Genomic DNA, 55116 nt, shown 5'->3' with positions numbered 1-55116 from the left:
TATTTTATTTCAATGTGATATTATCTTTATATTATTAATCTTTACAATACATATATTATTATTTTTTAACTTTAATAGAGGTTATGACATAGGAGTGACACAAATGACAAAATTATGGATTTCAGTCGATATGGAAGGAATTTCAGGGTTACCTGATTATACATATGTAAACTCAAGTGAATCAAATTATGAAACGGGCCGAAGAATCATGACAATGGAAGCCAACAGTGTTGTACAAGCTGCCGTTGATTTTGGGATAGAAGATATTGTCGTGAATGACAGCCATTCAAAAATGAACAACATTTTAATTGAAGAAATTCATCCAGAAGCCAAATTAATCTCTGGAGATGTTAAACCGATGTCTATGGTTCAAGGTTTAGATGATCAAGTAGATTTGGCAACCTTTATTGGATATCATTCACGCGCTGGTAAGAAAGGTGTGATGTCACATTCTATGACCTTTGGGGTTCGAAACTTCTGGATTAATGATCAAGTTGTTGGAGAATTGGGTCTTAATGCCTATGTTGCAGGTTTCTATGATGTTCCAGTGATCCTTGTTGCTGGTGATGACTGTGTTGCTGATGAAGCCAAGCAGCTTATGCCAAATATAACGACGTGTATTGTAAAAAGAGCCTTATCACGGTCCTCTCATGAAACCTTATCTCCAGCTAAAGCTACCGAGTTACTAAGAGAAAAAACCTTGGAAGCTCTTGAAAGAAAAGCGATTGATCCGCTAAAGCCCCCTAAGAATCCTACTCTTAGAGTGGAGTTTACAAACTATGGAGAAGCCGAATGGGCAGCTCTCATTCCTCAAGTAACGATTGAACCTGGAACAACAATAGTCAAATATGAAGCGAATACCATTATTGATGCCTATCAAGCGATGGTGGCCATGACTGAACTCGCTATGAAAACCAAATTTTGTTAAATAAACGATCTTAGATAAAGGGGGTCATCATGATGGTGAATTTTATCCTTAGAAGACTATTAGCCATGATTTTAACCATATGGGTGATAGCTACTCTTACTTTTATACTTATGCATGTTATTCCGGGATCCCCGTTTAATAGTCATAATGGTAAACAATTAAATGAAACGGTTCAAAAGAACATGGAAATGCATTATAACTTAGATAAACCGTTGCCTATTCAATACCTTATCTATATGAAATCTGTTGCGACTTTTGATTATGGCCCATCCATTAAACATCCAAATGATACAGTAAATAGTTTAATTTCAGATGGTTTTCCTGTGTCTTTCGAGCTTGGTATGATAACCCTTATTGTCGCTATTTTGTCAGGTATCATTTTAGGTATTATTGCAGCTCTTAAAGCTAATCATTTCATTGATTATGTAGCCATGACAATAGCCGTATTGGGTATATCGATACCTAATTTTGTTTTAGCTTCATTATTAATTCAAGAATTTGCCGTTAATTTAGGCTGGTTGCCACCGTCAATGTGGACGAGTTGGAAAAGTGAAGTATTACCAACTATTGCGTTAGCTACGGGTCCAATGGCGATAATAGCGAGATTAATTCGTACCAGTATGATCGAAGTGTTGACACAAGACTATATTCGGACGGCCCGAAGCAAAGGTCTATCTCCCATTCTTATTGTTTTTAAGCATGCGTTAAAGAATGCTTTACTACCAGTTATCACACTTCTCGGAACTTTAGCTGCTGGAATATTAACGGGGACTTTTGTTATAGAAAAAATCTTTGCGATCCCGGGAATGGGAAAATATTTTGTTGATAGTATTAATACTCGTGACTATCCTGTGATCATGGGAACGACCGTTTTTTATAGTTCAATCTTGATTGTTTTACTTTTTATCGTTGATATCGCTTATGGTTGGCTGGATCCTAGAATTAAACTTCATAAGAAAGAAGTGATCTAATTGGCGGCAATGAGAATAGATCAAGTGCAAACGACAAATGAAATTCAAGATGAGTGGTTTAATAAAAGAAAGATTAAGAATAACCATGTAGAAGAGTTAAAACGTCCAAGTTTATCGTATTGGAAAGGTGCGTGGATACGCCTTTTGCAGAATAAATTAGCGATGTTTGGTTTAATATTTCTTATTTTACTGGCTATAATGGCCATTTTTGGTCCTTTCATGTCGCAATATTCTGTCTCATCACAAAACTTACAAGATCAAAATTTAAGTCCTTCTCATAACCATTGGTTTGGTACAGATGATCTAGGGCGTGATGTATTTACTAGGACGTGGTATGGCGCAAGAATATCATTAATTGTTGGTCTATTAGCAGCCCTTGTGGATTTATTAATTGGTGTTATTTATGGTGGAATAAGTGGCTATAAGGGAGGCAAGGTTGATAGTGTACTCATGAGAATTATTGAGATTTTATATGGTCTTCCATACCTTCTCGTTGTTATTTTGATGATGGTTGTCATGGGACCTGGATTATTTACCGTTATAGTTGCTCTGACCATAACCGGATGGACTGGGATGGCTCGAATTGTTAGAGGCCAAGTTTTACAATTAAAAAACTATGAATTTGTCATAGCATCAAGATCCTTTGGGAGTCCAACTTCACGGATTATAAAGAAAGATTTAATCCCGAATACGATCGGGCAAATTATTGTTCAAATGACCTTAACCGTCCCTTCAGCCATATTTGCAGAAGCTTTCTTAAGTTTTTTAGGACTCGGCATACAAGCCCCATATGCAAGCTGGGGAACCATGGCGAACGACTCTTTATCTGCCATTTTAACGGGATATTGGTGGCAACTATTTTTTCCAGCTTTCTTTATCTCAATGACCATGTTTGCCTTTAATGTATTAGGCGATGGTTTACAACATGCACTTGATCCAAAATTAAGGAGGTGAAACTCATTGGAACCATTACTTGAGGTAAAACAGTTGCATATTCATTTTCCAACGCATGGTGGTACCGTGAAGGCGGTAAGAGGAGTTGACTTTACTTTAGGAAAAGGAGAAACCTTAGCCATCGTAGGTGAATCTGGCTGTGGGAAAAGTGTTTCTTCCCTTGCTATCATGGGACTTATCGATCATCCAGGTAAAATTACAAATGGTTCAATAATCTTTAAAGGAAAAGACTTGACTCGTTTAACTTCAAAAGAAATGAGAAAAATTCAAGGGCTTGACATTTCAATGGTTTTTCAAGATCCAATGACGGCATTAAATCCAACGTTAACGATTGGTTCACAATTGATGGAAGGTCTTATTCACCAAAAGAAACTTTCTAAACGAAAGGCTAAGAAAGAAGCAATCAAAGTTTTAGACTTGGTTGGTATTTCAAATCCACTCGAACGATTGAAACAGTATCCACATCAATTAAGCGGAGGAATGAGACAGAGAGTCGTTATTGCCATGGCATTAATTTGTGAACCCAATTTACTTATTGCAGATGAACCTACAACGGCATTAGATGTGACCATCCAAGCTCAGATATTGGAGTTATTTGAATCTATTCAAAAAAGAACCGGCATTTCGATCGTTATCATTACTCATGATTTAGGAGTTGTAGCAAAAATGGCTGATCGAATCGCGGTCATGTATGCCGGTAGGGTAGTCGAGGTAGGGAACAAACGTCAAATATTCTATCATTCAGAGCACCCTTACACACGGGCTTTACTTCAATCCGTCGTGAGATTAGATCAATCAAACAATAGTTTAAAACCCATCGAGGGTTCACCTCCAGATTTATTTTCACCACCTAAAGGTTGTGCTTTTGTTGATCGTTGTCCTTATGCTATGGAAGTATGTGGTCGTATTCAACCGCAAAAAACAAGGTTGCGTGAAGGACATCAGGTTGAGTGTTGGTTACAAGATACAAGAGCAGTAACCATAAGAAAAGAAATGTTAGCAAGTCAATCTTAATAGAAAAGTTAGACTAGATGACGCATGTACGACAAGTTTTAAGATTACATATCATCTGTAGTTTGAATAATCAAAAGAGAAAGAAAAAAATCCGAATCTTATTTAGGGGGGTTCAAAATGAAAAGAACATTAACCATCCTGTTATCGATTGTTTTAGTTTTGGCTTTATCTGCTTGTACAGCTAACAGTTCGAAAAACTCAGACTCTTCCTCGGATAATAAGAAAGTATTAAAATTAAACAATGGTCAAGAACCGTCTTCCTTTGATCCTCCAAAGGGATTTGATGCTCCTTCGTGGAGTCCTTTAAATAACTTAATGGAAGGATTGACACGACTAGGGAAAGATAATGAACCACACCCTGCTACAGCTGAAAAATGGGATGTATCGAAAGATGGGAAGACCTATACCTTTCATATACGTAAAAATGCAAAATGGTCAAATGGAGATCCTGTAACGGCTCAAAATTTTGAATTTGCTTGGAAACGTCTATTAGATCCGAAAACGGCATCACCTGCCGCTTTCCTAGGTTATCTTATTGAAGGAGGCGAAGCTTTCAATTCTGGTAAGGGATCGGCTAATGATGTTAAAGTTTCAGCGATTGATAAAAATACGCTTCAAGTGACACTTACAGCACCTCAAAAATATTTCTTAAATATCATAACGAATCCATGTTTCTTTCCAATAAATGAGAAAGTGGCTGAAAAAAATCCTAAATGGTTTGCTAATGCTAAGACGTTTGTTGGTAACGGTCCGTTCAATCTCACAACTTGGAAGCATAATAGTCATATGGTTTTCAAGAAAAACAAGAACTATTGGGATAAGAAAAATGTCAAATTAGATGAAGTGAATTGGGCCATGATTGATGATCCTAACACGGAATATCAAACCTATCAATCTGGAAGTCTAGATGAAGCCAGTGTGCCACCTGGACTCAGTGACAAACTATTCAAAGAAGGAAAAGTTAAAATTGAACAGCAAGCAGGTACTTCTTTTATTAGTATGAATGTTCACCAAGCACCGTTTACAAATCAAAAAATCAGAAAAGCTTTTGCTATGTCAATCGATAGCAAACAAATTGTTGATTATGTCACCAAGGGGAAACAAACACCGGCTTATGGATTCGTGTCGCCAGGATTTAAAGACCCTGATGGCAATGATTTCCGTGAGAAAAACGGAGATTTGTATAAGTTCGATCCAACTGAAGCGAAGAAACTGCTACAAGAAGGCATGAAAGAAGAAGGATATTCAAAACTTCCACCTGTCACATTTACGTATTCTACAACAGATGAAAATAAGAGAATTGCAGAAGCGATTCAAGAAATGTTAAAGAAAAATCTAGGGGTCAACGTGAAATTGGCCAATATGGAATGGAATGTTTTCTCAACCGAGCAAAAAGCGGGCAAATTCCAGTTTTCTAAAGCATCGTTCTTAGCTGACTACGGTGATCCAATTAATTATCTTGAAAACTTCCAAACGGGTATGCCAATGAATAGTGCACGGTGGAGTAACAAAGAGTATGATGCTTTAATCAAAAAAGCAAAGAATGAAAAAGATGAAAAAGCGCGTTTCGATGAAATGTATCAAGCAGAAAAGATCTTGTTTAAAGACATGCCATATTCTACGATTTTATTCTATAATCAACCACTATTACAGAAAAGTAATGTCAAAGGAATTGTGCATCATCCAGTAGGGTATCTTGAACTCAAATGGGCTAGCAAAAATTAACGAAATTATAGTTCGCATAGTCTGTTCTAAAGGTTTTGTTTTGTAACATTTTAAGGAAGGAACTCGCATACGTTTATAAAGTGAAGCTTCCATCAGTGGGGGTTTTCTTCATCCCCCACTGATGGTTAGCTGAACCAATCGGGCCTTTACGGGCAGTTGATCCCCCACCTATCTTCTTGAAAACTCAGAATCTTGAGGTGGGGGTCTTTACTTGCCGTTAAGGCGGGATAAAAATATCGGGTTTCCTTCCTTAAATAATTAAACTTAACATTTTTCAGGAAAAGGAGAGATGAAGCAATGCTAAGGCCAACACGATTAACTAGAGGAGATACCATTGGCATTATCGCTCCAGCAAGTCCACCAAAAATTGAACCTTTAAGAAAAGGAATGCATGTTTTGAAAAAATGTGGTGTGAAGATTTATGAAAGTCCACATTTACACGATGAAATGGGGTATCTAGCAGGTTCTGATGATGACCGTGTGAATGATTTACATAGTATGTTTTTAGATCCGAATATTAAAGCTATTTTTTGTGCCTGTGGCGGTTATGGAACGCCTCGAATCGTCGATCGACTAGATTACAATTTAATAGCCAATAATCCAAAGATATTTTGGGGATATAGTGATATTACCTGCTTGCACACGTCGATACATAAGAAAAGTGGGATAGTGACGTTTCATGGTCCAATGCCAAGTTCGGATATGGGCAAAGATGATTTTAAACCTTTATCAGAACGGTTGATTCAACAATTATTTGAACCTATAACCTTACGTTATGATGAAACCATTTCACCATTAGATGTTCTCGTTGATGGGATTGTTGAAGCTCCCATTGTAGGTGGAAATCTTTCGTTACTTGTAAGCAGTATCGGTTCCGACTTTGACATTGATGTGAAAGGTAAAATTCTCTTAATCGAGGATATAGGTGAGGAACCCTATAGAGTTGATGGGATGTTAAACCAGTTGCGTCTCTCTGGAAAGTTAAACGATGCTGCAGGTTTTATGATTGGATCATTTACGGAAGCTGAACCAAAAAAACGACAATCAACGTTAACTTTAGATGAGGTATTTCAGCACTATTTAATTCATTATGGTAAACCCGTTATGAAAGGTTTCTTAATCGGACATTGCCAACCTCATTTTTCTATTCCCCTTGGTGTTAATGCTGTTCTCAATACGTACTCAAAGACACTGACGATAGAAGCGGGAGTGTGTTAATTCTTAAATTAAGTGAGGTTTTAGAAAAGGAGGAACAAGACGGTGAAAATCACCAATATAAGAACAGATCGATTAATTGTACCTCTTATTAAACCCTTTAAAACGGCGTTACGTACAGTTAATCACCTTGAAACCGTGATTGTTTTTGTTGAATGTGAAAATAAAACAGGCGTAGGTGAAGCACCTGCCACTCATGTTATTACGGGAGATAGTTTAGAAAGTATTCAATCCACAATAGAAAATATCTTTCGTCCTTTAATGATAGGTATGGATATTATGAATTATGAACAACTATTTGAAAAAATTGATCAAGCGATCATTCATCATTCAAGTGCTAAAGCGTGTATTGATATGGCTATCTATGATCTTTTATCTCAAAAAGCAAATCTTCCTCTTTATCAATTGCTAGGGGGCTACCGCCATGAGCTTGAAACAGATTTTACAGTAAGCGTAAATGAGCCGCAAATGATGATTCATGATGCCATTGATTTAATCGATAAGGGCTTTAATACTTTAAAAATCAAGGTAGGAAAAGGGGATATCGAAACTGACCTTGAAAGGATTGAACACATACGACGAGCGATTGGCCCTGAAGTTAGACTTAGATTGGATGCAAATCAAGGTTGGACGGTTAAAGAAGCTATCTATGCTATTCACTACTGTGAAAGAAATCAATTAAATATCGAGCTGATAGAACAACCCGTACCGGCATGGGATATTGAAGGATTAAAGGAAGTTACAAAAGCTGTTGAAACACCCATAATGGCTGACGAAAGTGTGTTTACACCACACGATGCTATGAAACTTCTATCATCGCGGTCGTGTGATTTGATTAATGTAAAACTTATGAAATCAGGCGGCATTCATCATGCATTAGAAATTAACCATTTTGCTGAAGCGTATGGGGTTGAATGTATGGTTGGAAGTATGATTGAAAGTAAAATTGGAATAACGGCTGCCGCTCATTTTGCAGCTAGTCAGAAAAATGTGACGCGATGCGATTTTGACGCCCCTCTCATGCTCTTAGTTGATCCTGTTGAAGGGGGAATTACCTACCAAGGTAGAAAAATTTTTATGCCAACCTTACCAGGTCTCGGAATCCGTCATATTGATGCGACATGTCTGTCAAAAGGAAGTGTACAAGGATGAATCAAATTACACCCTTCCTTACAAATGTTTCTGTTGCAACGGTGTGGAAAAGCCCCGATTCGGTGCGTAACGTAGATGGTAAAGCAATAAACTATCCATGTGATATCGAGGGATGGCTTCATGATATGTCTGAAGAAGAAACTATCGCTTTGTGTAGAGAAAATCGTCTGGAAACCCAGCTTCTTTTTGGTGAAGAATTTCTTGTGGAAAAAATGGTAGACGGTTGGGCGTATGGGTATGCGGTTATGCAATCATCCTCGAAAGATCCAAGAGGTTATCCTGGATATGTCCCGGTAAACCAGCTCATAAAAAAACCTTCAAGTTGGGATGATCAAACTAATTGGTTGATCGTGAAAGAGGACCGAGCCCCTTTATATAATCAAAAAGGTGAAAGGGTCACGATTCTTAGCATGGGGACAAGACTTCCAATTATTAAAGACTTAGACGAGAACATCAGTGTATTGGTTCCTTCAGGTGAGATAGGGTATTTAGATAGAAGTTCTATCGCTTATGATAAATTAAAGCCTTTTAGTAGCCAAGCGATTATAAAATTAGCGGAACGCTTTCTAAATTTACCCTATCTTTGGGCAGGTATGAGTTCATACGGCTTCGATTGCTCAGGGTTTAGCTACTCCATGTATCGAATGTTTGGGAAAATGATACCAAGAGATGCACATGATCAGGCGATAAAAGGAGAAGAAGTAACGTTTGGGGAAGAAAAACCGGGTGATCTTCTTTTTTTTGCATATGAAGAAGGAAAAGGAACGATTCATCATGTAGGGATTTATTACGGTGACGGCAAAATGATTCATTCTCCGACGCCTGGTAAAAAAATTGAAATTACCACTCTTAAAGGAACCATATTTGAAAGAGAGTGTTGCACAATAAGACGATATTTAATAGAATCGGAGGCTAATGTATCATGAAGGATCCTCTTCTAGAAGTACAGAATCTAAAGAAATACTTTCAATTGAATAGGAATGAGACGTTAAAAGCAGTTGATGGGGTATCCTTTACCTTGTATGAAGGGGAAACACTCGGAATCGTTGGGGAATCAGGATGCGGGAAATCGACACTAGGTAGAACGATCCTTGGTTTATATGATAAAACAGAAGGTGACGTTCGGTACAAAGGAAAAGATTATCTCCAAACAAGACAAGATCGCTTTCAATTAACAAAAGAAATGCAAATGATATTTCAGGATCCTTATGCCTCATTAAATCCTCGTTCAACTGTTTACGATCTTATTTCAGAACCAATGGATATTCACGGATTATATCCAAACAAAAAAGATAGACGCCGCCGGGTTGAAGAACTATTACAAGAGGTGGGGCTGACAAAAGAACATTTATATCGTTACCCCCATGAGTTTAGCGGTGGTCAAAGACAACGGATAGGCATTGCTCGTGCACTCGCTCTGGAACCTTCAATGATTATTGCTGATGAACCTTTATCGGCTTTGGATGTTTCTATTCAGGCGCAAGTGGTCTATCTTTTAAAACAAATACAAAAAGAAAAAGGCTTAACTTTCCTCTTCATAGCACATGATCTGTCATTGGTAAAATATATGAGTGATCGCGTTGGCGTTATGTATCTTGGACAATTGGTTGAATTAACAAGTAGTGATAAGTTATATCAACATCCTCTTCATCCATATACTGAAGCCTTATTATCGGCCATTCCGATTCCTGATCCTGATATTGAGGAAAAAAGGGAAAGGATTATTTTGGAAGGAGATCTTCCAAGTCCAATAAATCCTCCATCCGGTTGTGTCTTTCGAACGAGATGTCCTCATGTTATGGATATTTGTGCACAAGTCAAACCAAATTTTAATGAGATCGATAAAGATCATTTTGTTGCCTGCCATCTTTATCAACAACAACGTGAGGATAAAAAATCAACAGAAGCGGGTGTTACAAATTGATCACACTATTTTATGAAAAACTAGATCAACTTGTATCTCCTTTTGGGAACAAAGTGAGTGTCGTTATCCAAGGGGATCAATGTCACTATACGTTTAATGAAACGACTAAGATGTTATCAGCAAGCTTAATAAAACTTCCAATACTCCTATATGCTTTTGAACAAATTAAAAAAGGGAACCTGTCTTTTAGTCAAAAAATACGTATCTCTTCGGACAATATTGTTGATGGATGTGGTATTATTCAAGTCCTTCATGATGTAAATGATTGGTCGATTCGAGATTTACTAGGTTTAATGATTAACGTTTCAGATAACACAGCAACCAACGTTTTAATGGACGTATTAGGAATTGAACACATTCAAGCTTGGATTAATGATCATCAATTGAATGGGACAAGTATCCAGCGGAAAATGATGGATATGGAAGCTAAAAAAGAAGGTAAAGATAATTTCACTTGTGCTGCTGATATCACTCATTGTATGGAATTAATCTTTTCAAGTTCTAATTCGTTAAGCCATGATTTTCCTTTCATTGATAACTATTTTTTAAATCAACAATTCAGAGGAAAATTACCAGGTAAAATCGAATATACCCCCGTAAAAATATACAACAAAACAGGGGAAATGGAGCGTATCTCACATGATACAGCCTTCATAAAATTAAAGGATAAAAGGGCTATCGTAACATGTATGACGAGTGGCTTTGATGATAGTATAGAAGCGGACCAACTAATCCAAAAAATTGGTGAACGGGTCTATTTATTCTTTAATGAGCAGGTTTGATCACAAAAAATTGCATGGGAATAGACTCTTCGGTAAACTATAAGGAACTGCCTATGCGTGCAGAAATTAGTAAGAAGGTGATCAATGAATGCTTAAACAATTTATTTCATATTATAAACCGTATAAAGCCTTATTTATATTGGATTTTTCTTGTGCGGTTATCGCCGCTCTATTAGAGCTTGCCTTTCCAGTAGCCGTAAATCAATTCATCGACCAACTGTTACCAAGTCGTAATTGGTCTTGGATCATGTTAGCTGTATTAGGTTTACTATTTTTCTATTCTATAAACACGGTCATGCAGTTTGTCGTAAACTACTGGGGACATATGCTTGGGATCAATATAGAGACCACCATGCGAAAACAATTATTTGAGCATATTCAAAAGCAATCATTCTCCTTTTTTGATAATAATAAAACAGGTCATTTATTATCACGACTAACCAATGATTTATTTGATATCGGCGAAGTGGCACACCATGGCCCTGAAGATGTGTTTATCGCGGTGATGTCTTTGTTTGGATCATTTGTTTTAATGCTGACGATAAACTGGAAACTAGCCTGCTTAACCTTTGTTCTAGTTCCCATTTTAACCATCCTTATTGTCTTTTTTAATAAAAAAAATGACCCATGCGACGACGAGAATTTATAAAGATATCGCTACCTTCAATGCCAATATCGAAAATACTGTTGGTGGTATTCGAGTGGTCCAAGCTTTCTCGAATGAAGCATATGAAAACGAGCAATTCAAAAAAAATAACACCAAGTACCGCTTGGCTAAGTTATTATCTTATAAAATATTAGGTGCAAATAATACCTTTAATTACTTTCTTATGCGTTTAATTACCCTATTTACACTGATCTGCGGTGCTTATTTTACAATTAACGGTGAAATTACGAATGGTCAATTTGTGAGTTTCTTATTACTGACGAATATCTTCATTCGACCGATAGAGAAGATCAATGCTGTGATTGAATTGTATCCGAAGGGAATTGCCGGTTTCAAAAGATTTATGGAATTGATGCAAACAAAGCCTGAGATTGTGGATCTTCCGGAAGCAATTGATGTTGATCACGTTGATGGCCACATTATCTATCAAGATGTCTCATTTGGATATGAAGGAAAACAAGATATTTTAAATCATATTAATCTAGAAATAAACCCTGGGGAAACCGTCGCTTTTGTTGGACCCTCTGGAGCCGGGAAAACAACGATCTGCAGTTTGCTCCCACGATTTTATGATATTAAATCTGGTGAAATATCGATCGACGGCCTTTCAATTCGTGATATGACATTGTCATCCTTGCGTCAGCATATTGGCATCGTGCAACAAGATGTCTTTCTATTCTCAGGCACATTACGTGAGAATATCGCTTATGGAAAATTAGATGCAACAGATGAGGAGATCTGGCATGTTGTCCGCTTAGCACGATTAGAGGATACCGTTAGAGCGATGTCAGATGGACTTGATACAGTTATTGGTGAACGGGGTGTTAAACTATCTGGGGGTCAAAAACAACGACTTTCGATCGCAAGGATGTTCTTAAAAAATCCTTCTATTTTAATTCTCGATGAAGCAACATCAGCATTAGACACGGCAACTGAAATTGCCATTCAACAATCGCTTGAAGAACTATCTGAGGGCCGAACGACATTAATTATTGCTCACCGATTAGCAACAATAAAGAATGCAGATCGAATTATCGTAGTGACAGAAGAGGGAATCGTAGAACAAGGAAACCATGCTGAGTTATTAGACAAAGGCGGGGTCTATAGCCAGCTTCATCAAGCACAGTTTCAGATGTCTTAATAAGGTAAGGTGATAAAACACCTTACCTTTAGTTTTCATTTTCTATTAAGCCTGAGAGCGGAACAGTCTGTTCATTTTCTGGTTCATCAAGTGGAAAAATCCGTGCCGTTTTGTTTTCGTCATTCACAGCTTGAATGTATATTGGAGTTCCTTGATACTTGACATCAGCCATAATGGGTGAGGTACTAATTTCCTTTGCTCGATGGATGTTTATGATTAACACCTCCATTTTAATTTGACAAGCATGATTAGTCTTTACAAATGAGGCAAGAACATGCATAATCCTTTTTCAGTCATACATGCTTAGAAGGAATGGTTTATTTTGACTAATCATCACCTTGTTGAAATGTACATATCATGCTTTTTATTTAGTTACAAACAATAGGGAATGACTTTTCAACGTTTTCTTCTTGCAATTTAAGGTGGCAATGGCTTAAAATAAAAAAGTGTAATAATTATCTGGTAAATCAATTTTTGGTTTGACATTTTGATGGATCCTTTGTAATAGTTCAAATGAAAAAACCAAAAAGAGTGAATTCAGTTGTGAAGGAGAAATGTAAACATGGTTAAACAACAGATTGGTGTTGTTGGTTTAGCTGTTATGGGGAAAAACTTGGCTTTAAACATTGAAAGCCGTGGTTATTCCGTTGCAGTTTATAATCGTACATCATCAAAAACAGAAGAATTTTTAGCTAATGAAGCAAAAGGGAAAAATTTTGTTGGTACATATAGTGTTGAAGAATTTGTCGAATCACTAGAATCGCCACGTAAAATTTTATTGATGGTTAAAGCTGGATATCCAACGGATGCAACGATTGAATCGTTAAAACCTTATCTTTCAGAAGGTGATATCCTTATTGATGGCGGTAATACATTCTTCAAAGATACAGTGCGTCGTAATAAAGAACTCAGTGATGCTGGTTTGAATTTTATCGGAACAGGGGTATCTGGCGGTGAAGAAGGCGCCTTAAAAGGACCTTCTATTATGCCTGGTGGACAAAAAGAAGCTTATGATCTCGTTGAACCAATTCTTAAAGCGATCGCAGCCAAAGTTGATGGTGAACCTTGTACAACATATATTGGTCCAGATGGTGCGGGTCACTATGTAAAAATGGTACACAATGGGATTGAATATGGGGACATGCAGTTAATTTCAGAAGCTTACTTCCTTTTGAAAAATGTTCTCGGCTTATCGACTGATGAACTTCACGAAGTATTCACTGAGTGGAATAAAGGAGAACTCGATAGCTACTTAATTGAAATTACAGCTGATATCTTTACGAAAAAAGATGACAAAACGGGTAAACCATTAGTTGACGTCATTCTTGATACGGCTGGACAAAAAGGAACAGGTAAATGGACAAGCCAAAGTGCACTTGATCTTGGTGTACCACTTCCCATTATTACTGAATCCGTGTTTGCCCGTTTCATTTCTGCAATGAAAGAAGAACGTGTGAAAGCAAGTAAACTTCTTAAAGGTCCAGAAGTTAGCGCCTTTGACGGTGATAAAAAAGCGTTAATTGAATCTATCCGTAAAGCCCTTTATATGAGTAAAATCTGTTCTTATGCCCAAGGTTTTGCGCAAATGAAAGTTGCTTCAGAAGAATATGATTGGAATTTGCAATATGGAAATATCGCCATGATCTTCCGTGGTGGATGTATCATTCGTGCTCAATTCTTACAAAAAATCAAAGATGCCTATGATCGAGAAGCAAACCTTGATAATCTCCTCCTTGATCCATATTTCAAAGATATTGTAGAGAATTATCAATCAGCCTTGCGTGAAGTCGTTTCGCTTAGCGTGAAACAAGGTATTCCAGTTCCATGTTTCGCTAGTGCCTTAGCTTATTATGATAGCTATCGTACAGCAACACTACCTGCAAATCTTCTTCAAGCCCAACGTGATTACTTTGGAGCTCACACTTACCAAAGAACAGACATCGATGGCGTATTCCATACTGAATGGATGAAAAAGTAATAAAGCATAACGTTTAATAGACAGCGATTTATTTTCGCTGTCTATTTTTTAACAATTATCAACAAGTAAGAACATTATGTAAACCAATAAATCATATTAATAAATTATTCTATAGCTAATTATTGAAAAATGATAAGATGATGACATATAAAAAAGGCTATAAAGTGACTAATAAAAGTGTCACTTATAGCCTCTTTATTAATTTTGAGATGAATGTTTTTCGTAAGCGGCTTTATTTTCTTGTTTTAAGTACTCTGTTACCCAGCCACTTTTAATTCCCCACAAATAGAACACAAATCCAAAAATGGCAATAACCCCAAAATCATATCCAAATGGAATAACGTTTAATCCACCAAATTTGTTACTTCCAATCCAAGAAATAAAAATCATAAAAAGCAAATAGGCAATCAGCCAAACACCTGCTTTAAGGTCTTTTGCAAACCCTTTGAAATTTTCTTTAGCTTGATAGTAGAAATATAAAGGCAGACCGATAATGATAATAAACGTGACTTTACCAGTAAGTGGCCAAGTGGCCCAGTAGTAAATCATCGAAGCCGCGATAAACGCTATCGGTGCAATGATAGGCATTCCTTTAACTTGTAAAGGGTGCTTCACCTTATCGCCAAAATGTCTAAATACCATCACACAAACAGGCCCTGTAACATACGAAATTAATGTGGCTACAGAGATAACACTAGCAAGAGATCCCCATCCTCGGAAAAGAAAGAGAAAAATGAAAGAAACAACGAGGTTAAACCACATTGCTGCACGCGGAACACCAACTTTTGAATTGACTTGTCCAAAGAGCGGTGGGAAAAATCCATTTCTTTCCATCCCATATATCATCCGTGCTGTCGTTGCAGTATAAGTAATACCTGTACCCGAGGGCGATACAAAAGCGTCCGCAAATAATAAAAGAACCAGCCAGTTTAACCCAAGAGCCATCGCCAAATCTGCAAAAGGAGAACTTAGATTTAAGTGTGTCCATCCTGACTTTAACATGCCCTCTGTCACGCCACCAATGAACGTCACTTGTAAAAGTACATAAATAACCCCAGCAATCAGAATAGAACTAATGACCGCTATGGGTATCGAACGTCCTGGATTTCTAGCTTCACCAGCGAGGTTAATTGGACTTTGAAACCCATTGAAAGCAAAGACAATACCAGACGTAGCGACAGCTGTTAACACACCCGACCAACCATTTGGCATAAATCCACCATGTTCAGGTGCCGTAAAATTATGCGCATTAAACCCTGTATACATAATCCCTACAATCACTAAAACCGGAATAATAAATTTAAAAATAGTTATTGTAGAATTAACTTTAGCAAACAAACTGACAGTAAAATAATTTAAAAGAAAATACACGATAACTAATAGAGCAGCAATAATAAGGCCTGGGAAGGTTAATTCTGAGCCATTGTAAAGCTGGTGAGTCCAATCAAAATTCCATGAACTTAAATATTGGGTCGAAGCAACAGCTTCAACTGGAATAACGGATACGATGGCAATCCAGTTAGCCCAGCCAGAAATAAAACCGACGAGTGAACCATGAGAGAATTGTCCATATCTTACCATTCCCCCAGATGCTGGAAACATAGCACCAAGTTCAGCGAATGTTAGTCCAATAAATAAAATAATAATCATACCTAATATCCAAGAATATATCGCAGCAGGACCTGCGACACTAGCCGCTTTCCAGGATCCAAAGAGCCAACCAGAACCAATGATGGAACCGAGCCCTGTCATCGTAAGAGCAAATGTGCGGATATCACGACGCATTGAATTTTTCATATTTTTCCACCTTTCTAAGTTGTTATCACGTGTGTTATGAATGAAAAAATAGGACCAATTTATAAATTTTTCACTTTCCACTTCCTCAGATCTATTTCAATTAAGAGGACATTATAAAATTTTATCATTTTTTTGTGAATTTGTCCTAGATTACGACTAAATATTGTTTAAATTTGATAAAAAAGAAGGACATTTTGTTAAAATTAGTCGAAAAAATTTTAAGTTATGAACGATCATTTTTTATTTCTTAAAACCTATCAAATTGTTTGAGGAAAATACTCTTTTTATTCATAAGTTAAAAGCAAAGATGTAGATAAAATGAATAGAGTGATAAAGCTATACTCAAAATACGACTAATAATGCCATAGAGGTTAAAGGAGTCGAGTGAATGATCGTAATCAAGACGTTTACTAGTTTAATCTTTGCGAAAAAAAGGTAAAAGACGTTTAAAGATATATTTTCAAAGGGTGAAGTGAATTGAGAAAAGATGATGATAATAACATAAAGGACCACAAACGCACGAATGAATCAAACTATATTCAACAACACTTAGCAAATGAACGTACCTTCCTTGCCTGGATACGAACCGCAATAGCCATCATTGGTGTAGGATTCTTGGTTACGAATTTGCATTTTAATATGAGATCCAGTCTTTCACCACTTGGTGATTTATTAGCCGATTTAATTGGGTTATCATCTGTAGGGTTAGGTATATTAACCATCATGTTGGCTATTTTTTCATATTTTAAAAAAGTGACGACCATTAATGATCAAAATTTCCAAACACCAAAAATTACAATTATTTTACTTGGCTTTTTTGTTATCTTGATTGCACTCATTTTTGGTCTCTATTTTTTAATATTATAGGTATCGTTTTAAAAAAATGGATAAATGTTTCTTTCTAAATTTCGGCTATCATTCACTTTTTTCACCATACTAAAACAGGAGGTGTAAAAAATGACAATTGTACGACTTGGTTATGTTGCTATGAGCATGGAATTGAAAAATGCCTCTCCATCAAAGACGATGACATTTGCCCAGTTCCAAAAACTGTTGAACAGGGAAGCGGCATTACGAAAACTGGAGCGTATTGCACAACTAAATTTACAAAATACACTGAGATTACTGAAGCATAACTTAGCGTCTGGGATTCACTTTTACCGTTTAACTTCACGTCTCATACCTTTAGCAAATCATGAGGAGTTGCTTGATTGGGATTATATGAAACCGTTACAGGAGAATTTACGTGAAATAGGGGATTTTGTGAAAAAACATAAAATGAGAATTGATTTTCACCCGGATCACTTTGTCCTACTTAATTCCCCTAAAGAAGATATTTTGAAGAATGCAATTAAAACGCTTAAACTTCATTATTTACTGCTAAAGGGGATGCCGTTAAATCCTATACATCGATGTGTAATTCACGTCGGAGGAAAATATAAAGAGATAGAAAAGTCACTCGAACGATTTGTTGATAATTGGATGATCGTTCCTAGATCCATTCAAAAAATGATCATGCTGGAAAATGACGATACGTCATTTACGTTAGAAGATACACTTTATTTATGTGAAAAATTAGATATTCCACTCGTTTTTGATTATCATCATCACCTTGTTCATCATCATTCTAATTGGGAAGAAAATTGGGATCGAGTGGTTCAGACATGGAGACATTCTCCCTTGCCTATTAAGATGCATATCTCAAGTCCAAAAAGCGATAAAGAGGTTCGACATCATTCGGATTATGTGGATATTGATATGTTCTTCAAATTTTTAAACGTCATAAAAGGAAGCATTCCACAAATTGACTGTATGATTGAGGCGAAGAAAAAAGATAAAGCCCTTTTTAAATTAATGGATGAAGTGAGAACAAGGACAGATGTTGAAGTGATTGATGGCTCGTCTTTTTTATTGAAGTAAGAACTGAAGTAAAGCTTTAAAAATACTTACCTGCGCCTTTGGAAAAACGGATTTCAAACATTATTCCTACCGTCCTCAAATATTTCATCAAAAGTTAGGTGTTCTCCTTTTGAAACTCTTCTATTGATTTTTCCATGTTTTGTTTAGATTCCTTGTCTAAAACAACCTCTTCATTTTGTTGTTTGTTTAATTTATCTAAGTACTCTTTGATTTTATGATATTTTTCGACTGGCATATTATCTATTTGCTTGAATAAATCCCATTTTGAAATACCCATATTTGTTCCTTCCTTAAGTAATTATTTGTGAAAATTATATCACATTTAATGTTAGTGTCTTTCATGTCTTTTGGGTAAACTTAAATTGAATAAATAAAAATAAGGAGGTGATGCCTAATGACATCTAAACAAGAACCCAATCGATTAATCAATGAAAAATCCCCGTATCTGCTTCAACACGCCTACAACCCAGTTGACTGGTATCCATGGGGAGAAGAAGCATTTGAAAAGGCAAGAAGTGAAAATAAACCGTTATTGGTAAGTATTGGATACTCAACTTGCCATTGGTGTCACGTCATGGCCCATGAATCATTTGAAGACGTAGACACAGCCCAGATCATAAATGAGCATTATGTTGCGATAAAGGTCGACCGTGAAGAACGGCCGGACATTGATGCTGTTTATATGACGGTTTGCCAAGCATTAACAGGACATGGCGGTTGGCCGTTAAATGTATTCATCACACCAGATCAAAAACCATTCTACGCAGGAACCTATTTTCCTAAAACGTCCATGGGTGGAATACCAAGTTTTAAAGATGTTTTACTTTCCCTATCAAAACAGTATCAAGAAGATCCGCAAAAAATTCAAGATGTGGGTCTGTCTATTGTCGAGGGACTATCTCAACAGTCAGCAAATGAAAATAAGCTTTCAATAGATATTTTTCAACAAACTTTCGAACAATTGTTAAGATCATTTGATACTTCTTATGGTGGTTTTGGTTCTGAACCGAAATTTCCTTCACCTCATCAACTTACTTTTTTACTTCGCTTTTTTCATTGGACCAAAAACGAATCAGCCCTGAAAATGGTAACAAAGACGTTACATAGCATGGCAAAAGGGGGCATCCGAGATCATATTGGCGGTGGATTTGCACGATACTCTGTAGATAAAAAATGGCTTGTGCCTCACTTTGAGAAAATGTTATATGATCAAGCTCTTATTACTCTCAGTTATACAGAAGCCTATGTATTAACAAAGGATCCAATTTTCAAAGAGATTGTATATGAAACTATTCATTATGTGGAAAGAGAGCTCTTAGACGAAAAGGGTGGATTTTATTGTGCAGAAGATGCAGATTCAGAAGGGGTCGAAGGAAAATATTATGTTTGGTCACCATTAGAAGTATTAGATGTCTTAGGGGATAACCTTGGTGAAGTGTTTTGTGCAGCATACGATATTACTGAAGAAGGGAATTTTGAAGGGAAAAGCATTCCAAACCAAATCGACGTCAATTTAGACGAAGTCATGGATACATTTAAACTATCAGAGGAAGAGATGTCGAACATTTTAACTGAAGTAAAAGACATTTTATTAAGTCATCGAAATAAACGAATCCATCCGCATAAAGACGATAAAATATTAACATCTTGGAATGCACTAATGATTGTGGCCTTAGCTAAAGCGGGACAAGTATTCAAAGAGGAACATTTTATAAATTTAGCGGAAAATGCGTTTGAGTTTATCGAGTCTACTTTAACGAAAGATGGAGAGTTAATGGCTAGATACCGATTGGGTGAGATAAAACATAACGCCTACTTAGATGACTATGCCTTTTTGGCTTGGGCATGCGATACCTTATATGATGCCACTTACCATGTGGTATATCTTGAAAAGATGCGTCATTATGTAGATGAGATGATTCAAAAATTTGAGGATAAAGAACAGGGTGGTTTCTATCTTAAAAATATATCAACGCCAGATTTAATTTTGAAAACCAAGGAAGTTTACGACGGTGCTATCCCATCTGGAAATAGTGTTGCCTGTTATGTATTATATCGATTATCAAGACGATTAGGAAACCCAATATATGAACACCATATGAATCGTTCTGGTCAGGCTTTTTCTGATCAAGTCGCATCATATCCGATGGGGTATACGTTTTTCCTTTCCAGTATTCTTCAGCCACATGCAGAACCTAAAGAACTCGTAATTGTTGAAGGAGCAAGTCGTCAAATTAATAACAATGAGTTGAAATTAGGCCAATTATTTTTACCGAATGTGGTTGTCATTTCAGGAACGGAGGAAGAACTAACCAGGTTAAATTCCGATTATCAGGCATATAAAGCAATCAGTGATCGAACAACTTACTATTTATGTGAAAATTATCAATGCCAGGCACCAACAAATGATGTTAATAAAATAATCACTCAATTTTAATAAACAACCTCGTATACCCGGTTTTTGCTAAGAAGAGAAACCTTTAAGAACTAAAAAATGCCTATCCTAAAATTTAGGGTAAGGCATTTTTTATAGGAGTTTGTCGTAAAGCTCGAATGGTTTCAAAGCAATTTTCTATAGGATGATAATCCGCTTTTAATACAGAGCTTTTAATATTTGATAACTTTTTATTATCCCGACTTAGTGTAGCAAACCAACCGCCAAATTCATGATCTACAAAATAGTTCCATGCATAGTTGAAAATAACGTTATAATTGGCCCAATATTGATCGTTTCCGGTTCTTACAGCAAGTAAAGCTGAAGCTCCAATCGCTTCCGCCTGTACCCAATAATATTTATCTGTATCAATGGGTTGGTTTTGATAGAGAGAATAGTAAAGACCACCAAATGTGTTGTCCCATCCCTTACTCATTCCGAGTCGATATAACTGTTCTGCTTTTGGTAATATCCAAGATTCAGGAGCATAGCGTTCAAGCATAACGAGTAATTTACTCCATTCGATGGAATGTCCGGCAATGAATCCAAAAGATCTTATTTCATCATTTTTTGTATTAAATTTATTATAGTTCCAATCAACCGTCCAATCTGAATGATAGTTCTCCCAGATCATGTCATCTGTTTGAGAAGCTAAATGCATGGTTACATTTTTAGCAAGTAGGAGGGCTCTTGATAAGTACTTCTCCTCTTTCGTTATTTCATAGGCCGATATGAGCGCCTCGCACATATGCATATTTCCGTTTTGACCACGATATGTCGATAATTTTTTCCAATCTTCCGTTAGGCCATCGTTATAGAGACCGTATTCTGATTGAAATAAATGGTCCTCTAATGTAAGGTAAATAGTATTTATCATTGGCCTTGCAAAATCAAAGCCTGCTTCAAGTGCTTTTGTTGCTGCTAACAAGGCAAAGGCGTGACCATACGTGTACTTGCGACTATCTTTGATTTTTGTTCCTTCAAGAATCCAATAGTATCCACCGTTTTTTCTATCTAGTAAATGATTTTGTAAGAAATCGAGTCCATGTAATGCAGCGTCACGGCACCAAGATTCGCCACTAAGGATATAGCCGACACTGAAGTTATAAATGAATCGGCATGTACCGACAAGCGTTTTTTGTGGATCTGGGCATAAATCCCCATCATCATAATAGCAACTATAATATCCGCCATTTTCTTTATCAATACAAATTGGATAATAAAATTTCAAAATATCGAAAATATGACTCTTAAGCCAGTCTTGGTTCTGAAAATCTATTTTCTTTTGCATTAAAACTACTCTCCTTCGTTGGTCGTTGTGTAATTAGTTCATTCCCTAATGAGTATTTTTAAAACTATATATAAGTAAGTGCGTGTTCAAAAAGGTGACAAATTAGAAGCAAGAAGATCAAGGCGGCGCTGTTTTGAGGACCGGAATGTAGGTTTTTACTACATGAGGACTGGAAAAACAAGTAAGCGTCCGAGATTCGTAGCTTATCATTTGGTGCTTTTTTGAACAACCTCTATAAGAAGATTATGTATAATGAAGTGAGTAGGGAATGGTACATATATAAATTATGAGAGAAGGTCTTCTATGTCAGAATGGTTAACGATATTCAATGATGATGGAATAAACATTGGGATTAAGGAACGTGATCAAGTTCATCTAGATGGTGATTGGCATGAGACCTTCCATTGCTGGTTTTTTGAAACAGATCATGAACAGATAAATCTATATTTTCAGAAAAGGTCTCATAATAAGAAGGATTTTCCAAATTTATATGATATTACGTGTGCTGGCCATATTGACCATGATGAAAAAGTGATTGAAGCAGGATTGCGCGAACTTCAAGAGGAATTAGGTGTCATCCTGCAAGGAAAAGATCTGATCTATGATTCTGATTTTAAAGAAACGATTCAGCTAGATTCGTTTATTGACAGAGAGATTTGCCATCTTTTTTTCATGAACTTGACTCAACATCGGTTAAACTTGTTAAATGTCGGAGATGAAGTTGACAGTATTGCAAAAGTGGATATCGATCTATTTGAGCAATTAATAAAAAACGAGAAAACTGAAATTCCAATGCTAGAATTAACGAAAGATGGGTTGTTTCAGAAAAAGGTGACAAAATCCTCATTTTGTCCTCATGACAATAACTATTTTTACCATATTATACAGGTATGTAAGAAACGTTCTTAATTTCTTTATATTATATTGAAAGGAAGGATCGATATGACATGGAAAACCATTTGCTTTGATTTTGATGGAACATTGGCAGATACCTTACCGTTAACCTTTCATTGTTTAAAAGCCGTTTTTGAGAAATATGATAATCAAACATACAGTAATCATGAGCTGATTGACATGTTTGGCCCTACAGAAGATGGAATCATTAAAAATCATCTAAAAAATAAGGACAAATTCGATTTGGCTGTTGAGATGTATTATCGATTATATGAACAAGATCATGATTCATTTGTTGACCATAATGAAGATATTGAACGAATGCTCCACTATTTAAAATATAAGGGGATAAAATTAGGCGTCATGACAGGGAAAAGCCGGAGAGCTTTTGCTATTTCCAGTACTTTGTGCGGTTTATCTCATTTTTTTGATGTGGTGATAACTGGCGATGAAGTCCAACATCCTAAACCACATCCAGAAGGTCTGTTAAAAGTTATGAAAGAACTCGGGTCTACTCCGCAAGAAATGATCTTCATTGGTGACAGTATGGCCGATATTCAAGCTGGAAAACGGGCCAATGTGACGACTGCTGGGGTTCACTGGTTAGATACCTATCAATCAGATCACTTTGAAACAAAACCAGATTATATCTGGACACATGTTGACGAGTTTGTTTCGCTTTTTCAAAATAGGAAAGAATGAATCCCAAGCTATGGCTGGATTGGAGTAAAAATAAACCGTTATTTTTGATTAATCCATGTAAATAACTTCACAACGTCTAGCATATACATTAATATAAAATGACAAAAGAGGTGTCACTATGCCTTGTGTGAATGGTCAACAGTACATCAATCGAATTGATCATTTAAAATCCAATGTTTGGATTAATGGTCAAAAAGTGACTGGTAATATTTCTGAACATTCATCATTTAAAGGCATTATGAAAAGTCAAGCCTCACTTTATGATTTACAATGTCGAAAAGACATGATTGATATCATGACGTATTTATCTCCAAAAACAAATGAACGAGTAGGAATGTCGTTTCTACAACCAAAAACACGCAAAGACCTTGAAAAAAGGCGCAAAATGATTGAAACTTGGGCAAGACAAAGTGCCGGCATGATGGGTCGTTCTCCAGATTATATGAATACGGTGCTAATGAGTTTTTCTGCTGCATCGGACTTGTTTTCTGATCCAAAAGGTAAGGGAAATTTTGTCAAGTACTATGAATATTGCAGAGAGAATGATTTGTCATTAACACATACGTTTATTAACCCCCAAGTGAATCGATCGTCAAATTATATGGATAATTCGAATGAGGACATTTCAGCTCGTGTCATAGATAAAAATGAAAATGGAATTATCGTTCAAGGAGCAAGATTATTGGCAACGCAAGGAGGCATAACAGATGAAATTCTTGTATTTCCTCCTGGTGGAAATCAAGTTGATACATCACTATGTTATGCTTTCGCCATTCCATCAAATTTACCTGGATTAAAATTTCTATGTCGCGAGTCTTTTGATTACAGGCATGATGAATACGATCATCCGCTTAGCGCAAGGTTTGATGAAATGGATGCCGTAGTTGTCTTTGATCATTGTGAAGTTCCTTGGGAACGAGTTTTTATTTATGGTGACCCTTTTTCTGCGAGCCTCCTTTATAGTGAAAGTGGATTTTTTCCCTATCAAATCCATCAAGTTACAACAAAAAATGTGGTAAAAACTGAATTTGTTTTAGGCGTTCTTCAATCAATCGTTGATACAATTAATATAGGAGAATATCAACATATACAAGAGAAGATTGTAGAAGTGGTGATGGCTCTAGAGACATTAAAAGGGTTTTTAATTTCATCTGAAACAAGTGCATCTCGAGATCAATGGGGATTTATGGTACCAGATCGTAACCCTCTTTATGCGGCTATGGCTTATTTTCCAAAAATTTATCCGAGATTTATTGAAATCATGCAGTTGATTGGTGCAAGCGGGTTAGTTTCCATTCCGACAGAACGAGATTTTCATTCAATAAATCAAAACGAATTAAATAACTATCTGCAATCAGCCACGCTGAAAGGATATGAAAGAGTCAAGTTATTTCGATTAGCCAGTGATCTGTGTATCAGTGCCTTTGGTGGGAGACAGACTTTGTACGAACGCTTTTTCTTTGGTGATTCAGCAAGGCTATCCGGAACAGTGTATCGTGAATATGATCGGTCAGCCTATGTTGATTGGGTTAAAAAATTTTTACATCAGTCATGATGTTCTAGCATTTTGACTAAAAAACGGTCGATTTCTAAGTTAAGGTTTTGATTGAAGCAAAAACCCTCAAGCAAAAAAGCTTGAGGGTTTATTCAATCCAGTTCTTTTTCTATCTCTTGCTTGGTGATTAAATCAAAAATCTGATTGGATTCAAAGTAATCGAAGAGTTGATTTAACCATTTATAGTACTCAATTGCATAGTTGAATTTCTCTAAATCATGAAGAACGGTTTCTTTCTCATCAATCGTTAGATCTTCTTCTAATACCGTTTTTAATTCTCGCATAGATTGATTTATGGCTTTCACATTTAATGAAATCACCTTACGCCACTCGTTCGAGAAAAAATCAATAAAAATTTGATACCAGTCCTTTTTTGCTTCATAAAGATCTTTACGAATCCCTTTCTTCCAAACCTTCTCCACCATATTAAGATCTGTTAGCGTTCTTACAGACGTACTCATACTTGTCTTACTCATTTTTAATTCTTCTTTCATCTCATCAAGTGTCATCGGTTTGTCATTAAAAAAGAGTGTCCCATAAAGACGTCCAATTGAAGGTGTAACACCGTATAAATACATGTTATGTGAAATGGTTTCAATGACACGTTCTCTCGCTGATTCCATAAGCGTTTTCTTATCCAATTTTATAACCACCATTATTCGTTTTTGTTATTTTACATATGATTTATTTTACCCATTGTTGAGAAATAATGAAAGAATCAAGTTGATACGGAAAATGGAGTAATCGGGAGGATTACTTAGAAAACAAGACGTAAATTACGTACGGTACAAACTGTACGTACAAAATGAATTGTTTTAAAAGTATATATCGTTTGCTATTAGGTTTTAACTAACGTTAAAATAATAAAGGCGATCACATTGGAGCAAAATAGAGAAAGGATATTTTTTTTTGAAAAATTGAGGTGACTAAATGAACAAGATTGATGTTAAAAATATTACGAAAGTCTTCGGAAAAAATCCAAGACGTGCCGTTGATATGTTAAAACAAGGATTAAAAAAGCCTGAGATATTTAAAAAGACGGGAATGACCGTAGGTGTCAACCAAGCTGATTTTTACGTCAAAGAAGGTGAAATTTTCGTTATCATGGGGCTTTCTGGTAGTGGGAAATCCACACTAGTCCGTCTTATAAACCGTTTGATCGAACCTACATCAGGTGAAATCCACATTGACGGTCAAGATATTACGAAAATGAATAAACAAGAGTTAAGACAAGTTCGTCAGAAAAAAATCAGCATGGTTTTTCAGCGATTTGCTTTGTTTCCTCATCGAACCATATTAGAAAACACAGAGTATGGGCTAGAAATACAAGGTATGAGTAAAGATGAGCGTCGTGAAAAAGCAACGAAAGCACTTGAACTGGTTGGATTAAAAGGTTATGAACATCAGAACCCTAATGAGCTATCAGGTGGTATGCAACAAAGGGTTGGATTAGCCCGTGCTCTTGCAAGTGATACAGATATTTTGCTCATGGATGAAGCTTTTAGTGCACTAGACCCATTAATCCGTAAAGATATGCAAAATGAATTGTTAGACTTACAAAGCGACATGCATAAGACGATTGTGTTTATTACTCACGATCTTGATGAGGCTTTGAGAATTGGTGATCGGATCGCGTTAATGAAAGATGGCTCGATTGTTCAAGTGGGGACTCCTGAAGAAATCTTGATGAATCCAGCCAATCGTTATGTTGAACAATTCGTAGAGGACGTTGATATGAGTAAAGTTATTGTTGCAAGTAACATAATGATTCGTCCGGAAACCATATTTATTGATCGTGGTCCAAGGGTTGCATTGCAACTTATGCGTGATGAAGGGATTTCTTCCATCTATGCCGTTGACAAAGGTAAAAAATTTCTCGGGATTATAAGCGCTGATGACGCATTAGAAGCGACTAAAACAGGCAAGTCCTGCCGAGAAATTGTAAAAGAAGTTGTAACGGTTAAGCTGGATACCTTATTAAACGATTTATTTGAGGATATGAATCATTCGCCTGTTCCATTACCTGTGGTAGATGATGAGGGCAGACTTCGAGGAATCGTCAAGCGTGCTGAAATAATTGCCGCTTTATCTGGAGACCAGGATGCTCTAAATGGAAATGGGGTGAAATTATGAGTGATCCTTTATTGCCAAAAATACCTCTTGGGCATTGGATTGACCTATTCATCCAATTTATTACAAATAATTTTGAAGGATTCTTTGGTCAAATTGCTAGTGGCCTAGCAGGTTTTGTAGAGTTTCTTGTCACAGCATTTGAATTCATCACTCCAGTTGGATTCATTATTCTTTTCACGGCCATCGCTTTTTGGCGTCGGGGTTGGGGTGTTGCGTTATTTACTTTGATAGGTCTTGTTTTAATTTATGACCTTGGATATTGGCATAATGCCATGCAAACCTTCTCACTTGTTGTAACATCGGTCGTTCTCTCTATTATTATCGGGTTACCTCTTGGGATCATTGCAGGAATTAATAATACATTTAAAAGTATTATTACACCTATACTTGATTTGTTACAAACCATGCCTTCTTTTGTTTACCTTATTCCAGCTATCTTTCTTTTTGGTACAGGGATGGCGCCTGGCGTTGTAGCAACCATTATTTTTGCGATACCGCCAACCATTCGTTTAACGAATTTAGGGATAAGACAAGTTCCAGAAGACTTAATTGAGGCTTCGGAATCCTTTGGTTCAACCACCATGCAAAAATTATTTAAAGTACAATTGCCTCTTTCTATGCCAACCATCATGGCAGGGATTAATCAAAGCATCATGTTAGCATTGTCTATGGTCGTTGTAGCATCTCTTGTAGGGGCTCCTGGACTCGGTGCTGACGTTAACTTTGCCGTAACGTCTTTAAGAACGGATATTGGTTTTGAAGCAGGTATAGCTATCGTGATTATTGCGATTATGTTAGACCGGATTTCACAAAATACAAGAAGTAAAAAACAATAGGAGGATTTTTCTATGAAGAAAATAAGTTTAGCTATCGTGGCGTTGTTTGTTGTCATTGGTATGGCACTTTCAGGCTGTGGTAACAAAGGAAACGATAAAAATGAGTTTATTGGAGATAAAGTGAATCATACTATTACGGGTATTGATCCTGGTTCAGGAATTATGAAAGCTACTGACCAAGTGATTAAAGATTACGGTCTTAGTGATTGGAAAGTCCAATCGGGTTCAGAATCAACCATGACAGCTTCATTAGATAAAGCGATAAAAAATAAAAAACCGATCATTATTACGGGCTGGACACCGCACTGGATGTTCTCTAAATACGATTTGAAATATCTTGAAGATCCAAAAGGTGTCTATGGAAAAGATGAAGAAATTCATACAGTCATCAACAAAAACTTTGCAAAAAAAGATCCTAATGCGACAAAATTCTTAGATCAATTTAATTGGTCTCCGGATGATATGGGTAAAGTCATGCTTGATATTCAAGGTGGAAAAAGCGAACAAGAAGCAGCAAAAGCTTGGATAAAAGCAAATCAAGACAAAGTTAACCAATGGAAAAAAGGTGTAAACAAAGTAAATGGCAAAACAGTAAAATTAGCGTATGTCAGCTGGGCATCTGAAATTGCAAGTACAAATGTTGTTGCTGAGGTTCTCCGTGATCTTGGCTATAATGTAAACTTAGAACAATTAGGTGCAGGACAAATGTTTGCAGGTCTTGCAAAAGGCAGTGATGATGCCATTGTAGCTGCTTGGTTACCATCAACTCACGCCGATTACATGAATCAATTTAACAACAAACTAACAGATCTCGGTACTAACTTGAAGGGTACTAAATTAGGTCTTGTTGTTCCAAAATATATGAAAATCAACTCAATCGAGGATTTAAAAACAAAATAACTTAAGATCATAAAGAGAGGAGAGCGGCGATAAGCCGCTCTTTTTTTGAAGGTTTAATTAATAAAAATAACATTATGTAAACCAGTTTAAAAATATATGATTAAACAAACATTTGTTTAAGCGATATGTTCGGATAAAATAGCTCAAGTTTGCGTTGCTATTGACTAAAAATTTCAAGGCAAATTATCTAACGAACGCGTATTCGTTATGTTAGAATGGGAGTATGAAATAGAGATAAGCGTTTTTTATCTCCTAAGGAGCATCGTTTATGAAAGTGAGACAATCTATTGAGAATTTACTCACAATTTTAAGAAATAATCCAAATATCGCTCATTGGCATACAATTCCTGAACGGCATGCCCAGTCTGTCTCTTTTCCTGAAGAGATGGATCAACGGTTAATTGAGGCATTAAGTCACAGAGGAATTTCAACTTTATATAGTCATCAAGCTGAAGCGTTCTTGAAAGTAAAAGAAGGAAAAAATATTGTTGCGGTCACGCCAACGGCTTCTGGTAAAACGCTTTGCTATAATTTACCTGTCTTACAAGGAATCATTGAAAAAGAGTCAAACCGGGCGTTATATTTATTTCCAACTAAAGCACTCGCTCAAGATCAGAAAAGTGAAATGAATGAATTGATCGATGAGATGGGTATATCAATCAAAAGCTATACTTATGACGGCGATACACCGGGTCAAATTAGACAAAAAATAAGACAAGCGGGTCACGTCGTGATAACTAATCCAGATATGTTACATTCCGCAATATTACCACATCATACGAAATGGGTTTCATTGTTTGAGAATCTACAATATGTTGTCATTGATGAACTCCATACGTATCGAGGTGTATTTGGAAGTCACGTGGCTAATGTTATCAGACGGTTAAAAAGGATCTGTGACTATTACGGTAGCCATCCAGTTTTTATTTGTACCTCAGCAACGATTCAAAATCCGAGGGAACATGCAGAAATCTTAACTGGTGAGAAGATGCATTTGATAGACAAAAATGGCGCACCTAGTGTACGTAAACATTTTATCTTTTATAATCCACCGGTTGTTAATTATGCGCTAAATGTAAGAAAAAGTGCAACGCTTGAAGTTAGAGATCTTGCCAAAACTTTTTTAAAAAACGATATACAGACCATTGTTTTTGCAAAAAGTCGTGTCAGAGTTGAACTGCTTTTAAGTTATCTCCAACAACTCAATACGGGTAGACATGAACGATCTAAAATAAGAGCGTATCGAGGCGGTTATTTGCCTTCAGAACGACGAGCCATCGAAAAAGGATTAAGAAGTGGAGAAATTATGGGTGTTGTAAGCACAAATGCTTTGGAACTAGGCGTGGATATTGGTCAACTTCAAGTTTGTATCATGACAGGTTATCCAGGAAGTGTTGCAAGTACTTGGCAGCAAGCAGGAAGAGCAGGCAGAAGGCAAGACGAAGCTGTGATTGTAATGGTTGCTTCTTCAGATCCTCTTGATCAATATATCGTTCATCATCCTGATTACTTTTTTGAAAGAAAACCAGAAGCGGTTCGGATCAATCCGAATAACGTTATAATATTGATCGATCACATTAAATGTGCAGCCTATGAATTGCCGTTTCAAGTTGGCGATCGTTTTGGTGATTTAGAAGTTGACGATCTTTGTACCTATTTGGCTGATGAGGATGTTCTGCATTTTCAAGCAAACAAATGGTATTGGATGAATGATGCTTTCCCAGCGACAAATATTAGCTTAAGGTCGGCTACGCAAGAAAATGTGGTTATTGTTGATCAAACCCACCCGGAGTCTGTTCAAATTATTGGTGAGATGGATCGATTCAGCGCCATGACCATGTTATATGAGGAGGCTATCTATCTTCATCAAGGAAAGCAATATCAGGTAGAAGAGTTAGACTGGGAAGAGAAAAAGGCTTATGTACGTTCCATTAGTGTAAATTATTATACCGATGCTAATTTAGCGGTACATCTCGATGTACTCGATGTCGATCAATATGAAAAAGAGATGGGAGAAAAGGTAGAGCGTGCTTTTGGCGATGTGTCTGTTCGAGCTCTGCCTACGCTATTCAAAAAAATAAGATTTGAAACCCACGAAAATATTGGTTCTGGACCTATTCATCTTCCAGAAGAGGAAATGCATACGAGTGCAGCATGGATAAGTTTTTCGAACGAAGTGGTTGAAGAGGTAGGTAAAGAGACGTTTGAATATATCTTACTCGCTTTAAGCCACGTTCTCAAAACGGCCGCGTCATTATTTGTGATGTGTGATGTCGGAGACTTGTCTGTCGTCCCAATGATTAAATCTCCCCATAATGAGCAATCAACGATCTTTATCTACGATCGATACCCTGGTGGAATCGGGCTTAGTAAAACGATCTATCATAAATTTCCGGAATTACTTGAGGAAGTAACGTCATTGATTGAGGGGTGTCATTGTGAAAAAGGCTGTCCTTCTTGTATTGGGCTTGGTGAAGAAGCACCCAAAAATATAAAAAAAATCATCATTGATCTATTGAAGGAAACAAAATCGTGTCATTAAAAAAGCAATTAGAACGATATAAGCAAAAAAAGAAGCAAAAATCTGCCCATGAGACGACCGTGAGTCAAGAAGGACAACCGTCCAACCATAAGGAAAGATGTAAGTTTTCGAAAGAAGAAATATATGAGAAAGAGCTTCGACTAGCAGCGCAAAATCTCCAGGCTGATATCAAAACGTTTGACAATCAAATGGTGCTTATTCGATCAAAACATATTGACTTAGATGAAAAAATAGGACCATACAAGGGGAGACAACTTTTTGATATTATATCAAAATGGCAGGAGCTGACGTTTACTCATCCTTTATCAGCACAAGGGTTAAAAGCAGAGGAGTTGCTATTTTTTGATACAGAAACAACGGGTTTAGATGCTGGAGCTGGAAATATGATCTTCTTGATCGGTTTTGCGCGAGTATCAGAGGATGGAATTACCTTAAAACAATATTTTTTACCGGGACCTGGACATGAAACGGCTTTTTATTATCATTTTTTAACGGACTGCAGGGAACTTAAGCACCTTGTGACGTATAATGGAAAAGCTTTTGACTGGCCAAGAGTAAAATCACGCTATCAATTTGTCCAAGATCGTGTACCCAAACTACCTGCCTTTGGACATTTTGACTTACTCCATGCCTCGCGGAGACTTTGGAAAAATCGTCTCGAACAAACACGGTTACAAACAGTTGAAAAAGAGATTCTGGGGATTGACAGGGGAGGGGATATCCCTGGTCATATGGCTCCATTTTTATATTTTCAATTTCTGAAACAACCTAAAGCCTCACTTGTTGAAGGGGTAATAGAACATAACTTCCAAGATATCTTGACATTAATTAGTTTATATATTCATCTTTCCATAAAATGTTTTGGTGAAGAAAATGTAGACGATGATGAACAGTTTGAAATAGCCAGATGGTTTCAATATTTAAAATGCAACGAGGAAGCGATCGCTCGATTTGAAAAATTGATTCATTCTTCATCTTCATCCGAAATAAATGCCAAAGCGAATAGGAATCTTGGTGATTTATATAAAAAACAAAAAAATTATTCAATGGCTTTAAAGTATTATCTGAACATCATCGAAACAGGACAAGTAGAAGATGAATCCACCTACATTGAAGTCGCCAAATTACTTGAACATCACTATAAAGATATAGATCAAGCACTGAAATATACACAATGTGCCATGCAATTTATTAAGGATCGGCATATTATTCATACATCTGATTTATCTAAAAAAATGGATCCATTAATCAAACGAGAAAACCGTTTGAAACGAAAGGGAAATAAGAAAAATTAAAATAAAAATATTACCCGGGTAAGCGCAAAATACGTCTTTCTTCGCTATATTAGTGTTGAATAAACCTTTTATCTGACTTTTTCGACAAAATTCATTTAATTTAAGATTAATAAATAAGGAAGGTTCTCCTATGAATGTGCAAGTCTTTCTAATAACCGGTTATAAACCTCATGAGTTGGGCATATTTTCTGAAAAGCATGAGGGAATACGAGTGATTAAACATTGCATACGTTCACAAATTCTTCAGTTAGTGGAAGAAGGCGTCCAATGGTTCATCATCAGTGGGCAACTGGGCGTAGAAATTTGGGCAGCTGAAGAAATTTTAACGCTAAAAGAAGAAGGATATGAAATGAAACTAGCCGTATTGCCCCCCTTTTATGAACAGGAAGAAAGGTGGTCAGAGACGATGAAAGAGACCTACCAACGTATTCTTTCTGAGGCCGACTTTACCGACTTTATTTCGAAAAGACCCTATCAAAGTCCCCTGCAGCTGAAACAGAAAAATGATTTTTTAGTTGACAAAAGTGACGGAATTCTTCTTTTGTATGACACAGAACAGCCAGGAACACCGAAATACTATTTACAAGCAGCAAACATAAAAAATAAAAGGGGACATTATCCAATACGTTTTATTACTCGATATGATATTGAGTCGGCGGCAGAAGAATTAAGGGAACAAGATCCAAATTATTGGACTCAAGGATGATTGACAATTCGGGATTGTTTTGGAAAAATAATAGAAAGGGGACTGAAGAAGAGGTGAGAAGAGAATGAATAAATTAGTTAACTTAACCACTCAAGATATTCTTGATAAGGAATTTAAATCAGGTTTACGGGGATATCAACCTGATGATGTGGACAAATTTTTGGACATTATTATTAAAGATTATGATACATTTGAAGCAGAAATTAATCGTCTACAAAAGGAAAATCAACGTTTAAAATCTGAATTAAATAATCAACGCACGGAGCCAAGACGTCCTATGTCAGTTAATCAAGGTCAAACAAATTATGACATATTAAAACGGCTATCTAATTTAGAAAAACACGTATTCGGAAGTCGATTACACGATTGATGTTGATTTTTTAGTTAAAGTAGTGTAAAATGTATTTTTGTGATGTTATTTATGTTCAGGTAATCGCTGTAGCATCATTGATGGTATAGAGGAAAGTCCATGCTCGCACGATCTGAGATGATCGTAGTGTTCGTGCCTAGCCAAGACATAAGCTAGGGTAATCTGGATTTTTCTAGATTAACGGCTAGAAAATCACCTAAGTCTGTTTTACAGATAGGGTTATTTTCTTGTAAAAGTGCCATAGAGACGAGTTTTACTGGAAACAGTAAAAGTGGAACGTGGTAAACCCCTCGAGCGAGAAACTCAAATTTGGTAGAGGAATTCTCTGGATGGAAATGAACGGAAAGAGAGACAGACTATAATGTCTGTAGATAGATGATTACCACCGGCGTACGAGGATAATGATCCGCATGAAGTACAATGGATACAGAACATGGCTTATCGAACATGAATAATACACGTTAAACGAGCCCATATATGGGCTTTTTTCATACATAAAATTATAAAGAAGCAATGTGGATTAAAAAATCTTTCATATATTTTTTCGATTTTCCACTTTTATTGACATGGGAAAATAGGTAAAAACATAAAAAAATGATCAAACTAATTAAACTGGTTTAAAATTGCACCTATACGAGGAGGAAAATGAGTGACAAAAGAATTAACCCTCATTGCGACAACTGCTATGGGTTTAGAAGCAATTGCTGCAGATGAACTGAGAAAGCTAGGGTACACGGATTTACAAGTTGAAAATGGAAAAATTACATTTCAAGGCGAACCAAAAGATATTTGCAGAACCGCATTATGGCTTAGAACAGCAGAAAGAATTAAAATAAAAATAGGTGAATTTAAAGCAACCTCGTTTGATGCTTTATTTGAACAAACTAAAGCTCTTCCTTGGGGTGACTATTTGCCCGCTAATGCAGAATTTCCAGTAACGGGGAAATCGATAAAATCGGAGTTACATAGTGTACCTGACTGTCAATCCATTGTAAAAAAAGCGATTGTAGACAGTTTGAAAAATAAATACCATATTGATTGGTTTACTGAAGATGGACCGTTCTTTAAAATTGAAGTGACATTAAGAAAGAATATTGCAACGATATTAATTGATGCAAGTGGCCCTCTCCATAAGCGTGGCTATCGATCCCTGCACGGTGAAGCCCCTATTAGGGAAACGCTTGCAGCAGCTCTTATCTATTTAACAAACTGGACACCGGACCGTCCGTTTGCAGATCCGTTTTGCGGCTCTGGAACGATACCGATTGAAGCAGCCCTAATTGGTCAAAATATCGCACCAGGGTTTAATCATGATTATGTATCAGAAGCTTGGCCTTTGATTCCGAAGTCGGATTGGGATGACGCACGTTTGGAAGTAGAAGACTTAGCTCATTATGATCAACAACTCAATATTTTAGGAAGTGATATTGATCATAAGTTGGTTGAATTAGCCTCTCATAATGCAAGGGAAGCTGGATTCGGAGATATGATTAAATTTAAACAAATGCAGGCGGCAGATTTTACAACTCATGAGGAGTACGGTTGTATGGTCGGGAATCCCCCTTATGGTGAGAGAATGAGCGATATTGAAACCATTCGTAAAGTATGTGGACAACTAGGACAGGTGTATAAGGAAAATCCTACTTGGTCGTTTTATTTCATCTCTTCATTCGCTGAATTTGAAACGTGTTTTGGGAAAAAGGCTTCGAAAAAACGCAAACTCTATAACGGCCGTATACGAACGGATTATTATCAATATTTCGGAAAACGCCCGCCTAGACAATCTGAATTTGACCATAACGAATAACTTTCTACTTAAGAAAGCAGGAATTAGATATTATACCGTCGAACGAGTTTGTAAAGGGGTAATTACATTAGTTGGCAAAGGTTGTGTTTACAGATGTCAATTCAACAAGTGGAAAAAGCTTATTTTTATTATGTAAAGAAAATCATGGACTTTAATGAAGCCATTGCTCTTGCTGCTTGGGATATGCGGACGGGAGCTCCAAAGAATGGAATAGAACAGCGATCTGAAGTGGTAGGAACATTATCTGACGAAGTGTTTAAACGATCAACTTCAGAAGAGATGAAGGGATACATTGATGCTTTAACGGATCCTTCTGTCCAAGATTCATTAAGCGAGAGAACAAAGCGATCAATTGAAAAATCTCAAGAAGAGTATAGTCGAAATGTTAATATACCACCGGAAGAATACAAAGCTTATATTATTCTACAAACAAAAGCTGAGAGCGTCTGGGAAGAAGCAAAAGAAAAATCAAATTTTAGCCTATTACAGCCTTATCTTGAGAAAATTGTAGACTATAAGAAACGTTTTATTCGTTATTGGGGCGAGAAAGACGGTTCAAAATACAATACGCTTCTTGATTTATATGAACCTGGAATAAGTGTTGACGTCATTGATCGAGTGTTTAAGCAGCTTAGAGAAGGCATCGTTCCTTTAGTAAAACAAATAGCTGAAAAAAACAATCCTGATACAACATTCTTAAACAAACATTTTCCAAAAGATAAACAAAGGGAATTTAGTATCCATATGCTTAAGAAAATGGGATATGATTTTAACTCAGGCCGTTTAGATGAAACCATGCATCCGTTCGAAATCACGTTAAACCCAGGTGATGTTCGTGTCACTACCCATTATCTTGAAGATGATTTCAAGTCGGCTATCTTTGGTACCATTCATGAAGGTGGGCATGCTCTGTATGAACAGCATATTTCAAAAGACCTCATTGGAACGCCACTTTGTACGGGCACATCTATGGGCATTCATGAATCCCAATCTTTATTTTTTGAAAATATGGTTGGCCGGAGCTATGCCTTTTGGGAAGCTCATTATGATGAATTAAAAAAATATAGTAGCGGTCAGTTTGACCATGTTTCATTAGATGAGTTTTACCGAGCTATCAATGTTTCGAAACCATCATTCATTCGTATTGATGCGGATGAATTAACGTACCCTTTGCATATAATGGTTCGATATGAACTCGAAAAGGGTCTTTTTGATGGAGATTTACATGTTAAAGACTTACCAGGCGTTTGGAATGAAAAAATGAAGGAATATTTAGGCATAGTCCCAACGAATGATCGGGAAGGTGTCTTACAAGACATTCATTGGCCAGGAGGAGATTTCGGCTATTTTCCATCATACGCCCTTGGGTATGTGTATGCGGCTCAATTCAAACATTCGATGTTAAAAGCCATACCCGATTTCGATCATCAATTAAAAAATGGTCATATTGATGCGATTCGTTCTTGGTTGACGGAACATATTCATCAATACGGTAGTTTAAAGAAACCACTTGAAATTATTCTTGATACAACCGGTGAGACTATTAATCCTGATTACTTAATCACCTATTTTAATGAAAAGTATAAGGAATTATATGGATTATAGATTTGAATTGCAAAATTCTATCTGAACATGACTAAAATGAGGTGGTACCTTTGTCCATTATCCAATCTACTGAAATCAAGAAGATTTTAAAACAGAGTAAGCGAATTGCCGTAGTGGGATTATCAAATAAACCGAATCGTACGAGTTATCAAGTAGCTAACTATATGCTCCAAGCAGGGTATACCATCATACCAGTTAATCCAACCGTCGATGAAGTATTCGGAATAAAGGCTGTTCCTACGCTTAAAGATGTTGATGGTCCTATTGATATTGTGAATGTCTTTAGACGAAGTGAAGCTTTATTAGAGGTTGCCAAAGACACGGTAGACGTTCAGGCAAAAGTATTTTGGGCCCAACTTGGATTATATCATCAAGAAGCAGAATCCTATCTAGCAAAGCATCACGTACCAACAATTATGAATCAATGCATTAAGGTCGCTCATCAGCAGTATATCTAATAAAAAATAGACGGACTTTGCTAAATGCAGAGTCTCTCTGTTCTTCGATTTCAGAAAAGTCAAAATATTGAATTTGACGATTTCAAGGTAATGTGCCATAGTAGAATATGTGTTCTTTAAATTAATCATAAATAGAAGTCTTATTTCATAAAAACAATAAAAAGATTGCTCAATGTTAAAGATACTGGTTTAATACATAAAGTGGATGGTATAATTTCGTTTTTATATAAATTATTCTTTTTTTATTAAGGTTTTCTTTTGCAGCATGAACGTGAAGGGAGTTTCAACGATGGTTAAACAAACATATAATGACGATACGATACAAGTTCTTGAGGGGCTAGAAGCGGTTCGAAAGCGTCCAGGGATGTATATAGGTTCAACAGATGCCAAAGGATTGCATCATCTTGTTTATGAGATCGTAGATAATGCAGTAGATGAAGCTCTTGCTGGTTATGGAGACCAAATCCTTGTAACCATTCATAAAGATAATAGCCTTAGTGTAAGGGACTTTGGTCGAGGCATGCCCACTGGAATGCACCGAACAGGTAAACCAACCCCTGAGGTTATTTTTACCATTCTCCATGCTGGCGGAAAATTTGGGCAAAGTGGTGGCTATAAAACAAGCGGGGGCCTCCATGGTGTAGGTGCATCCGTTGTGAATGCTCTATCAGAATGGTTAGAAGTGACCATATGGCGAGATGGTGAAAAATTTAAACAACGATTTGAACATGGTGGGCATCCAGCAACAACGCTTGAAAATTTAGGCAAAGCCAGAGGTACAGGAACACTCATTCATTTTAAACCTGATCCAACCATTTTTAGCGCGACTGTTTTTAATTTTGAAGTCTTAAGTGAACGATTACAAGAAGCGGCATTCCTACAAAAAGGTCTGAAGATTGTACTAAGGGATGAACGATCAGATAAAGAAGAGACGTATCAATATGAAACTGGGATTCAAGCCTTTATTGAGTATTTGAATGAAGAGAAGGATACATTGCATCCTGTCGTGTCATTCACAGGTCAGTCTGGTGGTATTGAAAGCGATGTTGCTTTTCAATTTAACGATGGGTATTCAGAAAATATCCTCTCCTTTGTCAATAATGTTCGAACACGTGATGGTGGAACGCATGAATCCGGTTTTAAAACGGCGATTACTCGTGCTTTTAATGATTATGCAAGAAAGAGCGGTCTGCTTAAAGAAAAAGACAAAAATCTTGATGGAACGGATATACGCGAGGGATTTACAGGTATTGTATCTGTTAGGGTACCGGAAGAAAAGCTTCAGTTTGAAGGCCAAACCAAAGGGAAATTGGGAACAAATGAAGCACGTTCAGCGGTTGATGCCATCGTCTCAGAACAACTAAGTTATTTTTTAGAAGAAAACCCAAAAATCAGTGAAATGTTGATAAAAAAAGCCGTCAAAGCTTCTCAAGCTCGCGAAGCTGCAAGAAAAGCTCGTGAGGAAGCGAGAAATGGAAAAAAAGGAAAGAGAAGAGAAACGGTATTGAGTGGTAAGTTAACTCCAGCTTCTTCAAAAAATCCTGAACGTAATGAACTGTATCTTGTAGAAGGAGACTCAGCTGGTGGATCGGCTAAGCAGGGGAGGGACCGTAAATTTCAAGCTGTTTTGCCTCTTCGCGGAAAAGTCATCAATACTGAGAAAGCAAAATTAGCTGATATTCTTAAAAATGAAGAAATAAATACCATTATCCATGCCATTGGTGCAGGAGTTGGACCAGATTTTAACATCGCTGATACAAACTACGATAAAGTGGTGATCATGACTGATGCAGATAATGACGGCGCACATATCCAAGTCCTACTGCTCACCTTTTTCTATCGTTATATGAGACCGTTACTAGAAGCAGGTAAAGTCTATATTGCTCTTCCGCCTCTTTATAAAGTGAGCAAAGGGTCTGGAAAAAAAGAGGTTTTGACCTATGCTTGGGACGAGCAAGGACTTAAAGAAGCGATTAAAGAGATTGGTAAAGGCTATATCTTACAGAGATACAAAGGATTAGGAGAAATGAACGCCGATCAATTATGGGAAACCACGATGAACCCAGAAACAAGAACGCTCATACGGGTTAAAATAGATGATCCAGCCCATGCAGAACGACGTGTAACCACACTTATGGGTGATAAAGTCGAGCCAAGACGGAAATGGATTGAATCTCATGTATCATTTGGCCTCGACGAGGAAACCAACATTTTAGAAAACGAGAATATCACTGTTACTGAAGGAGAGAGACTATAATGGCGAATCAAGAAAAACTGCTCGATTTACCTCTTGAAGAAGTCATTGGTGATCGATTTGGCATTTATAGTAAATATATTATTCAAGAAAGGGCACTACCGGACGTACGGGATGGTTTGAAACCTGTTCAACGACGAATTTTATATGCCATGTATCAGGATGGGAACACGTTTGAAAAACCGTTTCGAAAGTCAGCTAAAACAGTGGGTAACGTTATAGGTAATTACCATCCTCATGGAGATTCGTCGGTTTATGAAGCCATGGTTCGAATGAGTCAAGACTGGAAAGTGCGAAATGTTTTAGTTCAGATGCATGGCAATAATGGGAGCTTAGATGGCGATCCGCCAGCAGCGATGCGTTATACAGAAGCAAGGCTGTCATCCATTGCTAGTGAACTCTTAAGAGACATTGATAAACAAACGGTGGACTTTGTTTCGAACTTTGACGATACAACCGAAGAACCGATTGTTTTACCTTCTCGTTATCCAAATCTTCTCGTAAATGGTTCGACAGGAATATCAGCGGGATATGCGACGGAAATTCCTCCTCATCATTTGGGGGAAATTATTGATGCGACCATCTTAGAAATGGAAAAACCGGATTGTACGTTAGATGAATTGATGGCCATTGTAAAAGGCCCTGACTTTCCTACAGGTGGCATTGTACAAGGACTTGAAGGTATTCGCAAAGCGTATCGTACAGGTAAAGGAAAAATTGTCGTACGTGGTCGTGCAGAGGTGGAGCCTTTACGCGGTGGTCGAGAACAGATTGTAATTAATGAATTACCATATGAAGTTAATAAAGCAAATCTTGTAAAAAAAATGGAAGAATTGCGTTTAGATCGAAAAGTTGAAGGTGTGGCTGAAGTTCGTGATGAAACCGATCGTACTGGAACAAGGGTCATCATCGAGTTAAAAAAAGAAGCTGATGCCAATGGTATTCTGAACTACTACTATAAAAATACCGATCTACAAATTACCTATAACTTTAATATGGTCGCTATTAATCGTAAAACACCTGAATTGATGGGTCTTAAAGCCATTTTAAAAGCATATGTCGATCATCAAAAAGAAGTAGTGATCAATCGATCAAAATATGACTTGAAGAAAAGTGTAGACCGTGAACATATCACTCAAGGGTTAATTAAAGCTGTTTCTATATTGGATGAAGTGATTGCAACCATTCGTGCATCAAAAGATAAAAAAGATGCTAAATCGCACTTATCTGAACAATTTGGTTTTACAGAACCTCAATCTGAAGCTATTGTCAATTTACAATTGTATCGCTTAACCAATACAGATATTGTCACACTAGAAAAAGAAGCTGAAGAACTGAAGAAAAATATAGCAAGACTTCAAAAAATATTATCCTCAGATAAAGTACTTGTAAATGTGATAAAAAAAGAACTACTTGCGACGAAGAAAAAGTATGAAGATCAAAGACGCACAACCATTGAAAATGAGATTGAGGAAATAAAAATTGATCTTGAAGTCATGGTTGCTTCAGAAGATGTCATGGTTTCACTCACCAAACATGGTTACGTGAAACGTTCAAGTTTGCGTTCTTACGCAGCAAGCAATGATAATGATATAGCCATGAAAGACGATGATTACCTTCTATTTAAACAAGGGATGAATACAACCAACACATTGTTGATTTTCACTGAGAAGGGACATTATCTCTATCTTCCTGTACATATGATTCCCGATAAACGATGGAAGGATATGGGGCAGCATGTTGCGAACATCATCCCAATTCAACCGGATGACTCGGTGATATGTGCATTCCCAATTGCGGATTTTGAAGAACCTCTTTACTTTAATTTCATTACAGAGCTTGGTATGATTAAACGAACTGAACTGATGCATTATCAAGCTCAACGTCATTCTAAGCCTCTCATGGCCTTGAAATTGAAGAAAAATGATCGATTAGTTAATGCCCATTTAACGGATGGACAGGCAAATGTTTTGATTGCCACGAAGCATGGCTTTGGATTATGGTTTGACGAGGCTGAAGCTGGAACAGTGGGGCAAAGAGCAAGTGGCGTCAAAGCGATTAATTTAAAAGATGATGATGTCGTGATAGGCAGCGCAGTCTTTGGTGTAGGGCAAAACCCAGAAATAATCCTAGTTACACAACGCGGAGCAGTCAAAAAAATGGCGATTTATCATCAATTAGAAAAGTCTTCTCGTGCAAGAAGAGGCGTAATGATGCTACGTGAACTAAAAAAATCACCGCATCGACTGATTGGCATGTCTCTTATTGATAGTAGCGATCATCTTGTGATTCTTACTGGAAATGGGGAACGAATCGAAGTAAATGCGAGTGATATCCGCTCAAATGATCGATTAAGTAATGGATCCTATGTACTGGATCAAAATGAGACCGGTGATGTGATATCTATCTGGAAAAAAACGGTGGATAAACAAGAGGATAAATAACTTAAAATATCAGGGTCTATACTTGACAAATTTAAGGTGCTTGTAGTAGACATAATAATAGAAACAGACTAAAACGACCTGATAATCATAAATGGCTGCATAGCTTAAAACGCTGTTCATAAAATATAAAGTAAAGCAAAAACTCTCTGGATAACCGAATACCAGAGAGTTTATTCATGTCAATAACTAATCCCTTTCTATAGCTGCGATTAAACCGAGGTAAGCAAGTATTAGGCCGACCAAATAGGTTAAAGTGAGATAAAGACCAAAAGATGTCCATTTTTTACTTTTTAATAGTTGAATTAACTCTAAGTTCAATGTAGAAAAAGTTGTGAAGGCTCCCATAAATCCTGTTCCAAAAAGCAATGCCCATGTAATTGTAAAGTTTCTTCCAGTTATGAAGCCTAATAAGAATGATCCTATCCAATTAATGCACAATGTACCAATTGGTAAAGAAGATGATATGTTTTTCTTAGCCATGTTGCTGATAAAAAAACGAGCGGTTGCACCTAGGAAACCCCCTATTGAGACTTGAAGTAGATGTAATATCATTCGGCATCTTCCTTAGCTTTTAACTTGTAATTGAACATCATTCGTTCTCCTAATTGATATCCTAACCAGGATGTAACTAGCCCACCTAATAGGCTTAATAGGATATAGACAAGTGACAGACTATAATAGCCTGTTTTTATAAGTGAGATACTTTCAACACTAAACGTAGAGAAAGTCGTAAAGGCACCAATATATCCTGTACCTATTCCTGTCACAACTTCATGAGGGAAGATTTTACGCCGAGAAAGGTAGGTTATTAACCAACTTAGTAAGAAACAACCAATTAAATTAATAAGTAAGGTAGGCAGTGGAAACGGATATTCCCATGTCTGTGTGAACGAAATTCCAATCAAATAACGTGTTAGGGCACCGAATATACCGCCTAATCCAACAATGAAATATAGCATACTAACCGCTCCTTAAGTTTGCACAAAAAGATAGACTCCTACCAGTTAAAGATTAACTAGTAGGAGTCATCAGCACAGGTGCATTTTAATGGCGAACTCCATCGCCTATTTTGATTGTAATTAGCTTATCAAAGCTCATAAACCCTGTCAACGAGGTCTCATTGTTTTTTTAAACGGCTTGGAGTGAATGAGATTATTTATCGCTTATTGCAATGAGCATCTTTAACACAGGAATTTTACCATTTTAATAGAAAAAAAGATTTTACATCAAGGTACAACTGTAATAAACTACTTTAAGGAGAAATAAAGTGATGCTCCGAGAATGAAACGAGGGAAGAAAGATCATGACGAAAAAAATTGTATTTACAGGTGGAGGATCAGCTGGGCATGTCACGCCAAATCTTGCACTTATTGATCATTTAAAGAAAGACTGGGATATACACTACATAGGCTCAAAAACAGGGATTGAAAAAGATCTTGTTGAAGCTCAAAATATAAACTATTACGGCATTTCGAGTGGAAAATTACGCCGGTATTTTGATTTGAAAAACTTCAAAGATCCTTTTAAAGTTCTAGGTGGGGTCATGCAAGCGTATTTTATTATCAAAAAGATAAAACCAACGGTTATTTTCTCAAAAGGTGGTTTTGTTTCAGTTCCTGTCGTGATAGCTGGATGGCTGAATCGGATTCCTGTCTACATTCATGAATCTGATATAACCCCTGGGCTCGCTAACCGTATTGCCATGAAATTTGCTAGCAAACTATTTGTCACCTTTGAAGAAGCGGCTAACCATTTTCCAAAGGAAAAAGTGGTTCACACAGGGGCGCCGATTCGAGATAAATTATTAAGCGGCAGAAAACAAGTAGGACTTGAATTTCTAGGGTTCAAGTCGTCGAAGCCGGTTCTTCTTATGATGGGAGGAAGCCTTGGAGCAAAAAAAATTAACGATGTCTTAAGATCATCCTTAAACGACTTACTAAAAAAATTTCAAGTCGTTCATCTATGCGGGAAAGGTCATTTAGCGCCTGAAATGGAAGGGTTAGAAGGATACCGACAGTTTGAATATTTAAATGAAGAACTTCCAGATGTATTAGCGGCATCCACTATTATTCTATCTCGAGCGGGTTCAAATGCGATTTTCGAATTCTTAGCATTAAAGAAACCAATGATTTTGATTCCCTTGCCTTTAAGATCGAGCCGAGGAGATCAAATTTTAAATGCAAAATCTTTTAAGCAAAAAGGATTTTGTGAAATCTTAGACGATGATACCTTATCAGAGGATCAGCTTATCAAAACCATTGAAAAAGTGTATCACGATCGATATGAGTATATTGATCGAATGAATGCAGCACCTAACACGACTAATGGCATTGAAAAAATATTAAAATTGATCACAAAATAGTTTGAGAAAAGTCGAAACCATGAAGAATCAAAGGATGACTTCTTGGTTTCGATATTTTTTTTGAATATAAATGAGTCTTATGAATAAAAAGACAGCCCCCAAAGCAAGACCAATAATTAATCCAATCCAATAACTAAATGGACCTAGATCTGTGAGATGGAGAAGAAGTAGTCCACAAGGAAGTCCCATCCCCCAATAAGAAATTAAAGCCACAATAAAGGTCACATTGACATCTTTATATCCTCTTAATGCCCCTTGTATAGGTGCGGCGACAGCATCTGAAAGTTGAAAGAAAATGGCATAAAGTAGAAAATGCTGAATCATTTTCACAGCTTGCGGTGATGAAGCGTATAGATGAGCAATAGAACCCTTAGTAAAAAATAATCCAAATGAGAAGATAAGACCAATGGAAACGGCCATGATGATGCCTATTTGACTATACAAAGCTGCATGATGGACACGTTTTGCCCCAATTTCAAAACTAACAGAAATGGTCATGGCCATTGAAATACTGTATGGGACCATATAAAGGAGGGATGCTACATTTAATGCCGCTTGATGAGCAGCAATAATAACCGTATCAAATTCACTCATCAATAAAGTTATGGCTGAAAATATACTTGTTTCAAGAAAAATAGATAGACCAATTGGCACACCAATAATGAGCAACTTTTTCCATATTTTAATAGAGATAGGATATAATTTAGTCCCCAAATGATAGAGAAAAAAGGGTTGTCCTTTTATTAAAAAGATAAAAGAAATAATCGCCATGAGCCAGTAGGTCATCGCTGTTGCGATACCTGCTCCAACTCCACCAAGACGAGGAAAACCAAATGTTCCAAAGATAAATACGTAATTTAAGCAGACATTCACTGGGAGTCCTAACAGCGTAATCATCATCGTCATTCTAGTTATTCCATGGGCATCAATGAAGTTACGACATACTGTATACATAAATAAAGGAATAATTCCAATCGATAAAGCAAGTAAGTAATGGGAGGCAATAGCTCGTACCTCAGGAGATAAACCCATATAAATTAAGATAGGATGAACCGACAGTAAGCCGAGGAAAAATAAAACAATGGAAATAATGACGGCGAGATAGATCGATTGAAAGAATATGAATGGAATCTCTTTCAGATTCTCAGCACCTTTTAATTGTGAAATAATGGGTGTTATCCCATACAATATACCGCCGAGGCCCGTGAAAACGGGCATCCAGAGACTTGATCCAATGGCTACGCCGGCGAGATCATTTGTACTTGCTTGGCCTGACATGATCGTATCGGCGACATTCATGGCACTAATACTCAACTGAGTAATCAAAATGGGACCTAGAATGGAAATTAGAAGGGATATTTTACTTCCTACTGAATGTGTTTTATACATGATGTACTCAATCCTTACCTGGTGAACTTTCTGATAGCAAGCTAAAATCTTACATGAGTATATCATAACTTATTAAAGTATGAATATAGAAATGAGGCGTATCAACTCTATTATCAAGATCTATACAAAAAAGAATTTAAAGTTATAAAAAACTAGCGTTTAATGAAAAAGAAAACCTTAAATGGAGGAAGGGAAGGAAACAAGGCTTTCATACTTAATGGTTAAATCAACTAAATGGTAAAGTTAATTTTGGATAATATAACTCGTGACTTATCTCACACATTGTATTAAAATCATAAGTAGAATAAATATTATAAAAATTTTAAATGTGTAGTCAATTGTGTGGTAGGTGTTATTAGATGGTCAGTATATCTAAGAAAAGTCTTGCTATAATCAATAATGAAATTAATAAAAAGATCTTTAATATCGGTGTGCAGGATCAAAAAATAGATGTTTTGGACAATAAAATTCTGATCATCGCAACGACAAAACGTATTCCAGCTTTGAGTTTTTTAGAAGAAGACTATCATCAATTAGTTTTATCGGTCGATTCAGCTTTATCTATAAAGTACAAACAGTTATTAAAAGAGAAGATTGAAAAGACTTTTGATAAAAAAATAACTTACTTGTTTAGAGATTACGATCCAATAGTACAAAGAACCTGCATTGTCATTTGTTTTGATCAACCCATTACTCAAATATGAATTTCAAGCAAGCTATAACATTGTAGAATAAGCGTATCATCGTTTATTTCTATAATTTAAAAGTGATTGCGGATGCTTAACTTCTGTTAAACGGAAAGTAAGAGCCGTGAAGGTAGATATAGACTGTCTATCTTCACGGCTTTTTTCCTTTGATTTAATGTTAAGGACCTTAATCTATTAATGATATGAAAGGAAGAGACATATGAAAGAACAAACGATAACTCTAAAAAACAAACAAAACGTGGACTACCCAAAAGAATGTACATTTAGTAAGGAAGACTGGGAGGTATTAAGTAAGTATTGGTTCCCGGTCGCTGAAAGTCGTGAGGTAACGGATAAACCCATGCCAATTAAACTACTGGATGTTAATTTAGTCGTCTATCGTACAAAACATAAGGTTGTGGTATTCCGTGATCTTTGTGTTCATCGCGGCACACCGCTCAGCATGGGGTGGGTAGAGGGAGATGATATTGTTTGCCCTTATCATGGATTTAGATACGGAACAGACGGAAAATGTACGTCCATTCCTGCTCATCCGGATGCGAAAATTTCGCCTCGCCTCTGTATGAGTGTCTTCCCTGTTATTGAACGGTTTGGACTTGTGTGGACATCATTATTAGGAAAAGAAGATAACCTTCCTCATTTTGAAGCTTGGGAAGATGATAATTTCCAACAAATCGTTTGCCCTCCTTTTGATATTAAAGGTTCTGCTGGACGACAAATGGAAGGTTTTCTAGATGTAGCCCATTTTGCTTGGGTCCATACGGAATCATTTGGAGACCGAAATAACGCATTTGTACCCAGATACCAAGTTGATCACACAGATTATGGCCTTCATGTAGAGTATTTAAGTACAGTAAGCAACTATCCTAAAGGTCAACAGTCTCGTGCTCCAGAAGATTTTAAATGGCTGCGAGTGTTTGATGTTTATCCTCCATTTGGGGCAACATTGAAAGTTCATTTCCCAAATGATGGAGAGTTGTGGATTATGAATGCTGTCTGCCCTATTTCCGCTCGTGAAACGAGATTGTTTGTTCCGATTGCAAGGAATTTTGATAAAGACTCACCAATCGAAGACGTCTATGCTTTTAATCTTCAAGTCTTTACGGAAGATAGTGAAATGGTTGAAAACCAAAAACCAGAAGAGTTGCCACTTGACTTACAGATGGAAGCTCATATTATGGCAGATCGTACGTCCGTAGCTTACCGGAAACTACTTAAAAAAATGGGGCTCGGCGCTATTTATACAAGTTAGTAAGTTAACGAAAAGAAATATTTGAATAATCGATTTGATGAAACAATAGGCTTAATTAAAACCTGTTTTACGAGTGCCAACATTGAAAGGAGAAGATCAAATGCCTAAATATACGATTGTTGATAAGGATACTTGTATCGCGTGTGGTGCTTGCGGAGCAGCTGCACCCGATCTATTCGATTACGATGAAGAAGGTTATTCTGAAGTTATTATCGATAAAAATAAAGGCACAATCCCAATCTTGGAAGATTTAGAGGATGATTTAATTGATGCACGGGATGGCTGTCCTACAGAGTCGATTAAAGTTTCGGATGAACCCTTTCTTTGTAAAATGTTAAATAACCAATAAGTTTGGAGGGATTTGGAATGGAAACAGACGAAAGATATGATCTAGACCCTGTTTTGGCCAGTGAGTGGTTACCTGCTGCATATGCCCACGAAATTATTGATCAACCCGTTCAAGTGTCTATATTAGAAGAACGAGTGGTTTTGTTTCGAACGGATAATGGCATTAAAGCCTTTAAAGATTTATGTATTCACCGCGGAGCGGAGCTGTCATTAGGAAAAGTCGTGAACAATTGTCTTGTTTGTCCTTATCATGGCTGGGAGTATAACGAAGAAGGAAAATGTGTAAAAATACCTCAGCAGCCTGCAAGACGAGTCATTCCCCCAAAAGCTAAAGCAGTTGTTTATCCTTGTATGGAACGGTATGGTCTTATCTGGGTTAAATTGAGTCAAGATGAGATAGCCTCAAAGTTACCTTTACCTGATTATGAAGAGTTTGACGATCCATCTTTTAAGACAGTCTATGCCGATCCACATATTATCAACGCAGCCGCACCAAGAGTCGTAGAAAACTTTCTAGATGTGAGCCACCTTGCCTTTGTTCATGAAGGAAGTTTAGGTGATTCCGAACATGCTGAAATACCAGATTACAAAGTTCATTGGAAAGACAATCGGTATGTGTCGGATGTCATACCGGTCTATGCCGATCCAGATGGTACAGGAAAATGGTCGATCTTGAATTATACCTTTGAGATATTAAGACCGATGCTGGCTCGATTAAAAAAAGTTAACGAGGAGACTAATGAAATTTTCTCAATGTTATTTGCTGTCCAGCCACAAGCGAAAAGAAAATCAAAGATCTTTGCCTTAGTGTCTCGAAATTACGATTTAGAAACACCAGATCAGTATTATATCGATTTTCAACAACTGATTATAGATCAAGACACGGCTGTAGTTGAGAGTCAACGACCTGAAGAATTACCACTCGATTTGCAAGCAGAACTTCACCTTCCTCCAGACAGAGTCAGCATTGCCTATCGCAGGTGGCTAAGTGAACTTGGGGTTACCTATGGTAGTGAAGTAAAGAAACAAAAGCACATGAAAAGGTAAATTAATGACATATCTGCTTGATCGTTCGTCTTAGGTGTCATAGGAAAGAACGATAACTTCAGAAGTCGAAGGTATAATGCCAGAAGATAGCACAGCGATTGTTTACTTAATTACCTGAACTCATCCATTAAAAACACGTCATTTATAAATAATTCTTGACACTGTCAGATTTACGTACCAAAATACAAAGGTATAGACCTATTCACGAGAAAACGATCGAGTTTTTCGTCTGAATTTTTTCATTTTGGTTTACGGGGAGACATTGAATGACTCCTAGGCGTATGATGAGGTGATATGATGGATGTGATTCATTTTGCGGATGTGCGAGTCTTTTTAAGAGAAGTAGAGGCATTCTTACTTGAGAAAGAAGTCGAAAACAATTTAATTCTAGGCATTTGTTATAAACAAATTCAAGATAAAATGTACTTTAACAATGAAATTATGGCGACTGTAAATGACGACAATCGATGCATTCTATCATTGTTTATGAACAAGAAAAACAGGCTCGTTATTTCTGGAGACATATCCCATGAAAATATTGATCAAGCCATCGTATTAGCTATAAAAGCCATTATTAATCGTTTGATTAATGTTAGAAGCGTGATAGGAGAAAAAGAACTTGTCTCGTTATTTGCTGAGATAGGGAAGCGTTTTTTGCGGAAACCGTTTAAGGAATTTCGACATGAACAAATTTATCAGCTTCACAAACTTAATCAATTCACGCGTCCACAAGGTCTCTTTCGTAAAGCGAATAGAAAAGATATAGTAAAAATTAAAAATTGGATTCAAACGTTTAGCGAATCTATCAACGAGCCTTTAGCTGATTCAGAAATTGATATGATGGCTGAATCCTATATTACGAGAGAGTCTTTATATGTTTGGGAAAAGGATAAGTCTATCGTTTCAATGGCTAATTTAATTAGACCACTAAAGAGCGGAGCTGGCATTAACCTTGTTTATACAGACCCTGAGTATAGAGGACAAGGTTACTCAACCGGTTGCGTGAGCTCTTTATGTCAAGAAATATTGAGTCATGGCTATGCGTTTTGTTATTTATACGCAGATCGATCGAATCCTATATCAAATGCGATGTACAAAAAAATTGGGTTTACCCCTGTAATTGAGTGTTTACATCTTATCAATTAATATAGTGGAATAGTTTTTATATTTAATATAAAATAGAGTAATTGAGAAGTGGTTGAGAATCAGAATGTCTAAATAGGTATCTTCTAAAGAGAATAAAGAAAGATACCCGAGCTTTAGTTTAGACTAAACATACCATCTTTAAGGAAATAGAGATGTTGGAGGGTGAAGAATGACAGAAAGTACAGAACAATTTGATGTAACAATCATTGGTGGAGGTCCAACCGGATTATTTGCTGCCTTTTACGCTGGTATGCGAGATATGAAAGTGAAAATTATTGAAAGCATGCCTCAGCTAGGAGGACAGCTTGGAGCTCTTTATCCAGAAAAAGATATTTATGACGTCGCTGGATTCCCTAAAATTAAAGCCAAAGACCTTGTAAGTAACTTAAAAGAGCAGGCTTTAAAATTCAATCCAACGATTGTTTTAGAACAAACCGTAGAAAAGTTAGAACATCTTGAGGATCAAACGATTAAGTTGACGTCAATATCCGGGGAAACACATGTTACAAAAGCGGTTATTATTACAGCTGGCGTTGGAGCATTTCAGCCAAGACGGATTGATACAGAAAACGCAAAACAATATGAAGGGCATAATCTTCATTATTTTGTTGAGGACTTAGAGGTATTCCGAGATAAAAAAGTGGTTATTTTAGGTGGAGGAGATTCTGCAGTTGATTGGGCCAATATGCTAGACTCTATCGCAAAAGAAGTCACGCTTGTCCATCGACGTGATAAGTTCCGTGCTCATGAGCATAGCGTTGATTTATTAAAAAAATCGTCCGTAATCTTAAAAACGCCTTTTCAAGTGAAAGAGCTTATCGGTGATGACACTAATATTAAGCAATTAGTCATTCAAGAAGTAAGAGGCGAAAAGATAGAAACCTTAGATCTAGATGCTTTAATTTGTAACTATGGTTTTGTTTCTTCTCTCGGTGCGATTAAAGATTGGGATCTCAACATAGAAAAAAATGCCATTGTTGTGAATAGTAAAATGGAAACCAACATACCAGGTGTCTATGCGGCTGGGGATGTCGCTACTTATGAGGGTAAAGTAAAATTAATCGCAACAGGATTTGGGGAAGCGCCAACGGCTGTTAATAATGTGAAACATTATATTGATCCAAAATCCCGAACACAACCCATGCATAGTACAAGCTTATTTAATTAAAAAGAAAATAGTGAAGTTTAAGACATCTCGAGTTCTTGAGGTGTCTTTATTTTTAAGTTGTGTCAAAATGATGAAATCAACTCGGTCATTACAATAATAAAAAAAGGTAGTTTGATCGTCTCTTTCAACTAGTCGCCAGCTAATATAACATCTTGCAAAAAAGGCCTAGTATTTCCCGATTTATAAATTTGAAAAAATCATGTATTTTTTTTAAAAAAAGTAGTGCGAAAATTCCCTATTGATGCTATTATTACAGACGTTAGCCCTTTCTAAAAAACAGGAGTGTGAAAGTTATGCAATGGATTATCTTACTTATTATTATTATTATGAACATTGGGGTGTTGCCTCTCGTAAACCGAGTGCATCCCATTATCATTGGGATGCCTTTTTTTCTGTTCTGGTATCTTTTAAGTATGATCGTAACCCCCATTCTTTCATGGTGGATATATGTGATTGGTAAAAAGAAACATGATCGTGATGTAAGGAGTGAAGAAAAATGACTGCGTTAGTTGTGACTTGTTTAATCGTATTAGCTGTAATATTCGTCGGCTTTTTAGCTGGTAGAGATAAAGCTGCCCGTAGCTCTATTGAACAATGGAGTATTGGCGGACGAAATTTTGGAGGACTACTCGTTTGGTTCTTAGTTGGAGCAGATATCTATACGGCTTACGCATTTTTGGGAATGACAGGTTATGCGTATAGTTTTGGCGCGCCAGCCTTCTTCTCTATCGCGTATGCTGTGATGTGTTTCCCAATCGCTTATTTTATTATCCCTAAAATCTGGCGTTATGCTTCAAAACATAATTTGACAACGCTTGCTGATTATGCACGTGAAAGATTTCAAAGTAAGTTACTTGGGGTGTGTGTTGCACTTGTTGGCATCGTCTTCTTAATTCCATATATATGTTTGCAACTATCGGGTATCACAGGTGTAGTTCAAGTTGCTGGCCAAGGTGTTTTTGAAAATCCTAAAGCAGTAGGTACAATTGCTCTTATTATTTCGTTTATATTAGTTGCTTTATATACTTTCTTTAGTGGTCTTCGTGCACCAGCTTGGACAGGCGTTATTAAGGATCTCTTGGTTTGGATCGTTCTTATCGGAATGATTGTGACGATTCCATATATTTGGTTTGATGGATGGGGAGATATGCTTCATCAAGTTGTCACCAAATATCCTGAAAAATTAACATTGCCTGGCACTAGTCCAAATGGTATGTTAAACAGCTTCTGGTTTGGAACGGCTTCATTTATTTCAGCACTAGCTCTATTTATGTGGCCACATGGAGCGACAGGGGCATTAAGTGCCAAATCTGAAGATTCTGTTCGTAAAAATACGGTTTTCTTATCTTTTTATAATATTCTCTTGTTCTTTGTAACATTGCTTGGGCTTATTGCTTTCATGGTCTTGCCAAAGCATCCAGAAGATCCATCGTTTGCAAACTTTGCCTTGCTTCACTTGATTGATGCGTCTTATTCAAACCCAATTGTTCAAGGCGTGATGTTTTCAACCATCGCTCTTGCAAGCCTAGTTCCTGCATCCATCATGGTTCTAGCAGCTAGTAACCTAGTAGCAACAAACATTGTAAAAGATATCTTTGTACCAAATATTTCAGGTAAAAAGCAAACATTGATTGCACGCTGCTTTGTGTTTGTCATTACTGGACTTGCTTTACTCTTTGGTATTTTGTTCCCAAACTACTTAGTACAACTTCAACTCGAAGGTGTTAGTGGAACAGCACAATTACTACCTGCTATTTTCCTAAGTTTATATTGGAAGAACTTAGCCAAAACACCTGTACTCGTTGGATTAATTTCAGGAATCGTATTTGTCTTCCTTAATCACTTTATCTTCCACTTACCTGGATATGATGGTTTCTGGGGTCTCATCGTCAATGTGGTAGTTGTCGTCGTTCTTAATTTCTTCTTTGCACATCAAGCAAAAGAGAATATCAGTACAAATAAAATGTTAGCCAATGATAAATAAAATTTGACGATAAACATGGGGGCATGACAATATAACGTTGTTATTTAAAAATCCAATCTATTAAATTAGATTGGATTTTAGTCGTATTTTTCATTTGGTAAAATATACTTTGGAGGATTACTATTCGTTTTTTCAATAGGATAAAACCAAATATCTCTGATGGGATCATATAGAGATATTCCAAAGAAACGTGCAATGTGAAAGTCTTTCGTGTTATTTGTAACAATATCTATTTTTTCATTAATGGCATCTACAGCAATCTTTGCATCTGCCAATCCTGGAAGTCTGGGTTGGTAAGATTTTTTTTCTTTTTGATGTTGTGCCCTAATAATTCTAGCCATCCTTCTATAGGCGTGGGCTTTACGGTCTTAAGGGTCTGTAGCTGGGATTTTTGGAAAAGATTTAATGAGTTGCCTTAAAGCCAGTCTATGCTTTTTCTTCACTTCGTCTATTTGAGATTTTAATTCTCCCACTGTCACCATAGAGAGTAAAAGCGTATCATTATTTTGCTTGCATTTCTCCCAAAATACGTCTACTTCTTTATTGCTTTCAATATAGAAACGAACGATGTTTGTGTTGATTAAATAGCGCGTCATTTTATCTCTAATGTTTCCTGTTTTCTTCGATGTCTTTTAAATTATTTATCAATTCATCGCTATCTTTTAATACTTTTTTTGCATCTTCAATGCGAGACCACATCGCTTGTTTGTTTTCTATCCATCGTTGGCAAATAGGATTCTCTAATTCACTTGCAGGAATTATCCAACTATTTTTGATTCCTCTTCTGGCTTTAATGTTTCCTTTATCGCATTCTTTGCGAACTGATTGAACAGAAACTCCACAAATATCAGCAATTTCGGAGGCGCTAAAAAATTTTTCTGCAACTTGTACAGGTATACGGGCAATATTAGATTGAGGACTTTGTGATAAGGAATTTAATAACTCTGCAAAATCAGGTGCACCCACTTTTTTTGACCTTTCAATTAAATCCCTAATGTCTTCTTCTGTTAAGGCTGTCTGAGCTGTTAAAAAGGTGGTTAAAGTTTCCAAGAACAATCGTTGATTAGGATTAAAAATATTTTCTTTTTCTTTGACCAATTCGATTTGCTTAGTTGGTATATCTTTTATCATAATAATCACCTCTTCACCTCTTTATTATACTCTATGTTTCGTGTTATTAAAACATGCGAAACTTACGAAATCTTTTCGATACTTTAAAAGAGGCTTTAGCAAACATTTATTGGTACAAATGACGTTATTTGCTACATAGCGCAAAAGAAAAGAGTGATAGCTTAAAGCCATCACTCTTTACTAATTAA

Annotated in this window: 50 protein-coding genes, 1 other RNA gene, 1 pseudogene and 1 riboswitch; of the genes and pseudogenes, 41 read left to right on the top strand and 11 right to left on the bottom strand. The window is 36.7% G+C overall.

The annotated features are described in order from the left end of the window. Positions 1 to 103: 103 nt before the first annotated feature. The 11 genes and pseudogenes from GMB86_RS13170 to GMB86_RS13120 all read left to right on the top strand — a co-directional run bounded on the left by GMB86_RS13170 (position 104) and on the right by GMB86_RS13120 (position 12473). A complete protein-coding gene (locus GMB86_RS13170; RefSeq protein ID WP_155220675.1) occupies positions 104 to 928 on the top strand; it encodes a M55 family metallopeptidase in 825 nt (274 codons plus the stop codon). A 32-nt stretch (positions 929 to 960) separates the two neighbouring features. After that, positions 961 to 1899 carry an ABC transporter permease gene (locus tag GMB86_RS13165; RefSeq protein WP_155220673.1) on the top strand — a complete coding sequence of 313 codons (939 nt, stop codon included), beginning with the start codon at positions 961 to 963 and terminating at the stop codon, positions 1897 to 1899. A gap of 9 nt (positions 1900 to 1908) precedes the next feature. Continuing rightward, complete coding sequence (locus GMB86_RS13160) at positions 1909 to 2853, top strand: ABC transporter permease (RefSeq protein ID WP_155220681.1); 945 nt, start codon at positions 1909 to 1911, stop codon at positions 2851 to 2853. Positions 2854 to 2859: 6 nt separating this feature from the next. Then, the gene (locus tag GMB86_RS13155) at positions 2860 to 3867 is read left to right on the top strand and encodes an ABC transporter ATP-binding protein (protein WP_155220671.1); all 1008 of its coding nucleotides are present in this window, start codon (positions 2860 to 2862) and stop codon (positions 3865 to 3867) included. A gap of 117 nt (positions 3868 to 3984) precedes the next feature. Continuing rightward, positions 3985 to 5592 (top strand): peptide ABC transporter substrate-binding protein, encoded by a 1608-nt coding sequence (locus tag GMB86_RS13150; RefSeq protein ID WP_155220669.1) that lies wholly within the window; start codon positions 3985 to 3987, stop codon positions 5590 to 5592. A gap of 297 nt (positions 5593 to 5889) precedes the next feature. Further along, positions 5890 to 6810 carry a S66 peptidase family protein gene (locus GMB86_RS13145; RefSeq protein ID WP_155220667.1) on the top strand — a complete coding sequence of 307 codons (921 nt, stop codon included), beginning with the start codon at positions 5890 to 5892 and terminating at the stop codon, positions 6808 to 6810. A gap of 42 nt (positions 6811 to 6852) precedes the next feature. Then, positions 6853 to 7959 carry a mandelate racemase/muconate lactonizing enzyme family protein gene (locus GMB86_RS13140; RefSeq protein ID WP_329602921.1) on the top strand — a complete coding sequence of 369 codons (1107 nt, stop codon included), beginning with the start codon at positions 6853 to 6855 and terminating at the stop codon, positions 7957 to 7959. Continuing rightward, complete coding sequence (locus GMB86_RS13135) at positions 7956 to 8885, top strand: C40 family peptidase (protein ID WP_155220665.1); 930 nt, start codon at positions 7956 to 7958, stop codon at positions 8883 to 8885. The genes GMB86_RS13140 and GMB86_RS13135 overlap by 4 nt, the downstream gene beginning before the upstream one ends. Next, positions 8882 to 9883, top strand: coding sequence for an ABC transporter ATP-binding protein (locus GMB86_RS13130; protein WP_155220663.1), 1002 nt, complete (start codon positions 8882 to 8884; stop codon positions 9881 to 9883). The genes GMB86_RS13135 and GMB86_RS13130 overlap by 4 nt, the downstream gene beginning before the upstream one ends. Then, positions 9880 to 10665, top strand: a complete 786-nt coding sequence (locus GMB86_RS13125) for a serine hydrolase (protein WP_155220661.1) — start codon at positions 9880 to 9882, stop codon at positions 10663 to 10665. The genes GMB86_RS13130 and GMB86_RS13125 overlap by 4 nt, the downstream gene beginning before the upstream one ends. An 88-nt stretch (positions 10666 to 10753) precedes the next feature. Then, positions 10754 to 12473: pseudogene (locus GMB86_RS13120) on the top strand (ABC transporter ATP-binding protein). A gap of 28 nt (positions 12474 to 12501) precedes the next feature. Here GMB86_RS13120 and GMB86_RS13115 read toward each other — a convergent pair. Next, entirely contained in the window at positions 12502 to 12687 is a 186-nt protein-coding gene (locus tag GMB86_RS13115) for an H-type small acid-soluble spore protein (RefSeq protein ID WP_329602926.1), read from the bottom strand. Positions 12688 to 13035: 348 nt separating this feature from the next. Here GMB86_RS13115 and gndA point away from each other — a divergent pair, with 348 nt between their 5' ends. After that, a complete protein-coding gene (gene gndA, locus GMB86_RS13110; protein WP_155220659.1) occupies positions 13036 to 14451 on the top strand; it encodes an NADP-dependent phosphogluconate dehydrogenase in 1416 nt (471 codons plus the stop codon). 198 nt (positions 14452 to 14649) lie between these two features. On the opposite strand, the gene GMB86_RS13105 is transcribed toward gndA, so the two are convergent. Beyond that, on the bottom strand, positions 14650 to 16248 hold the full coding sequence (locus tag GMB86_RS13105) for an APC family permease (protein ID WP_155220657.1): 1599 nt from the start codon (positions 16246 to 16248) through the stop codon (positions 14650 to 14652). A 477-nt stretch (positions 16249 to 16725) separates the two neighbouring features. On the opposite strand from GMB86_RS13105, the gene GMB86_RS13100 reads away from it, so the two are divergent. Together GMB86_RS13100 and uvsE are read left to right on the top strand one after the other, a co-directional pair. Continuing rightward, positions 16726 to 17115, top strand: coding sequence for a YidH family protein (locus GMB86_RS13100; RefSeq protein WP_155220655.1), 390 nt, complete (start codon positions 16726 to 16728; stop codon positions 17113 to 17115). A 90-nt stretch (positions 17116 to 17205) separates the two neighbouring features. Continuing rightward, positions 17206 to 18168 (top strand): UV DNA damage repair endonuclease UvsE, encoded by a 963-nt coding sequence (uvsE, locus tag GMB86_RS13095; RefSeq protein ID WP_155220653.1) that lies wholly within the window; start codon positions 17206 to 17208, stop codon positions 18166 to 18168. A 94-nt stretch (positions 18169 to 18262) separates the two neighbouring features. Here the strand turns inward: uvsE and GMB86_RS13090 are convergent, their stop codons facing one another. Then, a complete protein-coding gene (locus GMB86_RS13090) occupies positions 18263 to 18445 on the bottom strand; it encodes a hypothetical protein (protein WP_155220651.1) in 183 nt (60 codons plus the stop codon). Positions 18446 to 18562: 117 nt separating this feature from the next. On the opposite strand from GMB86_RS13090, the gene GMB86_RS13085 reads away from it, so the two are divergent. Continuing rightward, entirely contained in the window at positions 18563 to 20605 is a 2043-nt protein-coding gene (locus GMB86_RS13085) for a thioredoxin domain-containing protein (RefSeq protein ID WP_155220649.1), read from the top strand. Positions 20606 to 20678: 73 nt separating this feature from the next. Here GMB86_RS13085 and GMB86_RS13080 read toward each other — a convergent pair whose 3' ends face one another. Beyond that, on the bottom strand, positions 20679 to 21893 hold the full coding sequence (locus GMB86_RS13080; protein WP_155220647.1) for an AGE family epimerase/isomerase: 1215 nt from the start codon (positions 21891 to 21893) through the stop codon (positions 20679 to 20681). Between the two features lie 78 nt (positions 21894 to 21971). Between GMB86_RS13080 and GMB86_RS15590 the strand changes: the two genes are divergently transcribed. The 4 genes from GMB86_RS15590 to hpaB all read left to right on the top strand — a co-directional run bounded on the left by GMB86_RS15590 (position 21972) and on the right by hpaB (position 25044). Continuing rightward, positions 21972 to 22118: a hypothetical protein gene (locus GMB86_RS15590; protein ID WP_196220228.1), complete on the top strand. Its 147-nt coding sequence runs from the start codon at positions 21972 to 21974 to the stop codon at positions 22116 to 22118. A 78-nt stretch (positions 22119 to 22196) separates the two neighbouring features. After that, entirely contained in the window at positions 22197 to 22802 is a 606-nt protein-coding gene (locus GMB86_RS13075; protein WP_155220645.1) for an NUDIX hydrolase, read from the top strand. Positions 22803 to 22835: 33 nt separating this feature from the next. Continuing rightward, positions 22836 to 23489, top strand: a complete 654-nt coding sequence (locus GMB86_RS13070; RefSeq protein ID WP_155220643.1) for an HAD family hydrolase — start codon at positions 22836 to 22838, stop codon at positions 23487 to 23489. Between the two features lie 118 nt (positions 23490 to 23607). Further along, positions 23608 to 25044 carry a 4-hydroxyphenylacetate 3-monooxygenase, oxygenase component gene (hpaB, locus tag GMB86_RS13065; protein ID WP_155220641.1) on the top strand — a complete coding sequence of 479 codons (1437 nt, stop codon included), beginning with the start codon at positions 23608 to 23610 and terminating at the stop codon, positions 25042 to 25044. Positions 25045 to 25136: 92 nt separating this feature from the next. Here hpaB and GMB86_RS13060 read toward each other — a convergent pair whose 3' ends face one another. Further along, complete coding sequence (locus GMB86_RS13060; protein WP_329602925.1) at positions 25137 to 25691, bottom strand: GbsR/MarR family transcriptional regulator; 555 nt, start codon at positions 25689 to 25691, stop codon at positions 25137 to 25139. A gap of 283 nt (positions 25692 to 25974) precedes the next feature. Here GMB86_RS13060 and proV point away from each other — a divergent pair, with 283 nt between their 5' ends. The 13 genes from proV (at position 25975) to parC (ending at position 42394) form a co-directional block, all read left to right on the top strand. Beyond that, on the top strand, positions 25975 to 27177 hold the full coding sequence (gene proV, locus GMB86_RS13055; protein ID WP_155220637.1) for a glycine betaine/L-proline ABC transporter ATP-binding protein ProV: 1203 nt from the start codon (positions 25975 to 25977) through the stop codon (positions 27175 to 27177). After that, complete coding sequence (locus GMB86_RS13050; protein ID WP_155220635.1) at positions 27174 to 28013, top strand: ABC transporter permease; 840 nt, start codon at positions 27174 to 27176, stop codon at positions 28011 to 28013. Before proV ends, GMB86_RS13050 begins: the two co-directional genes overlap by 4 nt. Positions 28014 to 28025: 12 nt before the next feature. Beyond that, the gene (locus GMB86_RS13045; RefSeq protein WP_155220633.1) at positions 28026 to 28913 is read left to right on the top strand and encodes a glycine betaine ABC transporter substrate-binding protein; all 888 of its coding nucleotides are present in this window, start codon (positions 28026 to 28028) and stop codon (positions 28911 to 28913) included. A 268-nt stretch (positions 28914 to 29181) separates the two neighbouring features. Further along, a complete protein-coding gene (locus GMB86_RS13040) occupies positions 29182 to 31455 on the top strand; it encodes a DEAD/DEAH box helicase (protein ID WP_155220631.1) in 2274 nt (757 codons plus the stop codon). Then, a complete protein-coding gene (locus GMB86_RS13035; RefSeq protein WP_155220628.1) occupies positions 31446 to 32750 on the top strand; it encodes a ribonuclease H-like domain-containing protein in 1305 nt (434 codons plus the stop codon). The genes GMB86_RS13040 and GMB86_RS13035 overlap by 10 nt, the downstream gene beginning before the upstream one ends. Positions 32751 to 32880: 130 nt before the next feature. Further along, positions 32881 to 33456, top strand: a complete 576-nt coding sequence (locus GMB86_RS13030; protein ID WP_155220626.1) for a DUF1273 domain-containing protein — start codon at positions 32881 to 32883, stop codon at positions 33454 to 33456. Positions 33457 to 33520: 64 nt separating this feature from the next. Next, entirely contained in the window at positions 33521 to 33826 is a 306-nt protein-coding gene (gene gpsB / locus GMB86_RS13025; protein WP_155220624.1) for a cell division regulator GpsB, read from the top strand. 51 nt (positions 33827 to 33877) lie between these two features. After that, positions 33878 to 34272: RNase P RNA component class B (gene rnpB, locus GMB86_RS13020), an RNA gene on the top strand. A 203-nt stretch (positions 34273 to 34475) separates the two neighbouring features. Then, the gene (locus GMB86_RS13015; protein ID WP_408033842.1) at positions 34476 to 35633 is read left to right on the top strand and encodes a THUMP domain-containing class I SAM-dependent RNA methyltransferase; all 1158 of its coding nucleotides are present in this window, start codon (positions 34476 to 34478) and stop codon (positions 35631 to 35633) included. A gap of 93 nt (positions 35634 to 35726) precedes the next feature. Beyond that, complete coding sequence (locus tag GMB86_RS13010; RefSeq protein WP_155220622.1) at positions 35727 to 37238, top strand: carboxypeptidase M32; 1512 nt, start codon at positions 35727 to 35729, stop codon at positions 37236 to 37238. A gap of 50 nt (positions 37239 to 37288) precedes the next feature. Then, positions 37289 to 37696, top strand: a complete 408-nt coding sequence (locus GMB86_RS13005; protein ID WP_155220620.1) for a CoA-binding protein — start codon at positions 37289 to 37291, stop codon at positions 37694 to 37696. 289 nt (positions 37697 to 37985) lie between these two features. Then, the gene (gene parE, locus GMB86_RS13000) at positions 37986 to 39953 is read left to right on the top strand and encodes a DNA topoisomerase IV subunit B (RefSeq protein WP_155220618.1); all 1968 of its coding nucleotides are present in this window, start codon (positions 37986 to 37988) and stop codon (positions 39951 to 39953) included. Continuing rightward, positions 39953 to 42394: a DNA topoisomerase IV subunit A gene (gene parC, locus GMB86_RS12995; protein ID WP_155220616.1), complete on the top strand. Its 2442-nt coding sequence runs from the start codon at positions 39953 to 39955 to the stop codon at positions 42392 to 42394. Before parE ends, parC begins: the two co-directional genes overlap by 1 nt. Before the next feature lie 186 nt (positions 42395 to 42580). Here parC and crcB (GMB86_RS12990) read toward each other — a convergent pair whose 3' ends face one another. Together crcB (GMB86_RS12990) and crcB (GMB86_RS12985) are read right to left on the bottom strand one after the other, a co-directional pair. Continuing rightward, positions 42581 to 42943 carry a fluoride efflux transporter CrcB gene (gene crcB, locus GMB86_RS12990; RefSeq protein ID WP_329602922.1) on the bottom strand — a complete coding sequence of 121 codons (363 nt, stop codon included), beginning with the start codon at positions 42941 to 42943 and terminating at the stop codon, positions 42581 to 42583. Next, positions 42943 to 43353: a fluoride efflux transporter CrcB gene (gene crcB, locus GMB86_RS12985; RefSeq protein WP_155220612.1), complete on the bottom strand. Its 411-nt coding sequence runs from the start codon at positions 43351 to 43353 to the stop codon at positions 42943 to 42945. Before crcB (GMB86_RS12985) ends, crcB (GMB86_RS12990) begins: the two co-directional genes overlap by 1 nt. 53 nt (positions 43354 to 43406) lie before the next feature. Beyond that, a riboswitch (Fluoride riboswitch) is annotated at positions 43407 to 43468 on the bottom strand. 229 nt (positions 43469 to 43697) lie between these two features. Here crcB (GMB86_RS12985) and GMB86_RS12980 point away from each other — a divergent pair. Then, positions 43698 to 44756, top strand: coding sequence for an undecaprenyldiphospho-muramoylpentapeptide beta-N-acetylglucosaminyltransferase (locus GMB86_RS12980; RefSeq protein ID WP_155220610.1), 1059 nt, complete (start codon positions 43698 to 43700; stop codon positions 44754 to 44756). 27 nt (positions 44757 to 44783) lie between these two features. Here GMB86_RS12980 and GMB86_RS12975 read toward each other — a convergent pair whose 3' ends face one another. Continuing rightward, complete coding sequence (locus GMB86_RS12975; protein WP_155220608.1) at positions 44784 to 46145, bottom strand: MATE family efflux transporter; 1362 nt, start codon at positions 46143 to 46145, stop codon at positions 44784 to 44786. A gap of 359 nt (positions 46146 to 46504) precedes the next feature. Between GMB86_RS12975 and GMB86_RS12970 the strand changes: the two genes are divergently transcribed. The 8 genes from GMB86_RS12970 (at position 46505) to GMB86_RS12935 (ending at position 53797) form a co-directional block, all read left to right on the top strand. Continuing rightward, positions 46505 to 46849 carry a Na-translocating system protein MpsC family protein gene (locus GMB86_RS12970; protein ID WP_155220606.1) on the top strand — a complete coding sequence of 115 codons (345 nt, stop codon included), beginning with the start codon at positions 46505 to 46507 and terminating at the stop codon, positions 46847 to 46849. A 202-nt stretch (positions 46850 to 47051) separates the two neighbouring features. Then, positions 47052 to 48104, top strand: coding sequence for an aromatic ring-hydroxylating oxygenase subunit alpha (locus GMB86_RS12965; RefSeq protein ID WP_155220604.1), 1053 nt, complete (start codon positions 47052 to 47054; stop codon positions 48102 to 48104). Positions 48105 to 48204: 100 nt separating this feature from the next. Beyond that, a complete protein-coding gene (locus GMB86_RS12960; protein ID WP_155220602.1) occupies positions 48205 to 48453 on the top strand; it encodes a ferredoxin in 249 nt (82 codons plus the stop codon). A gap of 17 nt (positions 48454 to 48470) precedes the next feature. Then, the gene (locus GMB86_RS12955) at positions 48471 to 49499 is read left to right on the top strand and encodes an aromatic ring-hydroxylating dioxygenase subunit alpha (RefSeq protein ID WP_155220600.1); all 1029 of its coding nucleotides are present in this window, start codon (positions 48471 to 48473) and stop codon (positions 49497 to 49499) included. Between the two features lie 294 nt (positions 49500 to 49793). Further along, complete coding sequence (locus GMB86_RS12950) at positions 49794 to 50645, top strand: GNAT family N-acetyltransferase (protein ID WP_155220598.1); 852 nt, start codon at positions 49794 to 49796, stop codon at positions 50643 to 50645. A 169-nt stretch (positions 50646 to 50814) separates the two neighbouring features. After that, positions 50815 to 51813, top strand: coding sequence for an NAD(P)/FAD-dependent oxidoreductase (locus tag GMB86_RS12945; RefSeq protein ID WP_155220596.1), 999 nt, complete (start codon positions 50815 to 50817; stop codon positions 51811 to 51813). A gap of 293 nt (positions 51814 to 52106) precedes the next feature. Then, on the top strand, positions 52107 to 52313 hold the full coding sequence (locus GMB86_RS12940) for a DUF3311 domain-containing protein (protein ID WP_155220594.1): 207 nt from the start codon (positions 52107 to 52109) through the stop codon (positions 52311 to 52313). Further along, complete coding sequence (locus GMB86_RS12935) at positions 52310 to 53797, top strand: sodium:solute symporter family protein (RefSeq protein WP_155220592.1); 1488 nt, start codon at positions 52310 to 52312, stop codon at positions 53795 to 53797. The genes GMB86_RS12940 and GMB86_RS12935 overlap by 4 nt, the downstream gene beginning before the upstream one ends. Before the next feature lie 77 nt (positions 53798 to 53874). Here the strand turns inward: GMB86_RS12935 and GMB86_RS12930 are convergent, their stop codons facing one another. The 3 genes from GMB86_RS12930 to GMB86_RS12920 are packed head-to-tail and all read right to left on the bottom strand — an operon-like array spanning position 53875 to position 54928. Next, on the bottom strand, positions 53875 to 54138 hold the full coding sequence (locus tag GMB86_RS12930; RefSeq protein WP_155220590.1) for a type II toxin-antitoxin system VapC family toxin: 264 nt from the start codon (positions 54136 to 54138) through the stop codon (positions 53875 to 53877). A 27-nt stretch (positions 54139 to 54165) separates the two neighbouring features. Continuing rightward, positions 54166 to 54393 (bottom strand): hypothetical protein, encoded by a 228-nt coding sequence (locus GMB86_RS12925; protein WP_155220588.1) that lies wholly within the window; start codon positions 54391 to 54393, stop codon positions 54166 to 54168. A gap of 7 nt (positions 54394 to 54400) precedes the next feature. After that, entirely contained in the window at positions 54401 to 54928 is a 528-nt protein-coding gene (locus tag GMB86_RS12920; RefSeq protein ID WP_155220586.1) for a helix-turn-helix domain-containing protein, read from the bottom strand. Between the last annotated feature and the right edge of the window lie 188 nt (positions 54929 to 55116).

The organism is Terrilactibacillus tamarindi, from assembly GCF_009718825.1.
In the GTDB taxonomy this organism is placed as follows: domain Bacteria; phylum Bacillota; class Bacilli; order Bacillales; family Sporolactobacillaceae; genus Terrilactibacillus; species Terrilactibacillus tamarindi.
Note: the sequence above shows the minus strand (reverse complement) of the source record. Positions and strands in the feature narration are given on the sequence as shown.

Coding starts and splice junctions, on each gene's coding strand:
- GMB86_RS12955 (WP_155220600.1), top strand. CDS start 48,471: ATGGAAACAGACGAAAGATATGATCTAGACCCTGTTTTGGCCAGTGAG.
- GMB86_RS13010 (WP_155220622.1), top strand. CDS start 35,727: ATGTCAATTCAACAAGTGGAAAAAGCTTATTTTTATTATGTAAAGAAA.
- GMB86_RS12930 (WP_155220590.1), bottom strand. CDS start 54,138: ATGGCTAGAATTATTAGGGCACAACATCAAAAAGAAAAAAAATCTTAC.
- GMB86_RS13160 (WP_155220681.1), top strand. CDS start 1,909: ATGAGAATAGATCAAGTGCAAACGACAAATGAAATTCAAGATGAGTGG.
- GMB86_RS12970 (WP_155220606.1), top strand. CDS start 46,505: ATGGTCAGTATATCTAAGAAAAGTCTTGCTATAATCAATAATGAAATT.
- GMB86_RS12975 (WP_155220608.1), bottom strand. CDS start 46,145: ATGTATAAAACACATTCAGTAGGAAGTAAAATATCCCTTCTAATTTCC.
- GMB86_RS12920 (WP_155220586.1), bottom strand. CDS start 54,928: ATGATAAAAGATATACCAACTAAGCAAATCGAATTGGTCAAAGAAAAA.
- gndA (WP_155220659.1), top strand. CDS start 13,036: ATGGTTAAACAACAGATTGGTGTTGTTGGTTTAGCTGTTATGGGGAAA.
- GMB86_RS13050 (WP_155220635.1), top strand. CDS start 27,174: ATGAGTGATCCTTTATTGCCAAAAATACCTCTTGGGCATTGGATTGAC.
- GMB86_RS12945 (WP_155220596.1), top strand. CDS start 50,815: ATGACAGAAAGTACAGAACAATTTGATGTAACAATCATTGGTGGAGGT.
- GMB86_RS13030 (WP_155220626.1), top strand. CDS start 32,881: ATGAATGTGCAAGTCTTTCTAATAACCGGTTATAAACCTCATGAGTTG.
- GMB86_RS13045 (WP_155220633.1), top strand. CDS start 28,026: ATGAAGAAAATAAGTTTAGCTATCGTGGCGTTGTTTGTTGTCATTGGT.
- GMB86_RS12950 (WP_155220598.1), top strand. CDS start 49,794: ATGATGGATGTGATTCATTTTGCGGATGTGCGAGTCTTTTTAAGAGAA.
- hpaB (WP_155220641.1), top strand. CDS start 23,608: ATGCCTTGTGTGAATGGTCAACAGTACATCAATCGAATTGATCATTTA.
- GMB86_RS13150 (WP_155220669.1), top strand. CDS start 3,985: ATGAAAAGAACATTAACCATCCTGTTATCGATTGTTTTAGTTTTGGCT.
- parC (WP_155220616.1), top strand. CDS start 39,953: ATGGCGAATCAAGAAAAACTGCTCGATTTACCTCTTGAAGAAGTCATT.
- GMB86_RS12980 (WP_155220610.1), top strand. CDS start 43,698: ATGACGAAAAAAATTGTATTTACAGGTGGAGGATCAGCTGGGCATGTC.
- GMB86_RS13145 (WP_155220667.1), top strand. CDS start 5,890: ATGCTAAGGCCAACACGATTAACTAGAGGAGATACCATTGGCATTATC.
- GMB86_RS12940 (WP_155220594.1), top strand. CDS start 52,107: ATGCAATGGATTATCTTACTTATTATTATTATTATGAACATTGGGGTG.
- GMB86_RS12925 (WP_155220588.1), bottom strand. CDS start 54,393: ATGACGCGCTATTTAATCAACACAAACATCGTTCGTTTCTATATTGAA.
- GMB86_RS13040 (WP_155220631.1), top strand. CDS start 29,182: ATGAAAGTGAGACAATCTATTGAGAATTTACTCACAATTTTAAGAAAT.
- GMB86_RS13080 (WP_155220647.1), bottom strand. CDS start 21,893: ATGCAAAAGAAAATAGATTTTCAGAACCAAGACTGGCTTAAGAGTCAT.
- GMB86_RS13130 (WP_155220663.1), top strand. CDS start 8,882: ATGAAGGATCCTCTTCTAGAAGTACAGAATCTAAAGAAATACTTTCAA.
- GMB86_RS13165 (WP_155220673.1), top strand. CDS start 961: ATGGTGAATTTTATCCTTAGAAGACTATTAGCCATGATTTTAACCATA.
- GMB86_RS13070 (WP_155220643.1), top strand. CDS start 22,836: ATGACATGGAAAACCATTTGCTTTGATTTTGATGGAACATTGGCAGAT.
- uvsE (WP_155220653.1), top strand. CDS start 17,206: ATGACAATTGTACGACTTGGTTATGTTGCTATGAGCATGGAATTGAAA.
- GMB86_RS13105 (WP_155220657.1), bottom strand. CDS start 16,248: ATGAAAAATTCAATGCGTCGTGATATCCGCACATTTGCTCTTACGATG.
- GMB86_RS12935 (WP_155220592.1), top strand. CDS start 52,310: ATGACTGCGTTAGTTGTGACTTGTTTAATCGTATTAGCTGTAATATTC.
- GMB86_RS12965 (WP_155220604.1), top strand. CDS start 47,052: ATGAAAGAACAAACGATAACTCTAAAAAACAAACAAAACGTGGACTAC.
- parE (WP_155220618.1), top strand. CDS start 37,986: ATGGTTAAACAAACATATAATGACGATACGATACAAGTTCTTGAGGGG.
- GMB86_RS13090 (WP_155220651.1), bottom strand. CDS start 18,445: ATGGGTATTTCAAAATGGGATTTATTCAAGCAAATAGATAATATGCCA.
- proV (WP_155220637.1), top strand. CDS start 25,975: ATGAACAAGATTGATGTTAAAAATATTACGAAAGTCTTCGGAAAAAAT.
- gpsB (WP_155220624.1), top strand. CDS start 33,521: ATGAATAAATTAGTTAACTTAACCACTCAAGATATTCTTGATAAGGAA.
- crcB (WP_155220612.1), bottom strand. CDS start 43,353: ATGCTATATTTCATTGTTGGATTAGGCGGTATATTCGGTGCCCTAACA.
- GMB86_RS12960 (WP_155220602.1), top strand. CDS start 48,205: ATGCCTAAATATACGATTGTTGATAAGGATACTTGTATCGCGTGTGGT.
- GMB86_RS13075 (WP_155220645.1), top strand. CDS start 22,197: ATGTCAGAATGGTTAACGATATTCAATGATGATGGAATAAACATTGGG.
- GMB86_RS13085 (WP_155220649.1), top strand. CDS start 18,563: ATGACATCTAAACAAGAACCCAATCGATTAATCAATGAAAAATCCCCG.
- GMB86_RS13135 (WP_155220665.1), top strand. CDS start 7,956: ATGAATCAAATTACACCCTTCCTTACAAATGTTTCTGTTGCAACGGTG.
- GMB86_RS13170 (WP_155220675.1), top strand. CDS start 104: ATGACAAAATTATGGATTTCAGTCGATATGGAAGGAATTTCAGGGTTA.